At 68.7% G+C, this 57,671-nt stretch carries 43 protein-coding genes (1 of these 43 running past the window's edge); 28 read left to right on the top strand and 15 right to left on the bottom strand.

What is annotated here, in order from left to right; genetic code table 11:
- Positions 1-720 carry the 5' portion of an acetylxylan esterase gene (locus CLM62_RS35905; RefSeq protein WP_095754077.1) on the bottom strand. The gene continues 279 nt to the left of window position 1, outside the view, so only the first 720 of its 999 coding nucleotides appear in the window; it begins with the start codon at positions 718-720; its stop codon lies beyond the left edge, outside the window.
- Positions 721-988: 268 nt separating this feature from the next.
- Here CLM62_RS35905 and CLM62_RS35900 point away from each other — a divergent pair, with 268 nt between their 5' ends.
- From CLM62_RS35900 to CLM62_RS35880, 5 genes are all read left to right on the top strand, one after another.
- Entirely contained in the window at positions 989-1,984 is a 996-nt protein-coding gene (locus tag CLM62_RS35900) for a sugar ABC transporter permease (protein WP_095754076.1), read from the top strand.
- Positions 1,978-2,859, top strand: coding sequence for a carbohydrate ABC transporter permease (locus tag CLM62_RS35895; RefSeq protein ID WP_095754075.1), 882 nt, complete (start codon positions 1,978-1,980; stop codon positions 2,857-2,859). The genes CLM62_RS35900 and CLM62_RS35895 overlap by 7 nt, the downstream gene beginning before the upstream one ends.
- A 92-nt stretch (positions 2,860-2,951) precedes the next feature.
- Positions 2,952-4,607 (top strand): extracellular solute-binding protein, encoded by a 1,656-nt coding sequence (locus tag CLM62_RS35890; protein ID WP_095754074.1) that lies wholly within the window; start codon positions 2,952-2,954, stop codon positions 4,605-4,607.
- A gap of 65 nt (positions 4,608-4,672) precedes the next feature.
- The gene (locus CLM62_RS35885) at positions 4,673-5,383 is read left to right on the top strand and encodes a DUF624 domain-containing protein (RefSeq protein WP_095754073.1); all 711 of its coding nucleotides are present in this window, start codon (positions 4,673-4,675) and stop codon (positions 5,381-5,383) included.
- On the top strand, positions 5,380-7,392 hold the full coding sequence (locus CLM62_RS35880) for a beta-galactosidase (RefSeq protein WP_095754072.1): 2,013 nt from the start codon (positions 5,380-5,382) through the stop codon (positions 7,390-7,392). Before CLM62_RS35885 ends, CLM62_RS35880 begins: the two co-directional genes overlap by 4 nt.
- Before the next feature lie 35 nt (positions 7,393-7,427).
- Here CLM62_RS35880 and CLM62_RS35875 read toward each other — a convergent pair whose 3' ends face one another.
- A complete protein-coding gene (locus CLM62_RS35875) occupies positions 7,428-9,401 on the bottom strand; it encodes an alpha-glucuronidase (RefSeq protein WP_095754071.1) in 1,974 nt (657 codons plus the stop codon).
- 521 nt (positions 9,402-9,922) lie between these two features.
- Here CLM62_RS35875 and ngcE point away from each other — a divergent pair.
- The 9 genes from ngcE to CLM62_RS35830 all read left to right on the top strand — a co-directional run bounded on the left by ngcE (position 9,923) and on the right by CLM62_RS35830 (position 22,091).
- On the top strand, positions 9,923-11,383 hold the full coding sequence (gene ngcE, locus CLM62_RS35870) for an N-acetylglucosamine/diacetylchitobiose ABC transporter substrate-binding protein (RefSeq protein WP_095754070.1): 1,461 nt from the start codon (positions 9,923-9,925) through the stop codon (positions 11,381-11,383).
- A gap of 28 nt (positions 11,384-11,411) precedes the next feature.
- Positions 11,412-12,338, top strand: a complete 927-nt coding sequence (locus tag CLM62_RS35865; RefSeq protein WP_095754069.1) for a carbohydrate ABC transporter permease — start codon at positions 11,412-11,414, stop codon at positions 12,336-12,338.
- Between the two features lie 4 nt (positions 12,339-12,342).
- Positions 12,343-13,266 (top strand): carbohydrate ABC transporter permease, encoded by a 924-nt coding sequence (locus CLM62_RS35860; RefSeq protein WP_095754068.1) that lies wholly within the window; start codon positions 12,343-12,345, stop codon positions 13,264-13,266.
- A 187-nt stretch (positions 13,267-13,453) separates the two neighbouring features.
- Positions 13,454-14,653, top strand: a complete 1,200-nt coding sequence (locus CLM62_RS35855; protein ID WP_095754067.1) for an ROK family transcriptional regulator — start codon at positions 13,454-13,456, stop codon at positions 14,651-14,653.
- 133 nt (positions 14,654-14,786) lie between these two features.
- On the top strand, positions 14,787-15,869 hold the full coding sequence (locus CLM62_RS35850) for a sugar ABC transporter substrate-binding protein (protein WP_095754066.1): 1,083 nt from the start codon (positions 14,787-14,789) through the stop codon (positions 15,867-15,869).
- 216 nt (positions 15,870-16,085) lie between these two features.
- A complete protein-coding gene (locus CLM62_RS35845; RefSeq protein WP_095754065.1) occupies positions 16,086-16,874 on the top strand; it encodes an ATP-binding cassette domain-containing protein in 789 nt (262 codons plus the stop codon).
- Positions 16,871-18,190, top strand: coding sequence for a sugar ABC transporter permease (locus tag CLM62_RS35840; protein WP_095754064.1), 1,320 nt, complete (start codon positions 16,871-16,873; stop codon positions 18,188-18,190). The genes CLM62_RS35845 and CLM62_RS35840 overlap by 4 nt, the downstream gene beginning before the upstream one ends.
- 288 nt (positions 18,191-18,478) lie before the next feature.
- Entirely contained in the window at positions 18,479-20,416 is a 1,938-nt protein-coding gene (dxs, locus tag CLM62_RS35835) for a 1-deoxy-D-xylulose-5-phosphate synthase (RefSeq protein WP_095754063.1), read from the top strand.
- A gap of 151 nt (positions 20,417-20,567) precedes the next feature.
- Positions 20,568-22,091, top strand: coding sequence for an amino acid permease (locus tag CLM62_RS35830; RefSeq protein ID WP_095754062.1), 1,524 nt, complete (start codon positions 20,568-20,570; stop codon positions 22,089-22,091).
- A gap of 140 nt (positions 22,092-22,231) precedes the next feature.
- Here CLM62_RS35830 and CLM62_RS35825 read toward each other — a convergent pair whose 3' ends face one another.
- The gene (locus tag CLM62_RS35825; RefSeq protein WP_095754119.1) at positions 22,232-22,603 is read right to left on the bottom strand and encodes an NTP pyrophosphohydrolase; all 372 of its coding nucleotides are present in this window, start codon (positions 22,601-22,603) and stop codon (positions 22,232-22,234) included.
- Positions 22,604-22,646: 43 nt separating this feature from the next.
- Entirely contained in the window at positions 22,647-23,537 is an 891-nt protein-coding gene (locus CLM62_RS35820; protein ID WP_095754061.1) for an NAD(P)-dependent oxidoreductase, read from the bottom strand.
- Between the two features lie 165 nt (positions 23,538-23,702).
- Between CLM62_RS35820 and CLM62_RS35815 the strand changes: the two genes are divergently transcribed.
- The 3 genes from CLM62_RS35815 to CLM62_RS35805 all read left to right on the top strand — a co-directional run bounded on the left by CLM62_RS35815 (position 23,703) and on the right by CLM62_RS35805 (position 27,942).
- Entirely contained in the window at positions 23,703-24,719 is a 1,017-nt protein-coding gene (locus CLM62_RS35815; RefSeq protein WP_095754060.1) for a hypothetical protein, read from the top strand.
- A gap of 236 nt (positions 24,720-24,955) precedes the next feature.
- Positions 24,956-26,227 carry a nucleotide sugar dehydrogenase gene (locus tag CLM62_RS35810; protein ID WP_095754059.1) on the top strand — a complete coding sequence of 424 codons (1,272 nt, stop codon included), beginning with the start codon at positions 24,956-24,958 and terminating at the stop codon, positions 26,225-26,227.
- Entirely contained in the window at positions 26,224-27,942 is a 1,719-nt protein-coding gene (locus CLM62_RS35805; RefSeq protein ID WP_095754058.1) for a glycosyltransferase, read from the top strand. The genes CLM62_RS35810 and CLM62_RS35805 overlap by 4 nt, the downstream gene beginning before the upstream one ends.
- A gap of 76 nt (positions 27,943-28,018) precedes the next feature.
- On the opposite strand, the gene CLM62_RS35800 is transcribed toward CLM62_RS35805, so the two are convergent.
- The 6 genes from CLM62_RS35800 to CLM62_RS35775 form a co-directional block, all read right to left on the bottom strand.
- Complete coding sequence (locus tag CLM62_RS35800; protein ID WP_257004282.1) at positions 28,019-29,479, bottom strand: polysaccharide deacetylase family protein; 1,461 nt, start codon at positions 29,477-29,479, stop codon at positions 28,019-28,021.
- Positions 29,480-29,496: 17 nt separating this feature from the next.
- On the bottom strand, positions 29,497-30,933 hold the full coding sequence (locus CLM62_RS35795) for a cellulose binding domain-containing protein (protein WP_095754057.1): 1,437 nt from the start codon (positions 30,931-30,933) through the stop codon (positions 29,497-29,499).
- A gap of 173 nt (positions 30,934-31,106) precedes the next feature.
- Positions 31,107-33,236, bottom strand: a complete 2,130-nt coding sequence (locus CLM62_RS35790) for a 3-hydroxyacyl-CoA dehydrogenase NAD-binding domain-containing protein (protein WP_095754056.1) — start codon at positions 33,234-33,236, stop codon at positions 31,107-31,109.
- Entirely contained in the window at positions 33,233-34,450 is a 1,218-nt protein-coding gene (locus tag CLM62_RS35785) for an acetyl-CoA C-acyltransferase (protein WP_095754055.1), read from the bottom strand. Before CLM62_RS35785 ends, CLM62_RS35790 begins: the two co-directional genes overlap by 4 nt.
- Before the next feature lie 131 nt (positions 34,451-34,581).
- Positions 34,582-35,619 (bottom strand): LacI family DNA-binding transcriptional regulator, encoded by a 1,038-nt coding sequence (locus CLM62_RS35780; protein ID WP_095754054.1) that lies wholly within the window; start codon positions 35,617-35,619, stop codon positions 34,582-34,584.
- A complete protein-coding gene (locus tag CLM62_RS35775) occupies positions 35,616-38,075 on the bottom strand; it encodes a glycoside hydrolase family 2 protein (RefSeq protein ID WP_095754053.1) in 2,460 nt (819 codons plus the stop codon). Before CLM62_RS35775 ends, CLM62_RS35780 begins: the two co-directional genes overlap by 4 nt.
- A gap of 153 nt (positions 38,076-38,228) precedes the next feature.
- Between CLM62_RS35775 and CLM62_RS35770 the strand changes: the two genes are divergently transcribed.
- From CLM62_RS35770 to CLM62_RS35760, 3 genes are read left to right on the top strand one after another with little or no spacing between them, the layout of a single operon-like run.
- Entirely contained in the window at positions 38,229-39,539 is a 1,311-nt protein-coding gene (locus tag CLM62_RS35770; protein WP_095754117.1) for an ABC transporter substrate-binding protein, read from the top strand.
- The gene (locus tag CLM62_RS35765) at positions 39,539-40,504 is read left to right on the top strand and encodes a carbohydrate ABC transporter permease (protein ID WP_095754052.1); all 966 of its coding nucleotides are present in this window, start codon (positions 39,539-39,541) and stop codon (positions 40,502-40,504) included. Before CLM62_RS35770 ends, CLM62_RS35765 begins: the two co-directional genes overlap by 1 nt.
- Positions 40,501-41,331 (top strand): carbohydrate ABC transporter permease, encoded by an 831-nt coding sequence (locus CLM62_RS35760; protein WP_095754051.1) that lies wholly within the window; start codon positions 40,501-40,503, stop codon positions 41,329-41,331. Before CLM62_RS35765 ends, CLM62_RS35760 begins: the two co-directional genes overlap by 4 nt.
- A 13-nt stretch (positions 41,332-41,344) precedes the next feature.
- On the opposite strand, the gene CLM62_RS35755 is transcribed toward CLM62_RS35760, so the two are convergent.
- The 3 genes from CLM62_RS35755 to CLM62_RS35745 form a co-directional block, all read right to left on the bottom strand.
- The gene (locus CLM62_RS35755; RefSeq protein ID WP_095754050.1) at positions 41,345-42,649 is read right to left on the bottom strand and encodes a ribonuclease D; all 1,305 of its coding nucleotides are present in this window, start codon (positions 42,647-42,649) and stop codon (positions 41,345-41,347) included.
- Positions 42,650-42,818: 169 nt separating this feature from the next.
- Positions 42,819-43,481, bottom strand: coding sequence for a response regulator transcription factor (locus CLM62_RS35750; protein ID WP_095754049.1), 663 nt, complete (start codon positions 43,479-43,481; stop codon positions 42,819-42,821).
- A 257-nt stretch (positions 43,482-43,738) separates the two neighbouring features.
- Positions 43,739-44,416, bottom strand: coding sequence for a DUF3000 domain-containing protein (locus CLM62_RS35745; RefSeq protein ID WP_095754048.1), 678 nt, complete (start codon positions 44,414-44,416; stop codon positions 43,739-43,741).
- Positions 44,417-44,533: 117 nt separating this feature from the next.
- On the opposite strand from CLM62_RS35745, the gene hemE reads away from it, so the two are divergent.
- The 5 genes from hemE to CLM62_RS35720 all read left to right on the top strand — a co-directional run bounded on the left by hemE (position 44,534) and on the right by CLM62_RS35720 (position 52,656).
- Positions 44,534-45,601 (top strand): uroporphyrinogen decarboxylase, encoded by a 1,068-nt coding sequence (gene hemE, locus CLM62_RS35740; RefSeq protein WP_095754047.1) that lies wholly within the window; start codon positions 44,534-44,536, stop codon positions 45,599-45,601.
- Between the two features lie 536 nt (positions 45,602-46,137).
- On the top strand, positions 46,138-46,908 hold the full coding sequence (locus CLM62_RS35735; protein ID WP_179382376.1) for a caspase domain-containing protein: 771 nt from the start codon (positions 46,138-46,140) through the stop codon (positions 46,906-46,908).
- Positions 46,905-50,828: a hypothetical protein gene (locus CLM62_RS35730; RefSeq protein ID WP_143659207.1), complete on the top strand. Its 3,924-nt coding sequence runs from the start codon at positions 46,905-46,907 to the stop codon at positions 50,826-50,828. Before CLM62_RS35735 ends, CLM62_RS35730 begins: the two co-directional genes overlap by 4 nt.
- An 81-nt stretch (positions 50,829-50,909) precedes the next feature.
- Positions 50,910-51,812, top strand: a complete 903-nt coding sequence (locus tag CLM62_RS35725) for a hypothetical protein (protein WP_095754044.1) — start codon at positions 50,910-50,912, stop codon at positions 51,810-51,812.
- Between the two features lie 133 nt (positions 51,813-51,945).
- On the top strand, positions 51,946-52,656 hold the full coding sequence (locus CLM62_RS35720; RefSeq protein WP_095754043.1) for a hypothetical protein: 711 nt from the start codon (positions 51,946-51,948) through the stop codon (positions 52,654-52,656).
- A gap of 114 nt (positions 52,657-52,770) precedes the next feature.
- Here the strand turns inward: CLM62_RS35720 and CLM62_RS35715 are convergent, their stop codons facing one another.
- Positions 52,771-53,697, bottom strand: a complete 927-nt coding sequence (locus tag CLM62_RS35715; RefSeq protein WP_095754042.1) for a ScbA/BarX family gamma-butyrolactone biosynthesis protein — start codon at positions 53,695-53,697, stop codon at positions 52,771-52,773.
- A gap of 124 nt (positions 53,698-53,821) precedes the next feature.
- Between CLM62_RS35715 and CLM62_RS35710 the strand changes: the two genes are divergently transcribed.
- Together CLM62_RS35710 and CLM62_RS35705 are read left to right on the top strand one after the other, a co-directional pair.
- Positions 53,822-54,451, top strand: coding sequence for a ScbR family autoregulator-binding transcription factor (locus CLM62_RS35710; protein WP_095754116.1), 630 nt, complete (start codon positions 53,822-53,824; stop codon positions 54,449-54,451).
- A gap of 208 nt (positions 54,452-54,659) precedes the next feature.
- On the top strand, positions 54,660-55,412 hold the full coding sequence (locus CLM62_RS35705) for an SDR family NAD(P)-dependent oxidoreductase (RefSeq protein WP_373559221.1): 753 nt from the start codon (positions 54,660-54,662) through the stop codon (positions 55,410-55,412).
- Positions 55,413-55,425: 13 nt separating this feature from the next.
- Here CLM62_RS35705 and CLM62_RS35700 read toward each other — a convergent pair whose 3' ends face one another.
- Positions 55,426-56,061: a TetR/AcrR family transcriptional regulator gene (locus tag CLM62_RS35700; RefSeq protein ID WP_179382375.1), complete on the bottom strand. Its 636-nt coding sequence runs from the start codon at positions 56,059-56,061 to the stop codon at positions 55,426-55,428.
- Between the two features lie 329 nt (positions 56,062-56,390).
- Between CLM62_RS35700 and CLM62_RS35695 the strand changes: the two genes are divergently transcribed.
- Positions 56,391-57,185, top strand: coding sequence for a BTAD domain-containing putative transcriptional regulator (locus CLM62_RS35695; RefSeq protein WP_257004278.1), 795 nt, complete (start codon positions 56,391-56,393; stop codon positions 57,183-57,185).
- The last annotated feature ends 486 nt before the right edge of the window (positions 57,186-57,671 follow it).

Here is a 57,671-nt window from a genome sequence, read left to right as displayed (position 1 = left end):
GCCCCGGTGCACCGACAGATAGGCGGTGATCTCGCCGTACGGGCTCGCGTCGGTGAGGTCCAGTGCGCGCCGGATGCCGCACAGGAAAGGCGCGGTGACCAGGGCCGCCGCCAGGTCGGGGACGAGCCCCGCGACGGCCAGGGCGAGGCCGCCGCCCTGACTGTTGCCGACGGCCGCGACGCGCCCGCCGTCGACCCCGGGCAGCTCCCGCACCGCCGCCACCGCCCGTACCGCGTCCGTGATCAGGCGCCGGTAGTGGTAGTCCTGTGGGGCGAGCAGGCCCCGTACCGCCGGGCCGGGGCCGCCCGGTGCGCCCGCGTGCGGGTCCGGGGTGTCGCCGCCGCAGCCGTACTGGTCGCCCTGGCCCCGGTTGTCCATCAGCAGGTGCGCGTACCCGGCGTTCACCCAGGTCAGCCGCTCGTGGGGGAGGCCGCGACCGCGGCCGTAGCCCGCGTACTCGACGACCGCGGGCAGCGGCTCCCGTACCCCGGCCGGGAGGCTGTACCAGGCGCGGACCGGATCGCCGGCGAAGCCGCGGAAGGTCACGTCCCAGGTCTCCGTCAGCCGCAGGCCGGTCCGCACGGGCCGCACTGACACCACCGGGTCCCTCTGCCCGGCCTCCTTCAGCGTGGCCCGCCAGAACTCGTCGAAGTCGGCGGGCTCCTCGGGCTCCGGTCGGTACCGCTCCAACTCCTTCAACGGCAGGTCGAACGCGGGCACGGCGGCACCTCACAGGCGTCAACGGGGCGGCTCGGTCCGATCGTTGCGGTCGTAGGGCAGAAAGTTCCGGCGTGACCGCGCCGATCCATTCATCTCTTCCACCCTGACACCGAGGTGAATCCAGGGTGACACAACCGTCTTGTGTCCCCAAGGTTCCCGCGTGCAGCCCCCATTGACAGCGCTTTCTGCTGCCCCTAAGTTGCCGCGAAGTTACCGGTAAGAGCTCGAAAGTTTCGGTTCCGCGTCCCATGCCACGGGAGGCCCGAGCATGAGCACGTCCACCACGTCGGCCCCACCGCCGGGCACCCAGGACCCACCGCCGGCCGGAGCCGCACCCCGTCGCGGTGCGCGGAAGCCCGCGCGCACCGGCTGGCGGCGGGCGCTGCGCCGCGACTGGCAGCTGTACTCGCTGGCGATCCTGCCGCTGCTGTTCTTCCTGGTCTTCCGCTATCTGCCGATGATCGGCAACGTGATCGCCTTCCGGCGTTTCGAGCCGGGCGGCTCGATCTTCGGCGAGCAGTGGGTGGGGCTGCGCTATGTGCGCATGTTCCTCACCGATCCCACCTTCTGGCAGGTGTTCCGGAACACCCTGTGGCTCGGCGGGCTGACGCTCGTCTTCTGCTTCCCGATCCCGATCGTGCTGGCGCTGCTGCTGAACGAGGTGCGCCGGCGGTCGCTGAAACGGTTCGTGCAGTCGGTGTCGTACCTTCCGCACTTCCTGTCGATCGTGATCGTCGCGGGCATCACGATGCAGATGCTCGCCACGGACGGCCCGGTCAACCACATCCTGGGCTGGTTCGGCCACGATCCGATCCGCTTCATCCAGGAACCGGAGTGGTTCCGCACGATCTACGTCGGCTCGGAGATCTGGCAGACCGCAGGCTGGGGCACGATCCTCTACCTCGCCGCGCTCACCACGATCGACGAGGACCTGTACGAGGCCGCGCGCATCGACGGCGCCAACCGCTGGCAGCAGATCTGGCACGTCACCCTGCCCGGCATCCGGCCCACCATGATCACGCTGCTGATCCTCAACATCGGCACGTTCCTGGCGGTCGGCTTCGAGAAGGTCCTGCTGCTGTACAACCCGCTGACCTATCCGACCGCCGACGTGGTCTCGACGTACCTCTACCGCGCCGGTGTCGAGTCCAACAGCTTCAGCTACGCCGCCGCCATCGGCCTGTTCGAGGCGATCATCGGCCTGGTGCTGATCGTGTCCGCCAACCAGCTCTCGCGCCGCACAGTGGGGACGAGCCTGTGGTGAGTGTCAACCGGCCCACGCGGGGCTACCGGGTCTTCCAGGGCGTCAACGGGGTGATCCTCACCCTGGTCGTGGTCGTGACCCTGTACCCGTTCGTGAACATCATCGCCCGCTCGTTCAGCTCGGAACGCCAGATCCGGGCCGGTGAAGTGACGCTGTGGCCCAAGGGTTTCAACCTCACCACGTACAAGATCGTGCTCCAGGACTCGATGTTCTGGCGGAACTACGGCAACACCGTGCTGTACACGGTGGTGGCCACCGCCGTCGCCATGGTCCTGACGACCTGTTATGCCTACGTCCTGTCCAAGAAGCAGCTCAAGGGGCGCGGCGTGCTCGTGGGCGTCGCCGTGTTCACCATGTTCTTCACCGGCGGCCTGATCCCCAACTACGTCCTGGTCACCAGCCTCGGCCTGAAGAACAGCGTCTGGGCGATCGCGCTCCCCAACGCCATCAGCGTCTTCAACCTCCTGGTCATGAAGGCCTTCTTCGAGAGCCTGCCGACCGACCTGGAGGAGGCCGCGCAGATCGACGGCCTGAGCACGTACGGCATCCTGCTGCGGATCGTGCTGCCCCTGTCCAAGGCGGTCGTCGCCACGATGGTGCTGTTCTACTCGGTGTCCTTCTGGAACTCCTGGTTCAGCGCGTTCCTGTACATGGACAAGACCGAACTCATGCCGGCCACCGTCTACCTGCGCAACCTCATCTCGGGCGCCACCACGGGCGGCAACGCCGGCGCCGCCACGGAGCAGCTCAGCCAGGTCGGGGCGAACATCCAGTCGGTCACGATCGTGCTGACCGCGCTGCCGATCCTCTGCGTGTACCCGTTCGTCCAGCGCTACTTCGTCTCGGGCGTGATGCTCGGCGCGGTCAAGGGCTGACGCTCCCTCATATCGCTCACGAAATGCCGCTCACGAAATGCCGCTCAGGAATGCAGCTCAGGAATGTCGCTCACGGAACAAAGGAGTCTCCGTTGAAGAACGCAGGGCAGTTGTCGCGGCGCCAGATCCTCTCCGCCGCAGGCTTCATAGGCCTCGCCACCCTCACCGGCTGCGGCAGCGGCGACGACGGCGGGAACAGCAAGGATCTGTCGAAGAAGCAGAACGGCGCGATGAAGGAGTACCGCGCCGGCCAGCAGTTCAAGGCCGCCAAGCCACTGTCCTTCTCGGTCCTGCACAACAACAACCCGGTCTATCCGATGAAGAACAGCTGGCTGTTCTGGAAGGAGGTCACCAAGCGCACCGGTGTGACCCTCAAGCCGGTCGACGTCCCTCTGGTGGACTACGAGAAGAAGCGCAGCGTCCTCATCGGCGCGGGTGACGCCCCGTTCCTGATCCCCAAGACGTACCACCCCTCGGAGGTCGCCTTCGTGTCGTCGGGCGCGATCCTGGCGGTGAGCGACTACGTGCACCTGATGCCCAACTTCCAGGCCAAGGTGAAGAAGTGGCGCCTGGAGCCCGAGCTCGACTCGATCCGGCAGTCCGACGGGAAGTACTACCTGCTGCCCGGCCTGCACGAGAGGCCCAAGTCCGGTTACTCGATGTCCTTCCGCACGGACGTCCTCGACAAGCTGGGCCTGTCCCTGCCCACCAGCTGGGACGAGGTGTACACCGTCTTCAAGGCGATCAAGGAGGAGTACCCCGACCGCTACCCCTTCTCCGACCGCTGGAGCACCAACACCCCGTTCCCCGTGGCGGCCCTGCTCAGCTACCTCGGTCAGGCGTACGGCGTCCAGGCGGGCTGGACGTACAACAACATCAGCTTCGACACGAAGGCGCAGGAGTTCGTCTTCACCGGCGCGACGGACGGCTATCGCCAGATGGTCGAGTACGTGAGAAAACTGGTCGCCGAGAAGCTGATGGACCCGGAGAGCTTCACCCAGACCGATGACGCGGCCGTGCAGAAGCTACTCGGCGAGAAGTCTTTCGCGATCAGCGCCAACCCGCAGGAGCTGGTGCAGAACTACCGCTACAACCTGGAGAAGCAGGTCGAGGGCGCGAAGATCGAGATGGTGCCGGTGCCGCTGGGACCGGCGGGCCCGGTGGTGATGGGCGGCACGCGGCTGGAGAACGGCGTCATGATCTCCAGCAAGGCGCTCAAGAGCGACAGCTTCGTCGCGATGATGCAGTTCGTGGACTGGCTCTGGTACTCCGACGAGGGCCAGAAGTTCTCCAAGTGGGGCGTCGAGGGCGTTACTTACACCGAGTCCGGCGGCCAGTTCGAGCTGGAGCCCGGCATCAGCCTCATGGGGTCCGACCCGGACGCCCCGAAGGACCTCCAGAAGGACTACGGCTTCTTCAACGGCGTCTTCACCTACGGCGGCAGCTGGGCGCTGGTCTCCTCCAACTTCAGCCCGGACGAGAAGAAGTTCCAGGACGCCATGGCCCAGCGCACACAGCTGCCCATCGACCCGGCACACCCACTCCAGTCCGTCGAGCAGGAACAGGCGACCCTCTGGGACACCCCGCTGAGGGACCACGTCACCCAGAACACCCTCAAGTTCGCCCTCGGCAAGCGCCCGCTGTCCGAATGGGACGCGTACGTCACCGAGTTGAAGGCGAAGAACATGGACCAGCTCGTCGACGTCCACAACAAGGCGCACGACCGCTTCAAGAAGGAGAACGGGTGATCCGTGGTCGAGAAGGAGGCGCCGACGTGGTGGGACGAACGGCGGCCGCTCGGAACGGAGCCGCAGTGAGCACACCCGCACCCACCACGTCCACGTCCCCATCCACCTCGACCGCCTTCGGCGACGGCCCTCTCTCCCGGGCCGCCGCCCTGATCCACACCCTGGTCACCGTCGAAGCGCTGCTGCTCGTCGCCGCCGCGCCGGGTCTGGCCGGGCTGCTGCTGGTGGGCACCGACCCGGCCAACCTCCCCCTGGCCGCCGTATGCCTGCTGCCCCTCGGCCCGGCCCTCTCCGCCGCGCTGTACGCCCTCCACCACCGCGACCGCGACCTCACCGACCTGCACCCGGCCCGCACCTACTGGCGCGGCTGGCGGCTGAACGCCGTACCGTCCCTGAAGCTGTGGGCACCCCTGCTCGCCTGGCTCACCGTCATCGCCTTCACACTGACCCACTTCTCCGCCGCCGGGCTGCCCCGCTGGTGGGCGGTACTGCTCGGAGCCATCGGGGCCGGCTCCCTCCTCTGGGGCGCGCACGCGCTCGTCCTCACCTCCCTGTTCTCCTTCCGCGCCCGCGACACGGCCCGGCTGTCCGGCTACTTCCTGCTCCGGCACGGCCGCGCCACCCTGGGCGCCGCCTCGTTGCTCGTCCTGGCCGCCGGACTGACCGCCCTGCTCACCGAGGCCCTGCCCGCCCTGCTGGCCGCCCCGCTGCTGCTCTCCCTGCTGCACAGCAGCCGCCCGGTGATCGCCGAGACCCAGGAGGACTTCACCGCATGACCGTGCCCGATACCCCCAAGATCCCGTACGGCGGTGACTACAACCCGGAGCAGTGGCCGGAGCCGGTCTGGGACGAGGACCACCACCTGTTCACCCGGGCCGGCATCGATACCCTCACCGTCGGCGTCTTCTCCTGGTCCCTGACCCAACCGGCCGAAGGCACCTACGACTTCACGATCCTGGACCGCATCCTCGACCGGGCCGCCGCCGAGGGCCGCCAGGTCTGCCTGGCCACCGGCACCGCCGCCCTCCCGCCCTGGCTGGCGAAGAAGTACCCCGAGGTCAACCGGACCGACTTCGAGGGCCGCCGCCACCGCTACGGCCAGCGCCACAACTTCTGCCCCAGCTCACCGGCGTACCGCAGCCTCGCGACGGAGATGGCCGGCCGTCTCGCCGAACGGTACGTACAGCACCCGGCGTTACTCGCCTGGCACATCAACAACGAGTACGGCGGCACCTGTTACTGCGATCTGTGCGCCGATGCCTTCCGCGCGTGGCTGCGGGACAAGTACGCCACCCTCGACGCCCTCAACGACGCCTGGTGCACCACCTTCTGGTCCCACCGCTACACCGACTTCGGCGAGATCGAGCCCCCGAACGCCCTCACCGAACACTGGCGCGGCCCCGACCACACCGCCTTCCAGGGCACCACCCTCGACTACTTCCGCTTCACCACCGACGCCCTGCTCGGCTGCTTCCTCGCCGAGAAGGAGGTGATCCGCGCCCATGACCCGGACACGCCCGTCACCACCAACTTCATGGGCATGTTTCGCCCCCTCGACTACCACCGCTGGGCGCCCCACCTCGACTTCGCCTCCTGGGACAGCTACCCGCCCCTCGACGCCCCGCCGACCTGGCCCGCCCTCGCCCACGACCTGATGCGCGGCCTGAAGGACGGCGCCCCCTTCTGGCTGATGGAGCAAACCCCGTCAACAACGGCCTGCCGTGACGTCAACCCCCTGCGGAGGCCGGGGGAGCTGCGCCTCGCCACCTTCCAGGCCATCGCGCACGGCGCGGACGCGGCCCTGTACTTCCAGATGCGCGCCTCGCGCGGCGCCTGCGAGAAGTACCACGGGGCGGTCATCGGCCACGCGGGCCGCGACGACACCCGCGTCTTCCGCGAAGTGGCCGATCTGGGCAGGGAGTTGGAGCTCCTGGGCTCCAGCACCCTCGGCGCCCGCACCCCCGCCCGCACCGCCCTGATCTTCGACTGGGACAGCTGGTGGGCCCTGGAGATCTCCGACGGCCCCTCCCGCCTGGTCCGCTACCAGGAGGTGGTCCACGCCTACTACCGCGCCGCCCGCGAGGCCGGCGCCGACATCGACGTCATCCCGCAGACCGCCGACCTCACCCCCTACGACGTGGTCCTCGCCCCCGTCCTGCACATGGTCAAGGGCGACCTGCCCACCCGCCTCGAAGCCGTCGCCGCACGCGGCGGCACCGTCCTCACCACCTTCCTCTCCGGCCGCGTCGACGAGCACGACCGCGCCTTCCTCACCGACGTGCCCGGCCCGCTGGCCCCTCTCTTGGGCGTCCGCGTCGACGAATGGGACGCCCGTCCACCGGAGTTCGTCCAGACCGTCCCCGAACTGGGGGCAGAGGCACGGCTCGTCTTCGAGATCGTGCTGCCGCGGGGCGCCGAGCCGGTCGCCACGTACGGCTCCGACTTCTACGCGGGCACCCCCGCCGTGACCCGCAACCGCTACGGCGACGGCGAGGGCTGGTACGTCGCCACCGCCCTCTACCAGCCAGGCGTCGACCAGGTGGTAAGGCGCATCCTGGCCCGCCACGACCTGATCGGCCCGTACACCGAGCACACCGGCCTGGAGACCGCGACCCGCGTCACCGCCGACGGCACCCGACTCCTCTTCCTCCTCAACCACGCCCCCGAACCGGCCCACCTGACCGCCCACACCACCACCACCGACCTGCTGACCGGCAAGCGGGTCGAGGACGGCGATCCACTGACCCTCGATCCGCTGGGCACAGCGATCCTGCGCATTCAGTAGATGCGGTTCAGCAGATGCGGTTCAGTGGATTCGGTTCAGTGGATTCGGCGCCCATGTGCGTCGGGCACCCCCGACTTCCGGAAGAAGTAGCTGTTGACCTGATCGCGCCACTCGCGGGCACTGCGGAGCTGCTCCTCGAACCGCTCCGTCACCCGTGCGTGGCGCGCCGGGTCCACCAGCCCGGCCAGCGAGGCCCACACCTCCCGGGCCTCCTCCACCTCCGCCACGCCCTCGAAGTGCGTGTCGTAGATGTGCTGGATCACCGTCTTGCCGCTCTTCAGCATGTGCCCGTACGACACGTGGTGGAAGAACAGCAGCAGCTCGTCGGGGCAGCTCTGAGGCGACTCGTACCGCTCGGCCCACGGCTTGGCGTACTGCCCCGCGTACCCGGTTCCGGTGGCGCAGCTGCGATCGACCCCGACCCCGTCCCGGTCGGCGAAGTGATAGGTCCCCCACGGGCTGTACTCGTATCCGTCCACGCTCGGCCCGTAGTGGTGCCCCGGCTGCACCATGAAGCCCACCCCGAGCGGCGCGGTGTACTTCTCGTACGTCCGCCACGAACCGTCCAGCACCGCGCGCAGCCCCGCCGCGGGACCCGTCCCGAAGGTGAGCCGGATCCACTCGTCGAGAACGCCGTCCGGATCCGCGTCCGGCTGCCATGCCAGCCGCCCGAAGGTGTAGAGGTTCGCCTGGGCGAGTGGATGCCCGGTCCAGAACGGGTCGTCGCCGACGTTGGACACGGCCACGAGCCCGCTCGCCAGCTGCCCGACGCTCGCCTCCCCGTCCGGCCGGAACCCCAGCACCTCGCTCCACATCGGCCCCAGCCAGCACACGTGCCGCTGCTGCCCGGTGTACTCCTGAGTGGCCTGGACCTCTACCGTCAGCCGTGTGCGCGGCATCGCCCCGATCAGCGGGGACACCGGCTCCCGCACCTGGAAGTCCACCGGCCCGTGCTTCACCTGGAGCACGGCATTGGACGCGAACTCCCCGTCCAGCGGCACGAAATGGTCGTACGCCGCCCGCGCCCGGTCGGTCGTGCGGTCCCGCCAGTCCTGGCGGTGGTTGTAGACGAAGGCCCGCCAGTGGACCGTGCCGCCGTACGGCTCCAGCGCGGCGGCCAGCATGTTCGCCCCGTCGGCGTGACTGCGGCCGTACGCGAACGGCCCCGGCTGGCCCTCGGAGTCCGCCTTGACGACATATCCGCCGAAGTCCTCGATCTCCTCGTATACATGCCGCGTAGCCTCGGCCCACCAGGCGCGCACCGACGCGTCCAGCGGATCGGCCGTGGCCGGCCCGCCGAGCACCATCGGCGCGGCGAAGGTGACCGACAGATGCGTCCTGATGCCGTACGGCCTCAACGCGCCCGCGATCTCGGCGACTTCACCGATCCGGTCCGTGAGCAGGTGCGCCTCGGTCTCGTGCACGTTGACGTTGTTCACCGCCACGGCGTTGATTCCGCAGGCCGCCAGCAGCCTGCCGTACGCCCGCACCCGCTCCAGCTCACCGCGTGCCCGCCCGTCCTGCCAGAACAGCGACCCGCCGGCGTACCCGCGCTCCACCTGCCCCATGACCGGGTGCACAGCCACGTTGTCCCAGTGGTCCAGCATCCGCAGCGCCAGTGCCGGGCGGTGCGCTTCCCGCGCGCGCTCATCGCGGAAGGCGTCCTCGCCGAGCCGTACGACATGGAAGAATCCGTAGAGGAGTCCGGCCTGGCCCGACGCGGTGACCGCCGTACGGCCGCCCTCGCGCACGTACGTGAACGCCTCGGTGTCATCGGTGCCCGTCAGCTCCAGCACCAGGTCGTACGACGTGCCGGAACCCGGCTCGGGGTCGCGGTCCACACGACCACCGAACCGGGCACAGGCCTGAGTCACTTCCCCGTGCACCGTCTCCACCAGCGGACCTGACCCCCGGATCAGCGAGCGCCGGGTGCCGATCGCCCGGAAGGCAGCGGGCGGCAGCCACGCGGGGTCGACACCGTCGGGCAGGACAGGCACGGGAAGCGACATGGGACTCCCAACTCCGTTGCTCAGGCGAGCGGTTTCGACCTCCGCGCGCCCAGGAACGGTAGACGCCCAGTGCGGAAGAGGTAAGGCGGCCGCCGACACGATCGCCGTACCGCGTCTGTGCCGAACCCTGTGCTGCCGCATACGCGAGCACCCCCTGCGCCGGGCGTGGATAACGTTGTCAACGTCACTGCGCAAAGACCAGTTGTGACTCAGGTGTGCAGTGTTGTCAAGAGTGTTGACTGTGGCATTCGGGTTTTATGTCAGGGATTTTTCCGGCAAGTGGCGCACAGGTCGCTCATATTTCCGCGAGGTCTCAACTCGGAAAAGACCCGCGGCCAACCTTGCATTCGATCTTGCTCCACCGCCCGGAAATGGACTATACCTGTCGGCACTTCACACGATCCGCACGTCACGCTCCACTTCATGATCCACTTTTTCTGCACGACCCTGCTTGACCTGACCGCGGTGCCGGGAAGGATCCGGTTCACCGCCTGAGTCCTGGAGAAGGCGAGGACTTGAGCATGGGATCCACCTCCGCCGAGAACACCGAGAACGGCACCGCGGGCGTCGGCCGCCGCGATCTGATCAAGCGGTCGGCCGCGCTGGGCCTGATCTCCGTACCCACCATGAGCTTCCTGTCCGCGTGCGCCAGCAGTGGCGGCGACGACAGCGGCGACAAGGCCAAGGCGGGAAAGAAGACCGCCAAGAACCCACTTGGCGTAAACGAGACCGCGGGAATGGAATTCGTCCTGTTCGACGGCGGTTTCGGCAAGGAGTACGCCGAGGACGCCGTCAAGATCTACGAAAAGAACTTCCCCGAGGTCAAGGTGAAGTTCTCGGCCACCCAGAAGATCCAGTCCACGCTGCAGCCGCGCTTCAACCAGGGCACCCCGCCCGACCTCATCGACAACTCCGGCGCCGAGCAGATGGACATGGGTGTCCTGGCCGGCAAGAACCAGCTCACCGACCTCACCCCGCTGATGGACGCCCCGTCCTACGACGACCCGAACAAGAAGGTCCGCGACACACTGCGCCCCGGAATCGTGGAGATGGGCCGGCTCGACGGCGACCCGGTGTGGATCATGTACTACGCGTACACGGTGTACGGCGTCTGGTACTCGCAGAAGGCCCTGGACTCGCTCGACGAGCAGTACCCGCAGACCTGGGACCAGATGCTCGCCGTGTGCGAGAAGGCCAAGAAGAAGGGCATGGCGGGCTGGACCTACGCGGGCAAATACCCGTACTACCTGCCCTTCTCGCTCTACCCGATGATCGGCAAGGTCGGCGGTGTCGAGGTCCTCGACGCCATCGACAACCTGGAGCCGAACGCCTGGAAGCACCCGGCGGTCAAGGCGTGTTTCGACGCCTACTACGAGCTCTACCGGAAGGGCTACATCCTCAAGGGCACCCCGGGCCTGGACCACATCCAGTCGCAGACCGCCTGGGCCAAGGGCAAGGCGCTGTTCATCCCGAACGGCTCCTGGGTGGAGAACGAGTCGGCGAACGTCATCCCGAAGGACTTCGACCTGGCCGTCTCCGCGCCCACCGGCATCGACTCCTCCGACAAGATGCCCTTCGGCACCATCTGGGCGTCCGGCGGCGAGCCCTTCATCGTCCCGGCCAAGGCCAAGAACGGCGCCGGTGGCATGGAGCAGCTGCGCATCATGCTCAGCGAGGCGTCCTCGAAGAACTTCACCAGCAAGGTCAAGTCGCTCACCGCCTACAACGGCGGCACCGACGGCATCACCCTCACTCCCGGTTTGAAATCCGGTGTCGCGGCGCTGGAAAAGGCCGGCGACAACGTGGTGAATCCGCGTATGCAGGACTGGTACGTGCAGTTGCAGAAGGAGAAGATCGGCGTGTCCGGTCTCGGCGAGATGATGGCCGGCCGCCTCACCCCGGCCGAGGCCATCAAGAAGATCCAGGCCTTCGCCGACGAAACCGCCAAGGACACCTCGATCAAGCACTACAAGCACCAGTGACCGGCATTCTCACGACACCGGAGTAGCGATGCAGCACGGCAAGTACCGGTTCATCGTGGGGTTTTTGTCCTTGCCCCTGGGACTGTACGCGCTCTTCGTGGTGTGGCCGTTCATCCAGTCCATCTACTACTCGTTCACGGACTGGACCGGCCTGAGCCCCGAATTCAAGATGGTCGGCCTGGACAATTACCGGAGGATGCTGGACGACGAGATCTTCTGGAAGTCCTTGCAGCACAGCTTGATGTTCGCGGTCGTGCTGCCGCTGGTGACGATCAGTCTGGCGCTGTTCTTCGCCTTCATGATCAATGTCGGCGGCCGGAGAAGGAAGGGCGGCCCGGTCATCTCCGGTGTCCGGGGCTCTTCCTTCTACAAGATCGTCTATTTCTTTCCACAGGTGCTCTCGATCGCGATCGTCGCCCTGTTGTTCGCCTTCGCGTACAACCCGGACAGCGGCGCCATCAACTCGTTCCTGCGCGGGATCGGGCTCGACAGCGTCCAGCCGCTGTGGCTGGGCGACCCGGGCCTGGCCCTGTGGTGCGTGATGGCGGTGCTGGTCTGGTCCACGGTCGGCTTCTTCGTGGTGCTGTTCTCCGCCGGCATGGCGTCCATCCCGACCGATCTGTACGAGGCCGCGCTGCTCGACGGCGCCGGCCGTGCCACCACGTTCTTCCGGATCACCCTGCCGCTGCTGTGGGACACCGTGCAGTCCGGCTGGGTCTACATGGGCATCCTCGCCCTGGGCGCCGAGTCGTTCGCGGTCGTACAGATCATGACGACCGGGCCCGGCGGTCCCGACTACTCGACCACCGTCATGGTCCTGTACGTGTACCAGAAGGCGTTCCGTGACGGGCAGGCCGCCTACGCCACCACCATCGGCGTCGCCCTGCTCGTCGTCACGCTGGCCTTCGCCGCCCTCGTGATGCGGTTGGGCCGGCGCGAGCGGCTGGAGTACTGATCAGATGAAGACGACCGAGACCCCCGCCCCCGTACCGGCCGAGCCCGGTGCGCCCGTCGCCAAGGTCGACGCCCCGGCCGGCCCGCCCCCCAAGGAGAAGAAGGAGGGCACCACCCTCAACGTCTTCTCGCACGGGATCCTGGTCCTCTGGGCGATCATGGTCGTCCTGCCGCTGCTGTGGGCGGTGATGACGTCCTTCAAGGACGACAGTTCCATCTTCGGCTCGCCCTGGTCGCTGCCGGACAAACTGCACTTCGACAACTGGTCGCGGGCTTGGACCGAGGCCAACATGAGCGACTACTTCCTCAACACCGTCCTGGTGGTGGGGGGCTCGCTCATCGGCACGCTGGTACTCGGCTCCATGGCGGCGTACGTGCTGGCCCGCTTCGACTTCCCGGGCAACCGGTTCATCTACTACCTGTTCATCGGCGGCATGAGCTTCCCGATCATGCTGGCGCTGGTCCCGTTGTTCTACGTCGTGAACAACATGGGCCTGCTGAACACGATCCACGGCCTGATCCTGGTCTACATCGCCTACTCGCTGCCGTTCACGGTGTTCTTCCTGACCGCGTTCTTCCGCACGCTGCCGACCTCGGTGGCGGAGGCGGCCTTCGTGGACGGCGCCTCGCACTCCCGGACGTTCTTCCAGATCATGCTGCCGATGGCCAAGCCCGGCCTGGTCAGCGTGGGGATCTTCAACTTCCTCGGGCAGTGGAACCAGTACATGCTGCCGACGGTGCTCAACACCGACCCGGACAAGCGCGTCCTCACCCAGGGCCTGGTGCAGCTCGCGGTCAGCCAGGGGTACAAGGGTGACTGGTCGGGTCTGTTCGCGGGCCTGGTCATGGCGATGCTGCCGGTGCTCGCCGCGTACATCATCTTCCAGCGACAGGTGGTGCAGGGGCTGACGGCGGGGGCGCTGAAGTAGGGCGCGGCATCCTCCGCCCACAGGGGCGCCGCTCCCGGCTCCGGGCGCGGTGCTCCGTTGCTGTGTGCAAAGACGCGGATGCGGTTCAACCTCTTGACGGGAGGCGACCCGAACGGCTCAGCTTAGAGTTCACTAGTTGGACATAGACGGGGCCTCATCGAAGCGGTCCCGCGCGCAGGAGGTCGTCGTGGAGACTCCGGGGTCGCAGTCGTCGCTGCACCGAGCCAACCTGGAGCGGGTCGTACGAGCCGTGCGGCTGGCCGGGTCGCTCACGCAGGCGGAGATCGCGCGGACGACGGGCCTGTCCGCGGCCACCGTCTCCAACATCGTGCGGGAGCTCAAGGACGGCGGAACCGTCGAGGTCACGCCCACATCGGCGGGCGGCCGCCGAGCCCGCAGCGTCTCGCTGAGCGGGGACGCCGGCATCGTCATCGGTGTCGACTTCGGGCACACCCACCTGCGCGTGGCGGTCGGCAACCTCGCCCACCAGGTGCTCGCCGAGGAGTCCGAGCCGCTGGACGTGGACGCCTCCTCCACGCAGGGCTTCGACCGGGCGGAACAGCTGGTCACCCGGCTGATCGAGGCCACCGGAGTGGACCGCTCCAAGATCGCCGGCGTGGGCCTCGGCGTCCCCGGCCCGATCGACGTCGAGTCCGGCACGCTGGGCTCGACCGCCATCCTGCCCGGCTGGACCGGCACCAAGCCCGCCGAGGAACTGCGCGGGCGCCTCGGCGTGCCGGTGCACGTGGACAACGACGCCAACCTCGGCGCCCTCGGAGAGCTGGTCTGGGGCAGCGGCCGGGGGGTGCGCGACCTGGCGTACATCAAGGTCGCGAGCGGTGTCGGCGCGGGCCTGGTGATCAACGGGAAGATCTACCGGGGCCCCGGCGGCACAGCGGGGGAGATCGGACACATCACACTCGACGAATCCGGCCCGGTCTGCCGCTGCGGAAACCGCGGCTGCCTGGAGACCTTCGCGGCCGCGCGCTACGTCCTGCCGCTGCTCCAGTCCAGCCACGGCACCGACCTGACGATGGAAGGCGTCGTACGGCTGGCGCGGGACGGAGACCCGGGCTGCCGTCGGGTGATCGCCGACGTCGGCCGTCACATCGGCAGCGGAGTCGCCAATCTCTGCAACCTGCTGAACCCGAGCCGGGTGGTCCTCGGCGGTGATCTCGCCGAGGCCGGTGAGCTGGTCCTCGGGCCGATCAGGGAGTCCGTCGGCCGCTATGCCATCCCCAGCGCGGCGCGCCAACTCTCCATTCTTCCCGGGGCTCTTGGCGGCCGCGCGGAGGTGCTCGGAGCACTCGCTCTCGCCCTCAGTGAGATGGGTGATTCAACCCTTTTGGACAGCACCCTGCACGCTGCCGCACCCGCCTTCACTTAGAGAACGGATGGCACCGTTGCCAACCCGTTAAGGATTTACTTCTTGACGTCGCACGTATGGCCGAGTTGACTTCCAGCCACCTCGGCCGCAATGTCGCGGCCTCGTCAGGGAGGTTTCTCAAGTGAACACGCGTATGCGTCGTGCCGCCGTTGCTTTTGTGGTCTCGGCCCTCGCCGTCTCGACCGCCGCTTGCGGCAAGGCCGGTGACGGTGATTCGGACAGCGGCAGCAGCTCGGACTCCAAGTCGATCGGCCTGCTCCTGCCCGACAGTGTCACCACTCGGTACGCCAAGTTCGACAGGCCGTACTTCGATGCCAAGGTCAAGGAACTCTGCGCCGACTGCAAGCTGGAGTACGCCAACGCGGCGGGCAGCGCGGCGACCCAGGCCCAGCAGGTCAGCAGCATGATCACCAAGGGCGTCAAGGTCATCGCGATCAGCGCCGTGGACTCCGCCGCCATCAAGTCGTCCATACAGGCCGCCGTCGACAAGGGCATCAAGGTCATCGCCTACGACCGCCTCGCCCAGGGTCCCGTCTCCGCGTACGTGTCCTTCGACAACGAGAAGGTCGGCGAGCTTCAGGGCCAGTCCCTGCTCGACACGATGGGCGACAAGGCCACCCCGAAGTCCAAGGTCGTCATGATCAACGGTCTGGCCTCCGACCCGAACGCCGCCCTGTTCAAGAAGGGCGCCCACAAGGTCCTCGACGGCAAGGTCGACATCGCCTACGAGCAGGCCGGTGACTGGGACGACAAGGTCGCCGCCCAGAAGATGTCCGCCGCCATCACGCAGCTGGGCGCGAAGAACATCGCGGGCGTCTACTCGGCCAACGACGGCATGGCCGGCGGTATCGCCACCGTCCTCAAGGGCGCCGGCATCAGTGACGTCCCGCTGACCGGTCAGGACGCGGAGCTCACCAGCATCCAGCGGATCCTCGCCGGTACCCAGTCCAGCACGATCTACAAGGCGTACAAGCCGGAGGCCGACGCGGCCGCCCAGCTGGCCGTCAACCTGCTGGAGGGCAAGAGCATCGACTCCCTGGCCACCACGACGCAGACCAGCGGTTCCGGCGAAAAGGTGCCCTCGCAGCTGCTGACCCCGGTCACGCTCACCAAGGACAACATCAAGGACACGGTGGTCAAGGACAAGCTCTACACCGTCGCCGAGATCTGCACGGGGGCCTACGCCGCCGGCTGCAAGGCCGCCGGCCTGCAGTAGTCGCCGCCCCAGTGGCAGGCCGCAGAGCCTGTCCGGTGCCCGCCCCACCTCCAGACCCCGCTGTGGGGCGGGCACCGGACGGAAGACATGACGCACGCAGCCGTTGCCAACTGGCATCGGCCGTGCGCATGTTCCTCTTGTAAATCGATGCTTCGAGCACAACTCTCCGCGCATTTCCCCAAGCGCGGCATCCCCGCCGGTCAGGCGGCGAAGGAGATGGTTCACGTGTCCGCTACGCCCGTGTTGGCGTTGCGCGGAGTCTCCAAGCGATTCGGTGCGGTGCAGGCCCTCACCGATGTCGAACTGGAGGTTCACGCCGGAGAAGTGGTCGCCCTGGTCGGCGACAACGGCGCAGGAAAGTCCACCCTGGTCAAGACGATCGCGGGTGTGCACCCCATCGATGAGGGCGTCATCGAGTGGGAGGGCAAGCCGGTCAGCATCGACAAGCCGAACGACGCCCAGGGACTCGGCATCGCGACCGTCTACCAGGACCTCGCGCTGTGCGACAACCTCGATGTCGTCGGCAACCTCTACCTCGGTCGGGAACTGCTGCGCCGCGGCATCATCGACGAGGTGACGATGGAGCAGAAGGCCCGCGAGCTGCTGGCCACGCTCTCCATCCGCATCCCGAGCGTGCGCATCCCGATCGCGAGCCTCTCCGGTGGCCAGCGCCAGGTCGTCGCCATCGCGCGCGCCCTGATCGGTGACCCCAAGGTCGTCATCCTCGACGAGCCCACCGCCGCCCTGGGCGTCGAGCAGACCGCGCAGGTCCTCGACCTGGTCGAGCGGCTGCGCGAGCGCAACCTCGGCGTCATCCTCATCAGCCACAACATGGCCGACGTCAAGGCGGTCGCGGACACCGTCGCCGTCCTGCGCCTGGGCAAGAACAACGGGTTCTTCCCGGTGAAGGACACCACCCACGAAGAGATCATCGCCGCGATCACCGGTGCCACGGACAACGCCGTGACCCGTCGTGCGGGGCGCACCACGGAGGCGGCAAAGTGAGTGACACGTCCAAGACCGTGAAGCAGGATCCGGAGCCGGTGTCCCAGCAGACCGTCGCCCCGGCGGACGACCCCACGGCCGCGCCGGTCACCGTCGTCGACCCGCGTCTGCTGATCCGGGAAGAGGGCCTGAAGGGCTACTGGACCGAGTTCAAGCGGAAGTTGAAGGGCGGCGAGCTCGGCTCCCTGCCGGTCGTCGTCGGTCTGATCGTCATCTGGACGATCTTCCAGGTACAGAACGACCGGTTCCTCAGCGCCGAGAACCTGTCCAACATCAGCTTCTACCTGTCGGCCACCGGCATGCTCGCCATCGGCCTGGTGTTCGTGCTGCTGCTCGGCGAGATCGACCTGTCCGTCGCCTCCGTCAGCGGCCTCGCGTCCACCCTGTTCGCCGTGTTCGTGGTCAATCACGACATGAACGCCTGGCTCAGCCTGGTACTGACCGTGCTGGTCGGCATCGGCGTCGGTACGCTGCACGGCTGGTTCTTCGCCAAGATCGGTGTACCGGCCTTCGTCGTGACCCTGGCCGGCTTCCTCGGCTGGAACGGCCTGATGCTGTGGCTGCTCGGCTCGACCGGCACCATCAACATCCCGGACACCGGTCCGGTGCACCTCCTCGGGCAGCGCTCCTTCTTCATGGACCAGGCCATCATCGGCGCCTACCTGCTGGCCGCCCTCGGTGTCGCCTCCCTGCTCGCCGGCTCGCTCATCGAGCAGGGCCGCCGCAAGGCCGCCGGGGTGCCCTTCCGCACCACCGGTGAGATCGCTCTGCGCGTCGGCGCGCTCGCCGTGGCCGCGTTCGTCGCCGCGTACGTCCTGAATTCCTCCGCGGGTGTGTCCAACGCGCTGGTGATCTTCCTCGCCTGCCTGGTGATCGTGGACTTCGTGCTGCGGCGTACGCCGTTCGGCCGCAAGGTGTTCGCGGTCGGCGGTGGGGTCGAGGCGGCGCGGCGTGCGGGTATCAACGTGTCGCTGGTGCGGATCACCGTGTTCGCCATCGCGGGTGGGTTCGCGGCGATCGGCGGGATGTTCTTCGCCGGGCAGACGCAGAGTGCGTCGCTGACGTCGGGCGGCGGCAACACGCTGATGCTGGCGATCGCCGCCGCCGTCATCGGCGGTACGAGCCTCTTCGGTGGGCGCGGGTCCGTGTGGTCGGCGCTGCTGGGCATGCTGGTGATTCAGTCGATTCAGACGGGTCTTGACCTGCTGAACATGAACACGTCGATTCAGTACATGATCACTGGTGCGGTGCTCTTGGGCGCCGTGGTCATCGACTCCGTCTCGCGCAGGAGTCAGAAGGCTGCGGGGCGTGCGTAGCGCTGTCGCGACGTAGGGGTGCGGGTTCGGTTGCGAGTGCTGGTCCGTTGTGGCTGGTCGCGCAGTCCCCCGCGCCCCTGAGGGTGTTGCGGTCCCGCTGCTTTGAAAGAACCCTGTGCCCGGCACCAATGGCGGTGCCGGGCAGAGTCATGTCGTAGGAACGGCGCAACTTGGGTACAGCCGACGCGTGACATACGACGCACCGCCCGGGCGCTGGTCGCGGAGGCGGAACATTAGACTCGACAAGCCCGGCAACAGCTCGATCAGCTCTACTGCAAGGAGGCACGGGTGCCGCTGCTGACCCGCATCAGGGGACCGCGTGATCTGGACCGGCTCAGCCTGGAGCAGCTGGACCAGCTGGCAGAGGAGATCCGGACCTTCCTCGTCGACGCCGTCTCCAAGACCGGCGGCCACCTCGGCCCCAACCTCGGTGTGGTCGAGCTCACCATCGCCCTGCATCGGGTGTTCGACTCGCCCAAGGACAAGGTGCTCTGGGACACCGGTCACCAGTCCTACGTGCACAAGCTGCTCACCGGTCGTCAGGACTTCTCCAAGCTGAAGATGAAGGGCGGCCTGTCCGGCTATCCGTCGCAGGCCGAGTCCGAGCACGACGTCATCGAGAACAGCCACGCCTCGACGGTCCTGGGGTGGGCCGACGGCATCGCGAAGGCCAACCAGATCCTCGAACGGGACGACCACGTGGTCGCCGTGATCGGTGACGGCGCCCTGACCGGCGGTATGGCCTGGGAGGCGCTCAACAACATCGCCGACGCCAAGGACCGCCCGCTGGTCATCGTCGTCAACGACAACGAGCGGTCGTACGCCCCCACGATCGGCGGGCTCGCCAATCATCTGGCGACGCTGCGGACCACCGACGGGTACGAGCGGTTCCTCGCCCGGACGAAGGAAGTGCTGGAGCGGACTCCGGTCGTCGGAAGGCCTCTGTACGAGACCCTGCACGGGGCGAAGAAGGGGCTGAAGGACTTCATCGCGCCGCAGGGCATGTTCGAGGACCTGGGGCTGAAGTACGTCGGGCCGATCGACGGACACGACATCGAGGCCCTGGAGTCGGCGCTCGCGCGCGCCAAGCGCTTTGGCGGCCCCGTCATCGTGCACTGCCTGACCGAGAAGGGCCGCGGCTACCAGCCCGCACTCCAGGACGAGGCCGACCGCTTCCACGGCATCGGCCCCATCCACCCGGACACGGGCCTGCCGATCAAGGCCTCGGGCGCCGACTGGACCTCCGTCTTCGGCGAGGAGATGGTCGCGCTCGGCAAGGAGCGCGAGGACATCGTCGCCATCACCGCGGCGATGCTGCAGCCGGTCGGCCTGAAGAAGTTCGCGGACGCCTTCCCGGACCGCATCTACGACGTCGGCATCGCGGAGCAGCACGGCGCCGTCTCCGCGGCGGGCCTCGCCGCGGGCGGTCTGCATCCGGTCTTCGCCGTGTACGCCACCTTCCTCAACCGTGCCTTCGACCAGGTGCTGATGGACGTCGCCCTGCACAAGTGCGGTGTGACGTTCGTCCTGGACCGGGCCGGCATCACCGGCACCGACGGCGCCTCCCACAACGGCATGTGGGACATGTCGATCCTCCAGGTCGTGCCGGGGCTCCGGCTGGCCGCGCCGCGCGACGCCGACCAGGTGCGTGCGCAGTTGCGGGAGGCCGTCGAGGTCGCCGACGCGCCCACCGTGGTGCGCTTCTCGAAGGGCGCGGTCGGTCCCGCCGTACCCGCCGTGGGGCGTGTGGGCGGCATGGACGTGCTGCGTGAGCCCGGTACCGACACCCCCGACGTGCTGCTGGTGTCGGTGGGCGCTCTCGCTCCCATGTGCCTGGAGATCGCCTCCCTCCTCGACAAGCAGGGCATCTCCACCACCGTCGTCGACCCTCGCTGGGTGAAGCCCGTCGACGAGGCCATGGCCCCGCTCGCCGAGCGGCACCGCGTGGTCGTCACCGTCGAGGACAACTCCCGTGTCGGCGGCGTCGGCTCGACGATCGCGCAGGCCCTGCGCGACGCGGGCGTCGACGTCCCGCTGCGCGACTTCGGCATCCCCCCGCGCTTCCTCGACCACGCCTCCCGCGCCGAGGTCATGGCGGAGATCGGGCTCACCGCGCCCGACATCGCCCGCCAGGTCACCGGTCTGGTCTCCAGGCTGGACGGCCGGTACGGCCGGTACGGCAGCACGGCCGCCGAGGTCGACTCCGTGGAGCCCGCACGCGACTGAGGCGACACGGTACGACACGCCTGAACGGGCCGCTGCCACCACTGCGAAGAGTGGTGGCAGCGGCCCGTCCGCGTGAATCCGCCCGCGCCGGGGCATACGGACTACGCCCCCTCTCGATCATGTCGAGGACGACACAGCGTGGGAGGTACCCGTGAGCAGCACCCTCTTCCGGACGAAGAAGGTCGAGCAGTCCATCCTCGATACCGAGGAACCAGAACACGCGCTCAAGAAATCCTTGTCCGCGCTGGATCTGACGGTCTTCGGCGTCGGCGTCATCATCGGCACCGGCATCTTCGTCCTCACCGGCACGGTGGCCAAGAACAACGCCGGCCCCTCCGTCGCCCTGGCCTTCGCCGCGGCCGGCGTCGTCTGCGCGCTCGCCGCGCTCTGTTACGCCGAGTTCGCCTCCACGGTCCCGGTGGCAGGCTCCGCCTACACCTTCTCGTACGCCTCCCTCGGCGAACTGCCCGCCTGGATCATCGGCTGGGACCTGGTCCTGGAGTTCGCGCTCGGCACGGCGGTGGTCGCCGTCGGCTGGTCCGGCTACATCCAGTCGCTCATGGACAACGCGGGCTGGGAGATGCCCGCGGCGCTGGGAAGCCGACAGGGCGCCGGTGACTTCGGCTTCGACATCCTCGCCGCCGCCCTGGTCCTGGTGCTCACCGCGATCCTCGTCCTCGGTATGAAGCTGTCCGCGCGGATCACCTCGCTCGTCGTCGCCATCAAGGTGACGGTCGTCCTCGTCGTGATCATCGCGGGTGCCTTCTTCATCGACGGCGACAACTACGACCCGTTCATCCCGAAGGCGCAGGACGTGCCGCCGGGGGAGAGCCTCCAAGCCCCACTGATCCAGCTGATGTTCGGCTGGGCGCCCTCCAACTTCGGCGTGATGGGCATCTTCACCGCCGCCTCCGTCGTCTTCTTCGCCTTCATCGGCTTCGACGTCGTGGCCACGGCCGCCGAGGAGACCAGGAATCCGCAGCGCGACATGCCGCGCGGCATCCTCGGCTCCCTCTTCATCTGTACGGCCCTGTACGTCGCCGTGTCGATCGTCGTGACCGGCATGCAGCACTACAGCCAACTGTCCGTCGACGCGCCGCTCGCCGACGCGTTCAAGGCCACCGGGCATCCCTGGTACGCGGGCTTCATCAGCTTCGGCGCGGCGGTCGGCCTGACGACGGTCTGCATGATCCTTCTCCTGGGCCAGACCCGTGTCTTCTTCGCGATGAGCCGCGACGGACTGCTGCCCCGCTTCTTCTCGCGCGTCCACCCCCGGTTCAAGACCCCGCACCGGCCGACCATCGTGCTCGGCGTGAGCATCGCGGTCCTCGCGGGCTTCACCCCGTTGAACGAACTCGCCGCACTGGTGAACATCGGCACCCTGTTCGCCTTCGTGGTCGTCGCGATCGGCGTACTCATCCTCCGCAAGACGCGCCCCGACCTGCACCGCGCCTTCCGCACCCCGTGGGTGCCGTTCATCCCGATCCTGTCGGTGTGCGCCTCCCTGTGGCTGATGCTGAACCTCCCCGCCGAGACCTGGGTCCGGTTCGGCATCTGGATGGCGGCCGGCTTCCTCGTCTACTTCCTCTACGGCCGCTCCCACAGCCGCCTCGGCCGACACGAGGAGACCACGGTCGGCGAAGTGATGAAACCGAAGCCGGGCGACACCGAGTAACCGAGAGGTCCCCTCACCGGCCCGGTATGTCACCTAGCCTGCGGGCAGTCGTGCCGCTGGGGCGGCACGGGTGGGCGCAGGCGGCACCCCGCAGCGCCGGGCTGCGCACCCACCCCCGCCCAGCACCAACCCCGGCCACCTCACGGCCGAACAGCCCGTGGCCCCAGCACATCCGCCCCCAACTCCCGCACCCGCCCCCGCAGTTCCCGGTCCGCCGTAACCACCAGAACAGACCGTTCACCGGCCCCCGCCACCAGCTCGACCATGTGATCGTCCCCACTCCCCGGCGCCGACTCCACCCGCACCCCGGGCACCGACTCCACCCCCCGCGCCGCCCCCTCGACCACGAGCACGAGCTCCACCGGCCCCGTATGCCCCGGCACCCCGTCCACCGCCAACCGGTCCCGCAGCCGCTCCGCGGCCCCCCGCCGGTCCCGCCACCAACCATCGGGCACCGACCCGACGACGTTCGCGGCGTCCACGATCACGAGCAGGGGGGAGTCGTCGTCCATACGGTCAGGGTCCCACGGTCGACCGAGCCGGCGGACCGGCACGTCACTCCTCCCGCTTCTCGTCGAAACTCGCGAAGTACGCGGCGGCCATGTCCTCCTCGCCATGCCCCTGCGCAGCAGCCCGCTCCAGCCGCGCCGCGCTCGCGGCGGCCACGTCGAGACGGACCCCGTACCGCTCGCCCGCCTCCACGATCAGACGGGCGTCCTTGGCGGCCGTGGCCACCCCGAACTGCGCCGGGGACAACTGGTCGTTGAGGACCAGCCCGGCCTTCGCGCGCAGGTAGCCCATGTCGAGCGGCCCGCCCGCGATGGCGTCGAAGAAGCTCTGCGGATCCACCTCCAGGGCCTTCGCCAACGCCAGGACCTCACCGACCGCGTTGGTGGTGGCGATCACCCAGCTGTTGGCGACCAGCTTCAGCCGGGTAGCGCTGCCGGCCGCGCCGTCCTCGCCGGTCCACAACGTGCGCGCGCCGACGGCGTCCAGGACGGGCGCCACGGCTCCCCGGTGCTCACTCGGACCGGCGGCCAGGACGAGCAACTGCCCCGCCTCGGCGGGCTGCCGGGTGCCCAGCACCGGCGCGTCGAAGAAGACCAGGCCGTGCTCGCGGGCGAAACCGGCCAGCTCGCCGATCGCCTCGATGCCGGCGGTCGTCGACTGCACCCACGCGGCGCCGGAGCGCAGCGCGGGCGCGGCCTCGCGCATGACACCGAGGGCGGCCGGACCGTCGTACAGCATGGTCAGGACGACGTCGGCGCCCCGGACGGCCCCGGCGGGCGTGTCGGTGATCTCGATGCCGTCGGCGGCGAGGGGTTCGGCCTTGTCGCGGGTGCGGTTCCAGGCGCGGACGGTGTGTCCGGCGCGGGCGAGGTTGCGGGCCATCGCGGCCCCCATGATCCCGGTGCCCAGGACGCTCACGGTGAGGGTGTCGGTCATGACGTCGGCTTCCTGTTCTCGTACGGCTTCTAGTAACGGCTTCTCGTACGGCTTCTCACACGACCTGTCGTGCGGCTTCGCGTACAGCCTGTCGCTCCTGGCCTCGACGGTAGACAGCCGGGGGCCGGAACACGCCCGGCGCTCCCCCTTGCTTAAAGTGAACTGGTGAACGGCGACTGGCTCATCCGCGGCCGCGACGGCCGGCTCAGTGTGTATCTGCCCGCGGGCGACGCCGTCCTGTGCCGGGCGGAGCGGGGACCCGGCGGCCTCTGGGACGCTCCCCGTCGCGTGGGCGGCGACCAGAAGCTGCACCCCCCGCTCGCGGTCGGGCAGGGCGCCGACGGTTACGCCCATCTGGTCTCCTGGCGGCCCACCGCCCGCGGTGAGTCCGGCCTCGTCCACTCCACGCACTTCCGGCCCCGGCTCGCCGCCCTCGACTGGATCCCGATCGGACACCCCGACAAAAAGGGCACGCCCACCGGCACGCCCGCCGTCACGGTCGACGCCCAGGGCCGCGCCCATGTCTTCGTCCGCAACAAGGGCGGCGGCGTCAGCATGCTCGGCCAGAAGGAGAAGGGCGGCTGGGGCCCGTGGCGCGACCTCAAGGGGAGTGACGTACAAGAGGAGTTGGCGGCCGTGACGGGGGAGTCCGGACGCGTCGAGCTGTACGCGGCCACCCCTGCCGGCATCCTGCACTGGCGGCAGGAGGAGCCGGGCGCCGTGCCGGTCCTTCAGGAGGCGATCGAGGCCCCGGTCCGCCCCGGCACCCTTCACGCGCTCGCCACATCTGAGGAGAGCACCACCCTCTTCTACACCGACACCTCCGGCGACCTGTGCGCCTGGCGCCCCGGCGCCAAGCCGGTCACCCTGATCGCCTCCGCCGGGCCCGGCCCGGTCTGTGCCGTCCGCTGCGAACTCGACGGCCACGACTGCACGCTGCTCGCCCAGCGCTCGGCGAGCGGCCGGGTCGCCTTCGCCGCCTACCCCACCGAGCAGGAGTCGGCCGGCGCCTGGTGGACCGAGTCGGGACCCCAACTCCCCGCGGACGCCGAGGTGTCCCTTGCGGTGGACGAGGACGACCGGGTGGTCGCGGCCACGCTCTCGCCGACGAGTGGACAGCTGCTCCTCACCCGTCGCAAGGACGAGCCGGGCCTCGCGCTGGAGGCCTGGCGGCAGGTCTGACACCCCCGCAGGACGCCCTGGTTCCGTGACAGGTGACGCATCAGGGACCAGAGACACATGAGGCACAGCGAGGGTTGTATGGGCCGATGCGTGACAAGTGGCACTCAGGAAACTTTAAGAAGCTGTGGTTAAAAGGTGAAAATGCTTGCTAGCCTCCCTTCGTTTGTTCGAATTATCGGGAGACCGATGTAGCACCGGCACCCGGCTGACGCCGGAACGGGGTTGGGAATGTTGTCGTGAGCAGATCCTCCACGGTGGATCTTGTCGTTGTCGGACTCGGTTACGTGGGGCTGCCGCTGGCCCGTTCCGCCGCTGCCGCGGGCATGAAGGTGGTGGGTCTCGACCGCAGCCGACGCGTGGTCGACGGGCTGAACGCCGGAAGCTCGCACGTGGACGACATCACCGACGCCGAAGTGCGCGCCATGCTCCGCCAGGGCTTCGAGGCCGTCGACCGGCCCGAGGTCATCGCCGACGCCGCCGCGGTCGTCATATGCGTCCCCACCCCGCTCACCGACCACGGCGCCCCCGACCTCGGCGCGGTACACGCCGCCGTGGACGACATCGCGGCCCACCTCAGGCCCGGCACGCTCGTGGTGCTGGAGTCGACGACGTACCCGGGCACCACCGACGAGGTCGTCCGCCCGCGCCTGGAGTCCGGTGGCCTGCGCGTGGGCACGGACTTCCACCTCGCCTTCTCCCCGGAGCGCATCGACCCGGGCAACCCCTCCTTCGGCCTGGAGAACACGCCCAAGGTCGTCGGCGGCATCACCGCCGACTGCACCAAGGCCGCCCGCGCCCTGTACGAGCGCTTCGTGGGCCGCGTCGTCGAGGCCAAGGGCACCCGCGAGGCCGAGATGGCCAAGCTGCTGGAGAACACCTACCGGCATGTGAACATCGCCCTCGTCAACGAGATGTCGATGTTCTGCCGTGAGATCGGCGTGGACCTGTGGGACGCGATCCGCTGCGCCTCCACCAAGCCCTTCGGCTTCGCGCCCTTCTACCCGGGCCCGGGCGTCGGCGGCCACTGCATCCCGATCGACCCCAACTACCTGTCGTACAAGGTCCGTTCGCTGGGCATCCCGTTCCGCTTCGTGGAGCTGGCGCAGGAGATCAACCAGCGCATGCCCGTGCACGTGGTCAACCGCGCCGCCGACCTCCTCAACGACCAGGGCAAGGCGGTCCGCGGCTCCCGCGTCCTGCTGCTCGGCGTGACGTACAAGGCGGACATCTCCGACCAGCGGGAGAGCCCGGCGATGGCCGTCGCGGAGAACCTCCTCGCGCGCGGCGCCGAACTCGTCTACTTCGACCCGCGCGTCACGGACTGGCAGGTCGGCGGCGCGAGCGTGCGGCGCGTCGACGACTACCTCGCCGAGGCCGCCTCCGCCGACCTCACCATCCTGCTCCAGCCGCACCGCGAGATCGACCTGGACGTGCTCGCCGACCGCGCCCGGGCGCTCTTCGACACCCGGGGCAAGTCCGCCGATCACCCCCGGGTGGTCAAGCTGTGACTTCCGAGGACACGTTCATACCCGGAGCCGTCGACTCCGGAGGCCGCCGGGCGCACCGCAAGCGCCGGCACCTGAAGGTCTCGTACATCGTCTTCCTCGGTCTGGCAGCGCTGATCGCCACCCGGCTCGACGCCGGCTCCCTGCACCTGTACTCGATGGGTGCCATGGGCCTGCTGTCCCTGAAGATGTTCGGCGCCCTCTTCTACCGTCCGGCCAAGGCCGGGCGGGAGGAGCTGGAGTACCTGGAGAACGCCTGGGTCACCGCGGTCATCCCGATCTACAACGAGGACCCGGTGATGTTCGAGCAGGGCATGCGCAGCCTCCTCGCGCAGAGCCGCCTGCCCAACGAGATCCACATCATCGACGACGCCAGCGCCAACGACTCCGGCATCAGGGCGGCGAAGAAGATGCGCCGCGAGTTCGAGGCCAAGGGCGTCAAGTACACGGTCAGCGTGCAGCCCGAGAACAAGGGCAAGCGCGAGGCGCTCGCGCTGGGCTTCGAGGCCGCCCCGTACTCGGACATCTTCCTCTGCGTCGACTCGGACACGGTCCTGTCCCGGGACACCGTCCGCGAGCTGCTGCTCCCGCTGGCCGACGAGAAGATCATGGCTTCCACGGGCATGGTCCTCGCGCTCAACCACGACAGCAACATCTTCACCCGCCTCCAAGACCTGCGCTACGGCAACTCCTTCCTCTTCGAGCGGGCCGCGTACTCGCGCCTGAAGTCGGTCCTGTGCTGCTGCGGCGCGCTCTCCGCCTACCGCGGCACGCTGGTCCGCAAGTACCTGCCGGACTTCCTCAACCAGCAGTTCCTGGGCAAGCCGGCCGTCTTCGGCGACGACCGCCGCATGACCAACTACTGCCTGATCGAAGGCCAGGTCGTCTTCCAGGAGACCGCCGTCGGCTACACGGCCGTCCCCGAGAAGCTGCCGCACTTCCTGCGCCAGCAGGTCCGCTGGAACAAGTCCTTCTTCCGCGAGTCCCTGTGGGCCTTCCGGCACCAGAAGAAGTACCGGCCCGCGTTCTGGCTGACCTGCATGGAACTGGCGCTGTGGCTGGTCTTCGGCTCGGCGATGTTCTACTCGATGGTCATCCTGCCGATCATCAAGCCCGAGCAGTTCGTCAACCACATCGGCGACTACCTCATCTTCATGGTGCTCATGGGGTACCTGCGCAATGTGCGGTACCTCGACTTCCCGCGCCGCGGCATGGGCTTCATCAAGCGGTTCGGCATGTTCCTGCTCGCGCCGATCTACGGCGTGATCCAGCTGACCCTGCTGACCCCGCTGCGCTTCTACGCCCTGTTCACCCTGCACAAGGGCAGTTGGGGCACCCGCCAGGGCGGCGTCGAGGTGTCCGTGGCCGGCGACCACGAGGCCGATGTGACGGAGATCTTCGAGGAAGAGGACCCGTACTCCGACAAGAAGGTCACCGAGACGCTCCAGCTGATGCGCCTAGAGGGCGTGGCCCTGCGCACCCGGCCCCGCCCGCCGGGCGGGATCCCCACCCAGCCGCAGCCGCTGCCCGGTTACGACGAGCAGCACGCGCACGTACCGCAGCAGCCCGTCACCTGGGGGACGCCGACGACGGCCGGACAGCAGCAGTGGGCCGCCGACCCCTACCAACAGGGGTACAACCCTCAGCAACAACAGGGCGGCTATGTGGACCCGTCCTGGCAGCAGGGCAACGGCCAGGGGCACGGACAGGGCTGGTAAGCACAGCAGCACAGCAGCACAGACGCGCAAGAGAGGGGCGGCCGTACGGCCGCCCCTCTCTTCTCGTGCGCGGGCCTCACGTGTAGTAGGCCATCGCCTCCTCGACCGTGAGCACCGGGATGCCCCGGTCGTCGATCGCCTTCATCAGCGCGGTGAGACCGGCCTTGCCGATCTCCGTGCTGGTCGCCGGAGCGCCCTCGACGACCTTGTGCAGGCACAGGATGAGCCAGTCACCGTTGTTCGCGCAGCGGTCGAGCCGGCCGCCCGCGCCGGTCACCTTCGACAGCGCCGTACCACCGATGCCCGTGCCGTCGTTGATGCCGGTCAGCGCCTTGAGGCGGTACGGCATCGCCGGGGCGAAGGACTCGATCGTCTCGGAGATGATCGACCGGGCCGTGGTGAAGTGCCGGCTCGCGATCAGGTCCACCGGAACGCCGTCCGACGTCTTCTGGAACGCGCCGTGCGGGTAGGCGAAGTGCTCGCTGGAGAAGCCGTTGCCCACCAGCCACTCGCGCAGCTTCCGGAAGTCCTCGTCCGCCTGCTCCGCGGTCAGCTTGGGATAACTGGCGGTGTGGGTGGCGTTCGCGTATGAGTGCCCGGCCATTTCCCAGCCGGAGTAGTCCTGCATCGAGCGCATCTGGCCGACCGTCAGGAAGCTGCCGGTACCGATCGCGTCGGCGATGTTGTAGACCGTGCCGGAGTAGCCGTAGGAGTCCATCACCGGCCGGGCCAGGTCGTGGACCGACTTGTGGGAGTCGTCGAAGGTGAGGGAGACGACGCCCTTGGGGAAGACCGTGGCGGTGTCCGGTACCACCTCGACGGCCTGCAGCCGGTAGGTCACCGGACCACCCGCGTTGTCGTACACGGCGAACGACATATCGGTGAAGCCGGTCTTGGTGGACGGTGTGCCGGAGGCGGAGACCGAGTACGTTCCGGCCGCGCTGGTGACATCGGCCCACTGCAGGTGGACCGTCACCCACTCCCCGGACTGGACGTAGTTGGCCGCCGTCTTGGAATGCGCGTGGAACGTCCAGGAGAAGTGGTTCGCGAGGGAGCCGCTGCCCAGATAGAAGACCAGCTTGGACAGGTTGGTCACGTCGTCGACCCGTAACACCAGCCTGATCATCTTGTTGGTCAGGTTCAGCGCGGTCATACCGGTCTTGCGGACGTACGACTGCTTGCCGGTGCCGTTGGTGGTGACGCGGACCGACTGGGTCCCACGTACGAAGGCGGACGTGTCGTTCGCCTCGGCCGACGCGGTGCCCGCGCCCCCCGGCGTCCAGCCGTGGGAGGCCTGGAACTGCTGGGACCAGGTGGCCCGGCGGTACTTGGGGCGGCGCCCCGACGGGGCGTAGGCCGGGGGAGTGGTGAGGCCGCCGATGGCCGCCTCGGCCGCCTCGGCGGCCGCGGGCTGGGCCGCCACGTTGCCCAGCCAGGCACCGCCGCCTGCCAGCGCCACACCTCCCGTGCCGCCCATGAGCAGCGCGGCGCGCCGGCTCAGCCGGCTGCCTTGGCCACGGTGTCGCTCCTTGCTCAACGAGGTTGCTCCTTGCCTCAACGGGACTGCTGGACGGTGTCGAAGTAGTTCATGCCGTTGTCGCTGTATTCCTTGACCGCGTTGTCGACTTCCTTGACGGTCAAGACGTCGCCTGCGTTGTAGTAGAGCCAGTCCACCTTCATGTCCCACGCACGGTCGCCCTTGAACGGCAGGTCGACGAACCAGTGGTTGAAGTTGACCGACATGCCCGAGCGCGGGGCGTACTTGCCGCTGCTGGTGAACAGCTTCTTGCCGTCCACGCGGTAGGTCACCTTGTCGTCCTGGACGGTGATCATCACGGTGTGCCAGCCGTCGAGGCTCTTGTTCGTCGTGGTGTAGACGCGGTCGTTCGACTCGTGGTCGTACCAGCTCACCGTGTCCAGCTTGGGGCCGAGCCGGCCCCAACCGCCGTTCGGCATGTACTCGTTGTCGAGTTCGCTGTACGTCTTGCCGCTGCCGCCGATGGTGTAGAAGGTCTGGTTGACGTGGTCGCCGCCCTCGCCCTCGGTCGGGTCGTCGCTGAAGTGGATCCGGGCGGCGTACGTCCCGTCGCGGAACTCGCGGCTCGCGGTGCCCAGGCTCGCCTGCTGGGTGCCGGACTTGGTGCCGTCGGTGGCGGCGCGCAGGTTGAGCACCTGGCCGTCGGCCAGGGCGTCCTTCTCCGCCGGAAACGTGACCCCGTCGGCCGACCAGGTGTTCTCGATGCCGGGGCCGCCCTTGCTGCTGCGCACCAGCCAGCCGTGCTTGAACAGCGCGGGGTCCTTGGCACCGGTGTAGTGGAAGTTGTCGAACAGTACCCCGGCCGGGGCGTCCGGCACCGGGGCGGGCGCGGCGGACGCCTTGGCCGACGCCCCCTTCTCGCCGCCGCTGTCCGGCTCGTCGCCCCAGGCGAGGACGCCCCGCTTGTAGGCGGTGACCGTCTTCGACTCCTTGTAGGTGGTCTTCTCGGCGTCGAAGGAGCGGTCGTTGGACTGGTCCAGCTCCTTGTGGTCGGCGCGGAAGAGCTGGACGTCGATGCCCTTGCTGTTGCCGCCGGGCTTCAGCGTGCCCGCGGCCTCGGTGAACCGGAGCTCCAGGTAGTGGTCGGCGTGCTCGGCGGACTTGTCCAGCTTCGTGACGGTCCCGGAGATGTTCGAGCAGCCGACGGCGGCCTGGACGCAGTTGAAGGCGTACGGCGAGCTCCCGTCCGCGGTGAAGTAGTACCGGAGCGTCACATCGCCGAGCGGCAGCGGCTGCTTCGAGTCGTTGAAGATCTCAAGAGACGGCTTGGCCGCCTCGGCCGTGTCCGGGGTGTCGGTGCGGTACCGGACGGTGAGCTCCGGCGGGTCCGGGTTCGCCGCCTTCCACACGGGATACAGCGCCGTGGCACCGGCGGCGACCACGCAGATCACCAGGAGCAGCCTGATCTTGGGCCAGACCCGACGTCGGGGTGGGCGGCGGCGGGTGGTCGCCACGGAAACTCCTTCGCACGACACTGATCGGTGCGTGGGCCACAACCGTCAGAGCAATGTAAACAAGTGGTCGGATTGTGTGAGGATCCTATCCGTCTCGGCATGGGAAAGGGGGTGGGGCGCATGGATCGTTACCATGCGCCCCACCCCCCTCAGAGGCGACCAGGGGTGACGCGTTACACCGGGACGCTCGCCACGCCCGGAGCCAGGAACTTCTTGCCGTTCACGCGCTCGGAGACACCCTCGCGGTCCAGGTACGGCGTGATGCCGCCCAGGTGGAAGGGCCAGCCCGCACCGGTGATCAGGCAGAGGTCGATGTCCTGGGGCTCGGCGACGACGCCCTCGTCGAGCATCAGCCCGATCTCCTGCGCCACCGCGTCCAGGACGCGCGCCCGCACCTGCTCCTCGGTCAGCACGGTGTCGCCCTGCTTCAGCAGCGCGGCGACCTCCGGGTCCAACTCGGGCTTGCCGCTGTCGTAGACGTAGAAGCCGCGCTTGCCCGCGTCCACGACCGCCTTGAGGTTGGGGGAGACCTTGAAGCGGTCCGGGAACGCCTTGTTGAGCGTCTCGGAGACGTGCAGACCGATCGCCGGGCCGACCAGCTCCAGGAGCACCAGCGGCGACATGGGCAGACCGAGCGGCTCCACGGCCTTCTCGGCGACCTCGACGGGGGTGCCCTCGTCGATGACGTTCTGGATCTCGCCCATGAAGCGGGTGAGGATGCGGTTCACGACGAACGCCGGGGCGTCCTTGACCAGAACCGCCGTCTTCTTCAGCTTCTTGGCGACGGCGAACGCCGTGGCCAGCGAGGCGTCGTCGGTCTGCTCACCGCGGACGATCTCGAGGAGCGGCAGGACGGCGACGGGGTTGAAGAAGTGGAAGCCGACGACCCGCTCGGGGTTCTTCAGCTTCGACGCCATCTCGGACACGGACAGCGAGGAGGTGTTGGTGGCGAGGATCGCGTGCGCCGGGGCGACCGCCTCGACCTCCGCGAACACCTGCTGCTTGACGCCGATCTCCTCGAAGACCGCCTCGATGACGAAGTCCGCGTCCGCGAAGCCCTCGGCCTTGTCCAGCACACCGGTGACCAGGGCCTTCAGGCGGTTGGCCTTGTCCTGGTTGATACGGCCCTTGCCGAGCAGCTTGTCGATCTCCGCGTGGACGTAGCCCACACCCTTGTCGACGCGCTCCTGGTCGATGTCGGTCAGCACGACCGGCACCTCCAGGCGGCGCAGGAAGAGCAGCGCGAGCTGCGAGGCCATGAGGCCCGCGCCCACGACGCCCACCTTGGTGACCGGACGCGCCAGGTTCTTGTCGGGCGCGCCGGCCGGACGCTTGCCGCGCTTCTGCACCAGGTTGAACGCGTAGATACCGGCGCGCAGTTCCCCACCCATGATCAGGTCGGCGAGCGCCTTGTCCTCGGCGTCGTAGCCCTGCTGGAGGTCGCCGTTCTTGGCGGCGGCGATGATGTCGAGGGCGCGGTAGGCGGCCGGAGCGGCCCCGTGCACCTTGCTGTCCGCGATGAAGCGGCCCTTGGCGACGGCCTGGTCCCAGGCCTCACCGCGGTCGATCACCGGGCGCTCGACCTCGATCTCGCCCTTCAGCACCTGAGCCGTCCAGATCAGCGACTGCTCCAGGAAGTCCGCGCCCTCGAAGATCGCGTCGGCGATACCGAGGTCGAAGACCTGCTGGCCCTTGAGCTGCTTGTTCTGGTTGAGCGAGTTCTCGATGATGACCGAGACGGCCTTGTCGGCGCCGATCAGGTTCGGCAGCAGCGTGCAGCCGCCCCAGCCCGGGACCAGACCGAGGAAGACCTCGGGGAGCGAGAACGCCGCGATGGCCTTCGAGACGGTCCGGTACTCGCAGTGCAGACCGACCTCGACGCCGCCGCCCATCGCGGCACCGTTGTAGTACGCGAAGGTCGGGACCGCGAGCGCGGACAGGCGCTTGAAGACCTCGTGGCCACCCTTGCCGATGGCGAGCGCGTCCTCGTGCCGCTTCAGCAGCTCGACGCCCTTGAGGTCGGCGCCGACCGCGAAGATGAACGGCTTGCCGGTGATGCCGACACCGACGATCTCGCCGGCCGCGGCCTCCTTCTCGACCTGGTCGATGGCGGTGTTGAGGTTCGCCAGCGAGGCCGGTCCGAAGGTGGTCGGCTTGGTGTGGTCGAGGCCGTTGTCCAGCGTGATCAGGGCGAAGCGACCAGCGCCGAACGGCAGGTCGAAGTGGCGTACGTGTGCCTGGGTGACGACCTCGTCCGGGAAGAGGTCGGACGCACCCTTCAACAGCTCAGCGGTGGTGCTCACTTGTCCCCCTCGAAGTGCGGGTTCTCCCAGATGACGGTGGCGCCCATGCCGAAGCCGACGCACATCGTGGTCAGGCCGTAGCGGACGTTCGGCTGCTCCTCGAACTGGCGGGCCAGCTGCGTCATCAGGCGGACGCCGGAGGAGGCCAGCGGGTGACCGTAGGCGATGGCGCCGCCGTACTGGTTGACGCGCGCGTCGTCGTCGGCGATGCCGTAGTGGTCGAGGAAGGCCAGGACCTGGACGGCGAAGGCCTCGTTGATCTCGAAGAGGTTGATGTCCTCGATCGACAGACCGGCCTTGGCGAGGGCCTTCTCCGTCGCCGGGATCGGGCCGTAGCCCATGACCTCGGGCTCGACGCCCGCGAAGGCGTAGGAGACCAGGCGCATCTTCACCGGGAGGTTGTTCTCGCGGGCGAAGTCCTCGGAGGCGATGATCGAGGCGGTGGCGCCGTCGTTCAGACCGGCCGCGTTACCGGCGGTGACCCGGCCGTGGACGCGGAACGGGGTCTTGAGACCGGCCAGGTTCTCCAGGGTGGTGCCCGGACGCATCGGCTCGTCGGCGGTGACCAGGCCCCAGCCCGTCTCGCCCGCCTCGGCGTTGGTACGGCGTACGGAGATCGGGACCAGGTCGGCCTGGATCTTGCCGTTGGCGTACGCCTTGGCGGCCTTCTCCTGCGAGCGCACCGCGTACTCGTCGGCGCGCTGCTTGGTGATGTGCGGGTAGCGGTCGTGCAGGTTCTCGGCGGTCATGCCCATGAACAGGGCGGACTCGTCGACCAGCTTCTCGCTCACGAACCGCGGGTTCGGGTCCACGCCCTCACCCATGGGGTGGCGGCCCATGTGCTCGACACCGCCGGCAATGACGGCGTCGTACGCGCCGAAGGCGATGGAACCGGCCGTGGTGGTCACGGCGGTCAGGGCGCCCGCGCACATGCGGTCGATGGAGTAGCCGGGGACCGACTGCGGGAGACCGGCGAGGATGCCTGCCGTGCGGCCGATGGTGAGGCCCTGGTCGCCGATCTGTGTGGTCGCGGCAATGGCGACCTCGTCGATCTTCTTCGGGTCGAGACCGGGGTTGCGGCGCAGCAGCTCCCGGATCGCCTTCACGACAAGGTCGTCGGCACGGGTCTCGTGGTAGATGCCCTTCGGGCCCGCCTTGCCGAACGGGGTGCGGACGCCGTCGACGAAGACGACGTCCCTGACGGTACGAGGCACGATGGCTCTCCTCCAGGTGCGGGATCTGCACTGCTGCGATGCGCTGAGCGCGCGCTCAGAACCCATGCTACTTATGAGTAACGTAGCTGCACAGTCCCCCAGGCCGCCAGCGGTGAAGGTCACACCTGAGATCACACCTTCGGGGGAGCCGTCGAACCCCGTGGGGTCAGTACGGGAGTCGGCACCGGATGCGACCCCGGCCCCTCTCCCGTGATCACCCCGAACAGCGTCCGGGCCGCGTCGGCCCCGAATCCGTGCACGTCGTGGCTCATCGCGGAGAGCGTCGGGTGGGTGAGCCGGCACAGCTGGGAGTCGTCCCAGGCCAGCAGGGAGACGTCGTCCGGCACGCTCAGGCCCATCTCGGCGGCCACCGACAGCCCGGCCACGGCCATGATGTCGTTGTCGTAGACGATCGCCGTCGGCCGGTCCGGCGGCCCGGCTGTGAGCAGTGACCGTGTCGCGCGCGCCCCCGCCTCCCCGGAGTAGTCGGTGGCCACCTGCCAGGCCCCGGCCAGCTCCAGTGCCCGGGCGGCCTCGTCGAAGGCGGCGGTCCGCATGGAGGTGTGCCCGAGGGCCGCCGCGCCCCCGACCCGGGCGATCCGCCGGTGCCCGAGCGCGGCGAGGTAGCGCACCGCCTCCGTCACCGCGGTGGCGTCCTCGGTCCACACGGAGGTGAGGCCGCCGGTCAGCGAGGGGTGCCCTACGGCGACCACCGGCATCCCGAGCCGCTCGACCGCCGCCACCCGGGGGTCGTCCGCGCGGAAGTCGACGAGGATCGACCCGCCGATCTGTCGGCCCCGCCACCACGACTCCTGGAGCCCGACCTCCTCCTCCAGACTCCGTACGAGCCGCAGCAGCAGCGAGCAGGACCGCTCGGTCAGGACGCTCTCCACGCCCGAGATGAACTCCATGTAGAAGGGTTCGAGCCCGAGCAACCGGGCGGGCCGGCAGATCGCCAGTCCCACCACGTCCACGCGCGAGCCGGCCAGCGTCCGGGCGGTCAGGCTCGGCGCCCAGCCCAGTTCTTGCGCGGCCCGGAAGATCCGGTCCCGGGTCGCCTCCGACAGCCCCGGCTTGTGGTTGAAGGCGAGGGAGACCGCCCCCTTGGACACGCCGGCGCGCGCGGCGACGTCCTTGATGGTGACGCGAGGAGCGGAGAGTCCTGTCATCGGTGGGGCTCCATGCAGTACAGGGCTGATCGTGCCGTCTCGGCATCCGGAGTCTGCCAGCCGCGCACCCCGATGGTGACCCGTTCGCCGGGCAGCAGCGTGACGAGCCCCCGGTCGGCCCGCGCCGCCGGATCCAGCCGGTCGGCCTGCAGCAGCAGATCCCGTACGAGGGTGTGGGCCGTCACCTCGATCCCGCCCGGCACGAGCGCGACCTCGAACTCCGGCCGGGGATACGGGATCTCGCGGTCCGGCGCCGAGAAGTGCAGGGCGCGCAGCCCTCCCCCACTCTCGGCTTCTCCCCCACTCTCGGCTTCGCTCGAGCGGGGGGACCCCCATGAGCGGGGGGACCCCCATGAGCGGGGAGACCCCCATGCGTCCGCGACCAGGAACTCCTTCGGCCCGACGGGCTCCAGCTCCCGTGGGACGTCGACATGGGCGACCGCCCGCCCCTCGGTCACCAGCCCCACCCTCGACTCACCGATCACCCCGCCCTCGACGGACATCCGCCGCAGCGTCAGCGTGCCGTTCCAGCTCTCCGCCGCCTGATTGACAGCCGCCAACACCAGCCCTCGCTCCCGGACTTGAAGCGTGAGCAGTCGGTCCGCGTACAGCCGTCGCAGCTCGTGGTAGAGCGGCTTCTCCCGTCCGTCCCCGTCGATCGCCGCCCAGGAGGTCACCGGCCAGCAGTCGTTGAGCTGCCAGACCACCGTGCCCGCGCACACCGGCCAGTGCGACCGCCAGTGCTCGATCCCGGCGGCGACCGCACGGGCCTGGTTGACCTGGGTGAGGTAGTGCCAGCGGTCGAAGTCGCCCTCCGGGAAGGCGAAATGCCGCTCCAGCCCGCGCCGCAGCTTGCCGTTGCCGTCGTCCGCCTTCTGGTGGTGCAGCATCCCGGGGGAGTCCGGCGTGAGCTCCTCACCGGGCAGCGCGCGCCGCAGCGTGGCGTACGCGGGCGGTGCCTGCCAGCCGAACTCGGCGACGAAACGCGGCACTTGGAGCCGGTAGTCGGCGTAGTCCTCCCGGTTCCACACCTCCCACGAGTGGTGCGTGCCGTGCGCCGGATCGTTCGGATGCCGGTTCCAGGACCCCGACCACGGGCTGCCCGCCGTATACGGCCGCGTCGGATCCAACTCGGCCACCACCCGCGGCAGTACGCCCAGGTAGTACCCCTCGCCCCAGGAGTCCCCGGCGAGGCGCGGCTCCCATTCCCAGTCCCGGAACCCCCACAGGTTCTCGTTGTTGCCGTTCCACAGCACCAGCGAGGGATGCGGCATCAGCCGTACGACGTTCTCGCGGGCCTCCGCCTCCACCTCGCCCCGCAGCGGCTGCTCCTCCGGGTAGGCCGCGCATGCGAAGGGGAAGTCCTGCCAGACCAGCAGCCCGAGCTCGTCGCAGGCGTCGTAGAAGTCCTCGCTCTCGTAGATCCCGCCGCCCCAGATCCGCACCAGGTCCACACCGGCGTCGGCCGCCTGCCGCAGCCGCTCGCGGTACCGGTCCCGGCTGATCCGGGACGGGAACACGTCGTCCGGGATCCAGTTCACGCCCCGCGCGAAGAGCCGCTCGCCGTTGACGACGAAGGTGAACCCGCTGCCGTGCGCGTCGGGCCGCCGGTCCAGCTCGACGGTCCTGAAGCCGATCCGGCGCCGCCACGCGTCCAACGCCTGCTCGCCGTGCAGGAGCGCCAACTCGATGTCGTACAGGGGCTGTTCGCCGTACCCGCGCGGCCACCACAACCGCACGTCCGGGACCTCGAGGCGTACGGTCCCGGTCGTCCCGTCGATCTCCGCCCGCGCCCGCACCCCGCCGACCGTCGCCTCCACGGCGAGCGGCGCCTCGACCCTGGTCCGCTCAACCTCGACGGCCAACTCGACCCGCCCCAGGCCGTCTTCCACGGTCACCAGCGGCCGTACGCGCGCGATCCGGGCCGTCGACCACTGCTCCAGCCGCACCGGCCGCCAGATCCCGGCCGTCACCAGGGTCGGCCCCCAGTCCCATCCGAAGGAGCAGGCCATCTTGCGGATGTACTGGTAGGGCTCGGCATAGGCGGCGGGCCGCTCGCCCACCTGCCCGCGTACGGCCTCGGCCTCGGCGTAGGCGGAGACGAACCGCACCGCGAGCCGCCCGCTGAGGCCGGTCACGTCGAAGCGGTACGAGCGGTGCATGTTCCGTGTCCGGCCGAGGACTTGGCCGTCGAGAAGGATCTCGGCCGCGGTGTCGAGGCCGTCGAAGACGAGGTCGGTCTGCTCGTGCCCGTTCGTCTCCGGCAGCTCCGTCTCGTACGTCCATTCCCGCCGCCCCACCCACGCGACCTCGGTCTCGTTGCGGCCGAGAAACGGATCCGGGATCACTCCGGCCGCCAGCAGATCGGTGTGCACGCAGCCCGGCACCACGGCCGGGAGCTCGACCCCCTCGTGCCGCAGGATCCATCCCTCGGTGAGCGGTGTGGCCTGAAGCATGCGGCACTCCCTAAACCGATCAAGTCCAGTTGCTCGGAAACATTTCGGCATCGTTGGCGAGATAGGGACTTTACCGGTTTAGAAAACGTTGTCAGAGTTCGGAACCAGCCAACCCGCAAGTGCTCGTCCGTCCCACGAACGGAGCTGATGCACATGAACCGCCGCACTGTCCTCGCCCTGGCCGCCGGAGCCCTGATGCTCTCGGCGTGCACCGGCACCGGAGGCACCACGAAGGGCGCCGACGCCAAAGCAGCTGACGACCCGTCGAAGGTCAGCGGAGCCATCAAGGTCCTCACCCAGCGCACCGACCTCGTAGCCGACGGCACGATGAAGAAGTACGCCGCCGAGTTCAACAAGACGTATCCGAAGGTCAAGGTCGAGTTCGAGGCCCTCACGAACTACGAGACCGAAGTCAAGATCCGTATGAACACGGAGAACTACGGCGACGTGCTGCTGATCCCCGCGGTCATCAAGAAGGACGACTACCCGAGGTTCTTCGCCTCGCTGGGCACGGAGGCGGAGCGGAGCAAGAAGTACCTGTTCACCGACTACACCACCGTCGACGGCAAGGTCTACGGCCAGAGCCCGATCGGCGTGATCCCCGGATTCCTCTACAACAAGAAGGTCTGGGAGGAGGCCGGGGTCACCCAGTGGCCCGCCACCCCCGCCGAGTTCGTCACGGCCCTGAAGGCGATCAAGTCCAAGACCGACGCGGTCCCGTACTACACCAACTTCGCCGCCCAGTGGCCCCTGTCCCAGTGGACGCAGGTCAATGGCTCGGTGAACTGCGACACCCAGGCCACCACCGAGCTGGCCGAGGGCGACCCCTGGGCCGAGGGCGCCGACCTGCGCGTCGGTGACCAGCTCCTCCACGACATCGTGCGCGAGAAGCTGATCGAGAAGGACCCGACCACGACCAACTGGGAGGAGTCCAAGCCCCGGTTGGCGAAGGGCGAGCTGGCCACGCAGTGGCTCGGAACCTGGGCGATCATCCAGTTCCAGGACGCCGCCCGGAAGGCCGGCGTCAACCCCGCCGACATCGGCTTCATGCCCTTCCCGGCCCAGAAGGACGGAAAGTTCTGCGCGGTCGTCGCGCCCGACTACAACCAGGCCGTCAACGTCCACTCCAAGAACAAGCCGGCGGCCCGCGCCTGGATCGACTGGTTCACCGACAAGTCCGGCTACGACAAGGACAACCTGGCCATCTCGCCGCTCAAGGACGCGCCCCTGCCTCAGGTGCTGAAGCCGTACGAGGACACGGGCGTGAAGCTCATCGAGCTCGACGACGCCCAGGGAGCCCGGGTCAAGCAGATCGACAACCAGTCGGAGATCGGCATCTACGCCCCCGAGTACCGCCAGAACCTCGTCGACCTCGCGCGCGGCGCGAAGCAGGGCGACCTGGACGACTTCTTCGCCGACCTCAGCAAGCGCTGGACCGAGACGCAAGCGACCCTGGGGTCCTGATGACGGACACCACCGAGAAGGCGGCCGTGAAGGCCGCCGCGGGGGCGGCACTCGCCGCCCCCGCCCCGGCCCCCGCGCCCCGCAGGGCGCGCGTCTGGCGCGGAGTCACCCCCTGGCTCTTCCTGATCGCCCCGCTGGCCCTGCTGATCACCTTCACGTACGCGCCGATCGCCAACATGATCGCGTACAGCTTCACCGACTGGGACGGCGTGAGCCCTGAACTGCGCTACACGGGCGCCGAGAACTACACGGAGATCTTCACCAGGGAAGACCTCTTCCGGGTCTTCTTCGTCAGCGGCTACTACCTCGCCGCCTCCGCCGTCCAGATCGTCGCCGCGCTCTACTTCGCGACGATCCTGAGCTTCAACGTCCGCTTCCGGAACTTCTTCAAGGGGGTGCTCTTCTTCCCGTACCTGATCAACGGGGTGGCGATCGGCTTCGTCTTCCTCTACTTCTTCCAGGACGGCGGCACCCTCGACTCGGTGCTGAGCCTGTTCGGCTACCACACGGACCACGCCTGGCTCGGCACCCCGGTCTCCGCCAACACATCCCTCGCCGGCGTCTCGATCTGGCGCTACATGGGCCTGAACTTCGTGCTCTTCCTCGGCGCGATCCAGTCCATCCCGGGGGAGTTGTACGAGGCTGCCGAGTTGGACGGGGCGGGCCGCTGGCACCAGTTCCGCTACATCATCGCGCCCGGCATCAAGCCGGTGCTCACCCTGACGGTGATCCTCTCCATCTCCGGCTCGCTGTCGGTCTTCGAGGTCCCGTACATCATGACCGGCGGGGCGACCGGCACGGAGACCTTCGTGATCCAGACGCTGAACCTGGCCTTCCGGTTCAACAAGACGGGGCTCGCCTCGGCGGCCGCGGTCGTGCTGCTGCTGATCATCCTGGTGGTGACCTGGGTGCAGCGACGCCTCGTCCCCGACTCCGCCGACGACAACAAGATGGGACTCGCATGACGCGCCGTGCGGTAGCCCGAACGTTCGTGTACCTGTCGCTGATCGCCGCGACGCTGGTCGTCCTGCTCCCACTCGGCGTGGTCTTCCTGACCTCCCTCAAGTCCTCGGAGGAGATGGCACAGGGCAGCGGCGCGCTGTCGCTCCCCGACGACCTGCTCAACTTCCACAACTACGTGACGGCGTTCCAGGACGGCCGGATGCTCTCGGCCTTCGGCAACACGGCCCTCATCCTGCTGGTCGCCATCGGCGGCACGGTCCTCATCGGCTCGATGACGGCCTACGCCATCGACCGCTTCACCTTCCGCTTCAAGAAGACGGTGGTCGCGCTCTTCCTGGTCGCCGCACTGGTCCCCGGCGTCACCACCCAGGTGGCGACCTTCCAGATAGTCAACAGCTTCGGCATGTTCGACTCACTCTGGGCGCCGATCGCCCTCTACATGGGCACGGACATCGTCTCGATCTACATCTTCCTGCAGTTCGTACGGTCCATCCCGATCTCCCTGGACGAGTCGGCCCGCCTGGACGGTGCCAACGCCTTCACGATCTACCGGAAGATCATCTTCCCGCTCCTCAAACCGGCGATCGCGACGGTCGTCATCGTGAAGGGGATCACCGTCTACAACGACTTCTACATCCCCTTCCTCTACATGCCCTCCGAGGATCTTGGCGTGATCTCGACGTCCCTGTTCCGCTTCCGGGGTCCGTACGGCGCCCACTGGGAGATCATCTCGGCGGGGGCGGTCCTGGTGATCCTGCCGACGCTGATCGTGTTCCTGAGCCTGCAGAGATTCATCTACAACGGTTTCATGCGAGGTGCGACCAGGTGAGATGCCTTTTGCGTTAGGCGGAGAGCGCGGCCACCAGAACCGAGGTCACCAGCCCAACCTGCCAAGGCCGAGCCCCATACCCCTCAAGCACCGCCCCCACCGACTCCGCACTGACAACGTTGGGCGGCTCCCAGCAAACCCGCCGCACCGTGTCCGGCGTGATCAGATTCTCCTGCGGCATATTGAGTCGCTCGGCCAACGCGGACACCCCCGCCCGCGCAGCCGACAACCGCGCCGCAGCCGCGGGATCCTTGTCGGCCCAAGCCCTCGGCGGCGGCGGCCCGGTCACAGGCTGCCCCGGCTGCGGCAACTGCGCGTCGGTCAGCGCCTTCGCCCGATCCACCGCCGCCTGCCACTGCTCAAGCTGCCGCCGCCCCATCCGATGCCCGAACCCGTTCAACGCGGCCAGCGCGTGCACGTTGGCCGGAAGAGAGAGCGCGGCCTCCACGATGGCCGCGTCCGACAGCACCTTGCCCGGCGACACGTCCCGCCGCTGAGCGATCCGGTCCCGCGTCTGCCACAGCTCGCGCACGACAGCGAGCTGCCGACGCCGACGTACCTTGTGCATCCCCGACGTACGCCGCCACGGATCCTTACGAGGCTCCGGCGGCGGAGCCGAGGCGATCGCGTCGAACTCCTGCTGCGCCCACTCCAGCTTGCCCTGCCGGTCCAGCTCCTTCTCCAGCGCGTCCCGCAGGTCGACGAGCAGCTCCACGTCGAGCGCGGCATAGCGCAGCCAGGGCTCGGGCAGGGGCCGGGTCGACCAGTCGACGGCCGAATGCCCCTTCTCCAGGACGAAGCCCAGGACGCCCTCGACCATCGCGCCGAGGCCCACCCGCGGAAACCCGGCCAGCCGGCCGGCGAGCTCGGTGTCGAACAGGTGCGTGGGCACCATGCCTATCTCGCGCAGACAGGGCAGGTCCTGGGTGGCGGCGTGCAGCACCCACTCCACATCGGACAGCGCCTCACCGAACCCCGAAAGATCGGGGCAGGCGACGGGATCGATCAGCGCGGTCCCGGCCCCCTCGCGACGCAGCTGCACCAGATAGGCGCGCTGGCCGTAGCGGTAGCCGGACGCCCGCTCGGCGTCGACGGCGACGGGGCCCGAGCCGGCCGCGAAGGCGGCGATCACCTCGGCGAGCGCGTCCTCGTCGGCGACCACGGGCGGAATGCCCTCGCGCGGCTCCAGCAAAGGGGTGGGTTCAGGGCCGGGTTCGGAATCAGGCGCCCCCGTAACAGAAGATCCGCCGTCGTCCGGAGGGGCGCCTCCGGTGGTTCGCAGTGAGCTGTCTGCTGCGGTCTCTTGGGCGTCGGTCACATGTCAAGGGTATCTGTGTATGGACAGCGCCCGCCGACGGAACGTTCCGTCGACGGGCGCCTGAGGGTCGCAAACCAGTCAGTTCGGTGAAAGATCCGGTTCACGACGGGATGGTGCACATGGACGAGGATCAGCGGCCGATCCGGTTCACGTGTGTGAAGAGCGGGCGTCAGTGGATGATCCCGGTGCGCAGGGCCACCGCGACCATGCCGGCGCGGTCACCGGTGCCCAGCTTGCGGGCGATGCGGGCGAGGTGGCTCTTGACGGTCAGGGCGGACAGGCCCATCGAGACGCCGATCGCCTTGTTCGACTGGCCCTCCGCGACCAGTCGCAGCACCTCGACCTCGCGGCCGGACAGCTCACGGTAGCCACCCGGGTGACTCGGGGCACCCGGGTGGCGGCGGTGCATACGGGCGGCGGCGGCTCCGATGGGAGCGGCACCCGGTCGGGTGGGGAGCCCGATGTTCGTACGGGTGCCTGTGACGACGTAGCCCTTCACACCGCCGGCGAGGGCGTTGCGCACGGCGCCGATGTCGTCGGCGGCGGACAGGGCGAGCCCGTTGGGCCAGCCCGCAGCGCGGGTCTCCGACAGAAGGGTCAGGCCGGAGCCGTCGGGAAGGTGGACGTCGGCGACGCAGATGTCGCGGGGGTTGCCGATGCGGGGACGAGCCTCCGCGACGGACGAGGCCTCGATGACATCGCGTACACCGAGCGCCCAGAGGTGGCGGGTGACGGTGGAACGGACGCGGGGGTCGGCCACGACCACCATGGCGGTCGGCTTGTTCGGGCGGTAGGCGACCAGGCTTGCGGGCTGCTCGAGGAGAACGGACACCAGGCCTCCTGGGTGGGGGACGGGGCCGGCTTTGGGGATGAAGCCGGGACGAATGGTGCTTTCAAGGTCACAGAGGTCTTCGGCACCAGAGGCGTCCGTCTTTAGGGAATGATCACGATCCAGTGAGTAACAATTCGTGCAATTCGGACACGCGATCGATCATTCGAAGATCGAACGGTTTCGGTCTGCTTCGATATGCGGCTGAAAGTGGCCGTATCGACAAGGGGGTGGCTGTATCGACAAAGGGACCGACAAGCTCAGCGTGACTGCGGCCCCCGGCGCTGCGGCAGCGTCACCACCGACGCGTCGCCCGGCCCGGCCGGCGGCAGGCCCGCGACCTGGGCGAGCAGATCGCACCAGGAGGCCAGGTGCGCCGCCGTGTCCGGAACCTCGCCCAGGCCCTCCCGGGGCGTCCAGGAGGCGCGGATCTCGATCTGTGAGGCGGACGGGCGCTCGGACAGCCCGCCGAAGTAGTGGGAGCTCGCGCGCGTGACGGTGCCGCTCGGCTCGCCGAACGCCAGGCCGCGCGCGGTGAGCGCACCGGTGAGCCACGACCAGCACACGTCGGGCAGCAGCGGGTCGGTCGCCATCTCCGGCTCCAGCTCCGCGCGCACCAGCGTCACCAGCCGGAAGGTGCCCCGCCAGGCGTCGTGCCCGGCCGGGTCGTGCAGCAGCACCAGCCGGCCGTCGGCGAGGTCCTCGTCGCCGTCGACGACCGCGGCCTCCAGGGCGTACGAGAAGGGGGCGAGTCGCTGCGGCGGCCGGGTCGGCTCCACCTCGACCTGAGGCCGCAGCCGCGCGGCTCTCAACGCGTCGACGGCCGCCCGGAAGGCCGGGGGAGCCGTACTGCTCACATGCTCCGCGCCCTCCTCCGTGTCCTTCGCTTCGTCCATTCCGCCAGCGCCGTCCGACAGTCGTCCCTGAGCCGCAGCCATGCGGGGAAGATTAAGCGGAACGGGGCCCCGGCGCAGGGAGGGACACCCGCCTAGCGGTACGCCGCGAGCGGACACCCGTGCCGTCGTTGCCCCCACGCCCGTGCGAGACTTTCCGTCGTGAGTGCCAACGCAAGCCCCACGGGCCAGCAGCCGACAGCGACGTACGAGTCAGCCTTCCTGAAGGCGTGCAGGCGCGAACCCGTGCCGCACACCCCCGTGTGGTTCATGCGGCAGGCCGGGCGCTCGCTGCCGGAGTACCGCAAGGTGCGCGAGGGCATCCCGATGCTCGAGTCCTGCATGCGGCCCGAACTGGTCACCGAGATCACCCTCCAGCCGGTCCGCCGGCACAACGTGGACGCGGCGATCTACTTCAGCGACATCGTCGTCCCGCTCAAGGCCATCGGCATCGACCTCGACATCAAGCCCGGCGTCGGCCCGGTCGTCGAGCACCCGATCCGCACCCGCGCCGACCTGGCGCAGCTGCGCGACCTGACCCCCGAGGACGTCTCCTACGTCACCGAGGCCATCGGCCTGCTGACCCGCGAGCTCGGCCCGACCCCGCTCATCGGTTTCGCGGGCGCGCCCTTCACCCTCGCGAGCTACCTCGTCGAGGGCGGCCCGTCCCGCACGTACGAGAACGCCAAGGCGATGATGTACGGCGACCCCGAACTCTGGGCCGACCTGCTGGACCGCCTCGCGGACATCACGGCCGCGTTCCTGAAGGTGCAGATCGAGGCGGGCGCGAGCGCCGTCCAGCTGTTCGACTCGTGGGTCGGCGCCCTCGCCCCGGCCGACTACCGGCGCTCGGTGATGCCCGCCTCGTCGAAGGTGTTCCAGGCGGTCTCGGGGTACGGCGTCCCGCGCATCCACTTCGGCGTCGGCACCGGCGAGCTGCTGAAGCTGATGGGCGAGGCCGGCGCGGACGTCGTCGGCGTCGACTGGCGCGTCCCGCTGGACGAGGCCGCCCGCCGCGTCGGCCCCGGCAAGGCGCTCCAGGGCAACCTCGACCCGACCGTGCTGTTCGCCACCCGGGAGGCGGTCGAGGCGAAGACGCGGGAGGTTCTGGACGCGGCGGCGGACCTCGAGGGCCATGTCTTCAACCTCGGCCACGGCGTCATGCCGTCCACCGACCCGGACGCGCTGACCCGGCTCGTGGAGTACGTCCACACGCACACCGCCCGCTGAATCACGCCCGTTCACCACGTGTGCCGGGGCCGGGCCCGCCTGCCGAACAGCAGGCCGCGCGGCTCCGGTGCGCGGCCGGAATGGCCATCCGGCCTCGGCGGCGGTGGCGGCGGGTGCCCCGGCGAGCCCCGGCCCGGCCGGCGCTGTGCTCGAAGCCGCCCGCGAGACGCTGAGCCGGGCCACCACGCTCGCGGCCTGGGCGCTGATGTACGCTCCGCTGGCCGTGTGGTGGTGGCCGGCGTTGCCGCTGGCCGCCGCCGTGTATGCCACCGCCTGGCTGCCGATCCGCCTACAGAAGCGGACGAGAGCTCGACACGTTGAGTCCACGTTCCGTGGCCTCGCCGCCGCCGACCCGCGCTATCTCTCCGTGCGTACCCGAGCAAGCAGCTCCGGCGACGGGAGACGGTTCGAGGGCCGGTTCGGCACATGTTCCTCAAAGCGCGACGGGCGTAGCGGGTACGCGCACGTTTCCGCCACGCTCGGTGATGGTTTCTGCCACACTCGAAGCGTGCTGGGCATCACAGGAGGGGTCGAGCATGGTTCTGCGGGCGGTCATCGTCGGCATTGATCGGTACCAGGATGCGGACATCGACAACCTGTCGTTGGCCAGGGCCGACGCGCTGGCTGTCGCGGAGCTGCTTGATCGGCTGCATCCGGCCGAGGTCGATGCCGAGGTGCTCGTGGACGAGGACGTGACCAGACGCAATCTGATGGTTGCGATCGGAGAGAAACTGCCGCGAGTCACATCCGAAGGAGACGTTGTCCTACTGTACTTCGCCGGGCACGGCAGCCCGGAAACCACCGCCACAGTTGACGACGCGGCACGCTATCTCGTTTTGCACGACACCGAGTACGACAGCGTGTTCGCCACCGGGCTGGATATGGAACGGGAGCTTCCCCGGCTGTTCGAACGGATTCACCGCCCCCGGCTCATCCTGATGCTCATCGACGCTTGTTTCAGCGGGCGTGCCGGTGGGCGGACGTTCGAGGGTCCTCGGCTCCGGGCTGAACGCAGTCATGTCCGTGGCCGACGCGTGTCCATGAAAGGGCTCGACCTGGGCGAGGGCCGGCTGATGATCGGCGCGTGCGACGACCACCAGGTCGCGCGTGAGGAGGCAGCCCTTGGACATGGGGTGTTCACCAACTACCTGCTCAAGGGGCCATCGGTGGCCGACGACAGCGAGACCGTCGGGATTCTCCAGCTGTACGAGGAGATCGCAGCGTCGGTCCGGGGACACACCGGCGGACTGCAGACGCCCGTGCTCAATGGCCGGTCCGCGCTCGCCCGGTTCCCCCGTGTGTGGTGAACGTGCGGCACATCGGTGAGTACAACGGGATCTACTTCCTCGAAGGCACCGGCGGAATCGTCGGCGTGTGCGACCGCGCTCACCGCAAGGACGCGGTCGGCTTCGCCGAGGACGGGCTGATCGACCTCGCCAGCCCGCCGCGGCCGACGTCGAAGGTCATCTTTGGTGGCGCGATGCCGAGGGAGGACGGGGCTGCGCCGCACCACATGTACATGCCCGATGGTTTCGGCCGGCGGCTGTACTACGAACCACTTGAACGCGACGACCCGGGTGTGCTGGCCGTCCGACTGACGATCGGCTTGCCGGAGCGTGCGCTCTACCGCGTCCGCTGGGAGACCGTGAGCCGCGACGACGACACGTTCATGCTGGACAACGGAATCTCGGTGACCGTCTCGACGTCCCTGCCCTGGGCGTACCAGGACTCCGTCCTTCAGACCCAGACCGGAGATCAGCCCGGCGAGATCGTCTTCGTGGTGGAGAGCCGGGAACCGCCCAGCCGGGTGCGGGACATCGTGATCGTCGCATGCGAGGGTCACGAGCGGGAGGCGATCATGGTCCGGTCCCGCTGCGGACCGGGGTTCGTGCCGTGTTTCGTCATACCCGCGCAGCAATGGTCCGATCGCGTGGCGACGCCCGTAGAGGTCCTCGTCGGCCCAGGTGCGCCGGATTTCGACCCTCTGCCGGCAGACGCACCGACACTGACCGCACCGGACACGGAAGCGGCGTACGGGCCCGCGCTCGCCCTTGCCGTCGCGCACGGCGCCCGGCTCGTCCTGACGGGTCAGGACAGCGTTATCCGGCTGACGGGCGAGGTATCGCGGGAGTGGGAACTCAGCGAAGTTCTCAACTCTCCGCTCACTGTCTTCGGGACCGGCCGGGAAGTCGTCGTCGGTGAAAGCACGCCGGTTGATCTCCTGGTGTGCCAAGCCGTGGGGTACGCCAGCCTGCAACGGTGCCAGATCGCGTTCATCCCGCCCGTGTCCGGCGATACCGGGACCAGTATGGTCGCGCTCGCCCGCGAATGTGCTGGGGCTGTGCCACCGGAGTTGCGAGAGCTGCACGCGGAGGTGCTGACCGTCTTCACCCGCAGACTGCCCCTGCACCTGACGCCGTTGCCGGACGGGCGACGTTGGATGGACCAGCACATGATCGCCCACCTGCCCGGGCAGATCGCCAGCGTGCTGCTCAGCCGCCCGCTTGAGCCCGCGCCGCGACTACTGTTCGGCGTGGTCTTCGACGCCCTGCACGCGTTCACCGCGACCGAAGGGCATGTGTACCAGGACAAGCTGGCGGACGGCCTGTCCTATCCACTGCTGCTGTCACGCAAGGACGCTCGACGCGAGGTGCTGCAGGAGGTCCTGCACCGGGTCGACGTGGACCTTCTGATGATCATCGCACATGGCGAGGACGATCATTTCGAGGACGCGCGCAATGACCAGATCCCGGACAGCCTGATCCGGACCTGGCAACTGCGTGGCGGGCCGGTGGTGTTCAACAACTCCTGTTCGAGTTGGACAAGTACAGGCGAGGCTTTCCTCGCGGCTGGGGCACGGGCAGTGATCGGGACGCTATGGCCGGTCACCAACGACGTCGCCGCCCGCACCGGCTCGTCCGTCGGCGAGCGGTCTCACGACGAAAACGTCCTGAGTCTCCTGCATCACGCCATGCGCACGGTCGCCGATCCCGAAGCAGCGGCGTATGTCTACGTCGGACTACCGGATACCCGGTTCCTGGCCAGGGCCAGCATTGACGAGGAGGAAACCCTCGCAGTGCTGAACGAGGCGATGGACATGCTCTACCGCTGCCTGAACGAGCTTGCCGAGGAGGGCAAACTCGACGTCGCCATGGCCCTGCACAACGCCTTGGTGCCTGCTTTGCGTGAACGGTTCGGCGCCCTGGTGCGCCCCGGAGAGTTGCCCTTGCACCTGCCGCCTCCGAAGGCCCAGGCGTCCGTGCTGGACATCGACTACGTGCTGGCCAACGCGAGCCTGAGATTCCTGCAGCACGTCCTGCCCATGGTCGCGCCCCAGCGAACTCCCGCTGTCCTGGACCGGATCCGCCACTTCATGCGGACAGCCCACCATGAGCTGACCACGTGGGACGAACGACATCGAGTCCACATGGGCCGGGATGAGGCCAACCGCTCCGAAGCGTCTGGCATTTTGCTCGCCGCACTGTTCACCGGGGAACGAGCACTGCCGGCCGCAGCACTCTTCGCCGACCTCGGTGATACCGACGAGGCGCGGTACTGGATGGATGTCGCAATCCAGCTCATCGGGCCGCCCGGCGACGACACGGTCATCCAACGCATCAGGGACGGCATCCGCGAGGAATACGTCGCGGCGTGGAGCCCGGACGGGAACACGGGACGCCGGTCGACGATCGACTGGCTGGCCCAAGCCGTGGACAAGTCCGTGCTGGCGTACCGGTTCGGCGAAGCCAGGGACAAACTCGGTGACACAAGTCAGGCGATCGCGTTCTACGAGGCCGCGATCGATCTCACTGAAGCCGGCTCGGCAGTCGAGACGCAGGCGCGCGCCCGCCTCCGGATGCTGCGCACGACCGAGGACGGCATCCTCAGCGAGCATGTCACCGCGTTCACGAAGGCGTGCCGCAGCGACAACCTCCACGCGAGCAGCACCGCAGCCGCTGACATGCTGAGATACGCCGCGGACAACCGCAGACCGTTGTCGGACGGGATGGTGCGGCAGGCGCTTGAAATCGACTCGCAACCTGAGAGATCGCACCACTGGGTGAGTCACCGGCTCAGCGTCCTCGGTGCCGCGATGACCTACTTTGCCAGCCAAAAAGACAGTGCCGGCATCGGTGCCGTAATCGATGAGGTCTTCGGCTATGTCGGCGCGTACGAATCGACGGCCGTGGTCCCGCTGAACGAACTGGCAGCGTGGTACTACCAGAACGGCGACTATGCCGCGGCGATCGACATCGGGCTCGACCTTGGCACAAGACTTCGGGACGCCCGCTGTTTCGACTCCGCGGCAAGGATGCTGTGTTTCACAGCCCGGGTGATCCTGCGGGCATACCAAGCCCGGCCAGAGCTGGGGCTGCTAGGGCAGTTCTTCGAGGTGTCGGAGATGATTGGCCGGATCCTCAGTGAACATGTCGATGTCCGCGCCACCATCGGCGACCGGATGTCCGACGTGTTCGCCGAAACCCAGTCGATCTGGCGCCAGATCGCGGACAAGCAAGACCGGCGGCTGGCGTTGCGAGGTTATTCCGCCTACACGCGTTGGCCGGCCGCCCGCAAAACCCCGGAGTGGGAGCTTCTGTCAAAGGCACACCATCCGCGCAACGTCGAGGCCATCCAGGGCCTTGCCGCTTCTGGAAGCCTCACGCGCGAAGCTCACGTGCGAATCACCACGGACTTCACCGTCACCATGACGACCACGACACACCGGCAAGACCACACAGGCCCAGACACCGTGTACGGACTTTGCCCCCTCTACAGCGGCGCCACAGAACTCCGCGGCCCGTCAGCGACGTTCGTCGCCGGGACCGCTGTCTTCCCTCTCCGCCCCCAAGAATCGGTGACGGTCAAGCAAATCGGCGTGCCCGCACTCAACATCGTCAACGGATGGGCCACCTACCACGAGCGATGGGGAAGCCGAACAGTGTCGCACCGGCTACGCATCGACCTCGCACCTGGGCTGATCCCCGCCGGACTCCGGTGTCAACGTCGAGGCGGCGAGCCCGCTGAGGCCACCATCCGGTTCGACGAGGCGGGCTGCCACATCGACGTGCGCGGGGCGTTTCCAGAAGAACCCTGGCTTGCGGACATCACCATGTCCTTCAACAACTCCCCGGAGCTGGGGAGAGCGATCAGCACTCCGAGCCTGCCGTTCACCCAAGAAACGCCGATCGAGCTCTACACCCTTCTCATGTCACGGCCACCTCGTTGACCCGTTGACCCGTTGAGCTTGGCTCCTGGCGGACACTTCCGTCCGGGAGGGGTCCCGGTCTCCGGCCGTAGATTCGCCGGCGTGACGGACGACAGCGGCTGGGCAGGGGACTGGCTCTCGTGGCTTGCCGTCGGCGCGTTCGCCGCGCTCGCGGTGTGCGTGGGCGTGCTGTTGGGGCTTGGCACCCTGCCCAAGTCGCTCCTGGCGGTGGCGCTCGTCGGCTTCACGGTGCCGCTGCTGAGGCGCAGGTGGGCGCACTGGCTTGGCTGCGCAGTGCCGGCCGGTACCGCGGCCTGGGTGCTGCTCATGGTCTGGTTCGCAGCCGGGCCCCGGGACATGCACGACCGACTGCTCGGCATCGGGCTGCCGCAGGCCGGTGACTTCGCGGCCGGGGTGCTGCTGCTGTCGGCCGCGCTGCTCGCCGGCGCCTTCGCGCTGCGGCACGACGCGGACGGCACACGCGCGCGAAGCGGCCTGCGGCGCACGGCGTGGTACGCCGTCTTCGGGGCCGTGACCGCCGCCATGCTGGGCACGGCGTCCCTGGCCGCGGGAGCGGTCGCCGTGGACCGGGTGGCAGAGCGCGTCGCCCACAACGCCTTCGACAGCGTGGCGGGGCCCGCCGGTGTCCCCGCCGACCTGAAGCCGGCCGATCACCATGAGCCGGACTCCGGCGCGTCCGTGCCGGCCGGGTTCGACCGGGCCTGGACCGCGCGGGCGGAAAGGGCCGTGCCACTGCCCGAGGTAGGCCTCGCGGTGCTGTGCGCGTCCACACCGGAGGACCCGGTGCGCGGCCCTGGCTTCACGCGGCTGAGCGCCGTGGACCTCGACACCGGCAAGGGGCACTGGACCGTCAGCATCGACTTGGCCATGTTCCGCTGCGACTTCGTCGTCGACACCGAGCACGACGCGATCGACCTGTCTGTACCGGCTCGATCCGCGTACGCTCCGGGCGGTCGGCACGCCGCTGTTCGAGATGACCGGTGACATGCCGGAGCCCGTGGCCGCCGCAGGTGACTACCTCTTCGTCCGGCTCGGAGAGGACGTGATGGCGCTCCGGTCGTCGTCGCGTACGTAGGGGGCCGGTGCATCGATTCGTGGAAGCAGGAGGAGGAGCGGTATGTCCTGGCTGATCGTCGGGGGTGTGCTGGCGGGCGCGGCGGTCGTGGCGTTCTTGGTGGTCGTCGTGCGCGAGGTCCTGAGGCACGGGACGGAGGAGCCGGCCCTGATCGCACTGTGGCTCGTCGGTACCACGGCGGTGCTCGGCCTGGGGGCGTGGGGGCTGATGCTGCTGCCCCCCGTCAACGATGCGGTCCTAGGCGACAAGCCGCGCGACCTGAGAGACTTCGCGCGCGTCTGTGAGGACGACCACGAGGGCGAGCCATTCCCGCGCGCGGCCTCTTACGAGCCGTCGGCGGGGCCGCATCCGTGGGTGGTGATAGAGGACGGGTGGGACTCGTACTCCTCCACGGGCAAGCAGACGAAAGAGCCGAAGCGGGAAGAGGAACCGGACCCGGGCACAGTGCAGTTGGTGGCGTGCAGGGAGCAGGCCGGGGCGGTGCCGGGCACGGAGATCACCTGTTCGTACAGCCCGAGTGGTGTGGGCCCGGTCACTCAGTCCGTCAAGTTCTCCCAGGGTGTCTACACCGTCGCCGTTGTCGAGGCACGCACCGGCGACCTGGTCAGAAGGGGCACGGTGAAGGGCGACAGCGACGTGGAGTGCTCTCAGTTCACCGCGGAGGGAGAGACGGGGCCCGTCTACACCGATCCTCAGTGGGACGCATACGTGGACCTGCTCGCCGACTTTCAGGCCGACCCGTCCGGCGCCTAGACGCGATGCCGTGACTCTGTTGGTGATGTCGGGACCAAGGCCGCTCACTCTTCGCCCCGAAAGCGACGACGACGCAGACGTGAACTCTGACGGCCTTCTGGGCCAGGGTGAGTACTAGGGCTGGAGGCGGGTCGTCACGGTGCTGGAGAAGACGAGCCGGCCATCCTGGTGAGCGTCGATCTCGACCCGGCCGCACCCGTCGGGGCCGTCGGTGGGGTGGGTGACGCTCCGTGCCGTGACACGGCAGGGCTGGTCCAACTCCACGTACCGCGAGAACGTGGTGTCGAACTCGACCGGCACCACGGGCCGGGGTGCTGCCACGGCCTGCGCGGCCTGGCAAGCCGCCTCGAGCAGCACCATCCCGGGCACGTGGTCGTGCGGGTGGTCGAAGAGGACACCGTGCGAGGTGTCGACGCGTAGTTGCCAGCAGCGCGGCTCGGTCGTGGGGGAGAGCACCACGTCACGTTCGCGGCTGCGGCCCACCAGGGACGCCGGTACGGGCGCGGTGAGGGGGGTCGCCTGCGCGAAGGCATCCTCGGCGTTGGCATACGGGCCGCGCAACCGGTCGTAAATGGCCGGGGGATGGGTGCTGTAGCGCAAGGTGGCCGTGCCCAAGGCCGCGCCGGCGCGCGTCGCCTCCACATGGGAGACCAGATGCACGGTGCCCAGCCGACGCCGTTTCATCTCTCGGTGTGTGATGACCAGTTCGATCTCGGCGGGCTCCGGGCCCACGTGCAGTGCCGTCGGGACGACGGTGGAGCGTATGTGTTCCCACCCGAGCCGGTGGCTCAGCGGTATGTCGTGCACGGTGTGCGTGAGTAGTGCCAGTGCCTGCCGCAGGCTCTCCGTGGCGATCAGCGGGTTGTAGCGATCCCCTTCGACATAGAAGCGGTGATCCTTCGGCCAACGCGCGGTGACCACCTGGCAGTTCTCCGTGAGCGGGCGCCAGCCGGTGAGCAGTGCCTCGTCCTGGACGGACTTGCGTACGAGGGTGCTGCGGGCACCGACCGGGTTGTCGTGTGCGGCCGTCGTGGACGTCATGGCGAGTGTTCCCCAAAGCTCTACGTGCTTGGACCTTGGTGCTGATGAGGTCGTGTCTCTGTCGTGCACAGTAAGGTAAAGAATAAAGTTAACTTTTTTCTGTTTGTTGGACGGCGGGTTGCACATGTCAGGTCGAGTAGTGAAACAGGAGAGGGCGGCGCGGACACGTGCCGCCCTCATCCGCGCGGCGGCCGAGACGTTCGCGGAGTACGGCTTCGCCGGCACGACCGTCTCGCGGATCGCTGAGCGCGCCGATCTGACCCTGGGGGCGATGTACTTCCACTTCAAGTCCAAGGAAGAGCTGGCGCGCCTGATTGTCACGAGCCAGCCGGAGCTTGTGGTTCCGCCGTTTGACTCGCAGGGGTTGCAGCACGCCATCGACGTGACGCTGACATGGGCCTACCAGCTGCTCGACAACCCGGTGCTACAGGCCGGCGCGCGCCTGGTGATGGACCAGGAGCACTTCATCGACACGAGTGTGAACTCTCACCAGCAGTGGACGGACATCCTGCTGCACGACTTCCAGCAAGCCCGGCGCCGCCGGGAGCTGCGGGCCGACGTGGACATCGAGGCCTATGCCCAGCTGGTCGTCAGTGCCTGTACGGGGGCCCAGATCCATGCCCAGCTGGAGACATCGCACCGGGATCTGCCCGGGCGCGTCGAGGAGATGTGGCGATGTCTGCTGCCTGCGGTCGCGGTGCCCAGCGTGGCCAAGAAGCTGCTGTTCGGCGAGGAGCGGGGGAGGGCGTCCTGAGGAACCGGACGAAGGCGGTCCGGGGGAAGAGGGAAGGCGCCGGGGGCTGCCGATGCGCGGCGTCCCCTTTTGTTGTTCTTGGTTGGCACGCCGTTCTCCTCATGGCTGCCCGGGCGCTACGGGCAGGGGAAGCGGCGCGGTTACGGTTCGGGGACCGGACGGCGGCAACGCACGCGAAGGGATTGATGGGGTGGAATCCGCACTCGGCCTGCTCGAGGGCAGGACTGTCATGATCACGGGGGCGTCCAGTGGCATAGGCGAGGCGGCTGCCAGACTGTTCGCCGCGCAGGGGGCGGCGGTGGTGCTCATGGCGCGGCGCAAGGACAGGTTGCACAGCCTGGCCGAGGAGATCGAGGCCACCGGAGGCCGGGCCCTGGTGACGGCAGGGGACGTGACCACGGCCGGGGATGTGGAGCGGGCCGTGGTCGCGGCGGTCGGCACGTTCGGCCGGCTGGACGCGGCCTTCAACAACGCCGGTTGGGGCAGCATGGGCACCCCGTTGCACGAGACGGACGACGCCGTCTTCGAGCAGATCATGGACGTGAACGTACGCGGCGTGTGGAACTGCCTCAAGCAGCAGGTCCCGGTGATGCTGGGCCAGGGCGCCGGCGCGATCGTCAACACCTGCAGCACGGCAGGGTCGTTCGCGACCGGAGCCATCGCCCCCTACGTGGCGGCCAAGCACGCGGTCCTGGGGCTGACCAGGGCGGCTGCCGCCGAGTACGGCGAGCGCGGCATCCGCGTCAACGCCCTCATGGTGGGCAGCACACGCACCGAGCTGCTGGAGACGGCCATCGAGCGGACCCCCGGGCTGGAGCAGGCCGCCACCGCCCGGGCCATCCAGCACCGTCTCGCCGATCCCGTGGAAGTGGCCCGGACGGCGGCCTGGCTCTGCAGCGACCAGGCCTCCTTCATCACGGGAGCCGGGGTGCCCGTGGACGGGGGATGCAGCGCTGTGTGAGCGGTGGCGCCGGTCAGGGCGGGCCCGGCCGGGAAGCGGAGGGCTCGGCCGTGTCGCTGCCTGCGCCGGGGTCCGGCAGCTGGGGCAGGATCTGCCGCCAGATACGGGCGAGCATGACGGCGTTGCTGTCGTGCACGTCGGGGCAGCAGCGGTGGCGCATGGTCGCCTCCACCCCGGACACCAGATGCACCGCGAGGGCTGTCAGTGCCGTCGGGTCCGTTTCCGGCCAGGGTCCGGCGCTGACCGGCTCCTGCAACCGCTTACTGATCAGCGGTGCCCACAGGCTCTGCCAGTCGTGCCGGACGCCGGACGCTTCCCGTGCCAGGCGTGCCGCGGCCCGCACCGAGACGTTGTTCTCCAGCAGTTCCACGAGGGCCAGGGTGAGGGAAGCGACGTACTGCAGGGGAGGTTCCTTGCTGGTGGCCGTGCCGGCGACAAGCGCGCGGGTGGCGGCGTCGCCCTGCTCCCTGACGGCCGTCGCCAGGTCCTCCTTCGAGGCGAAATGAAAGGTCAGCGCCCCCAGCGAGATCCCCGCGGCTCGGGCGATCCCGGCGAGCGACGCTCCCGCGTACCCGAGGCGGTCGAACTCTTCCGCAGCCGCTGTCAACAAGGCACGGCGCGTGCGACCGGCTCTCTCCTGCTTTGCCATGAACCTTCCTCGACGGTGACCCGGCCCGGAATGTACCCCCAGGGCAACGCCGGGCGTCGACGGCCTCCTCATGCGGCTTGCGCCGAAAGGCGCCTGCGAGCTGCGTAGTTGCTGCTCGCGGCGGCGAGGGCCGCACTGTGAGATTAGCCCTCGTTGACGGAGACCAGTACTCTGAAAAACAAAAAAAATACTATTATTGATCTAGGGTGACGGGTAGTGCTTGAGCCGAGGTGAGGGAAGCACCCGCTGAAGTGCTGCGAACGGCATCGAAAGTGACCTGAGTTGGGAGGGGCAACGACATGGAGCTGAGGAAGCTCGGGGAAGTGGCCGTGCGAGAAGGGACTGTGCCCATCTGCCCGGCCGAGGTACCGACCAGGCAGGTGCTCGCTCTTCTGACGGCAGCAGCCGACCGCGTCGTGCCGGCGTACGCCGTCGCCGAGGAACTATGGCCGCAGGGCGTGCCGGATCATGCCCAGGACGCGCTGGAACACCACATCGGCCGACTGCGCGCGGTCGTCAACGCGGCTTTGCAAGCGGCAGGCAGCGAGCGGACGGCAGAGGACGTCCTGGCCTCGGTGCCCGGTGGCTACCGGCTGGACACCAGCGGCGGCTCCAGCGACCTCAGGGGGTTCGAGCGGCTGACCGGAGCCGGGTACCGGGCCATGGAGGCGGGGGACCTGCACCTTGCGAGCCAGCGGCTGCGCGAGGCACTCGCTCTGTGGACCGGAGCCCCGCTCTCCGGCGTCCCCCACGGACCCCAACTGAGCGCCCACGCGGCTCGGCTCACCTGCTCCTGGCAGCGTGCCGTGGACCGGTGGATCGACGCGGAACTCAGGCTCGGGCGCTGGCGGGAACTCTGTGCCGACCTGGCGCAGGCGCTCACCCGCTACTGCCCCGCGACGCTGCTGTACGCGCAACTGAAGGCGGACCTGGACCGCATGGGCCAGGATCGCGACGTCATCCGGGACTACCTGCGCAGGCGCCGCGAGATGCGGACGGTGTCCGCCCGGTCCGCACCGGGCCGTGTCCCGGTACAGCAGGGCCCCGAGCGGCAGGCGCACTGCACGGTCCTCGAACTCGGCACGCTGCCACGTATTCCGCTCGGCGACCTGCAAAGCGCCTGACGTACGACGGGCACGGGCGCGGGACCGGGCATGGCGGGCCGGGCGAGCCTGCCGCGTACCGTCCCAGCCGAACATGCCGCGATCGCGAACGCGACGACACACGGCGCGACGAGGTCCGCCGTGCGGTGGTGCGTGATCGCCGCCCCGCTTCCGCGACGGACGGCGAAGCGCCAGGGCGTGAAGCCGAGATGCTTGCACCTGCCATACCAGTACGAGGGCCTGTGCCCGGCACGCCGAGAGCACGCACCTACGCGGACATCAGCCTCCCCCACTCTCGGCTTCGCTCGAGCGGGGGGACCCCCACCGCGGCGGGCGCGCGGCCCGCCCTCCGGGCGGACGACGGGAATTTGACGACAGGGCTAGGGCCTGTCCGGCGGATCAGGTCGCAGGAAAGCGGCGGCGCCCAATCAACGCAGGTGAGCGGGGCCTGGTGCGTCGAGCTGCAAGGCGGAGGAGGGCGTCGACGCGGAGCGTCGGCAACCGACG

The organism is Streptomyces sp. SA15 (assembly GCF_002291145.1).
Lineage (GTDB): Bacteria > Actinomycetota > Actinomycetes > Streptomycetales > Streptomycetaceae > Streptomyces.
Note: the sequence above shows the minus strand (reverse complement) of the source record. Positions and strands in the feature narration are given on the sequence as shown.

Excerpts from the sequence above, each read along its gene's own strand:
- CLM62_RS35900 (WP_095754076.1), top strand. The coding sequence starts at position 989 with ATGAGCACGTCCACCACGTCGGCCCCACCGCCGGGCACCCAGGACCCA.
- CLM62_RS35880 (WP_095754072.1), top strand. The coding sequence starts at position 5,380 with ATGACCGTGCCCGATACCCCCAAGATCCCGTACGGCGGTGACTACAAC.
- CLM62_RS35875 (WP_095754071.1), bottom strand. The coding sequence starts at position 9,401 with ATGTCGCTTCCCGTGCCTGTCCTGCCCGACGGTGTCGACCCCGCGTGG.
- ngcE (WP_095754070.1), top strand. The coding sequence starts at position 9,923 with ATGGGATCCACCTCCGCCGAGAACACCGAGAACGGCACCGCGGGCGTC.
- CLM62_RS35865 (WP_095754069.1), top strand. The coding sequence starts at position 11,412 with ATGCAGCACGGCAAGTACCGGTTCATCGTGGGGTTTTTGTCCTTGCCC.
- CLM62_RS35860 (WP_095754068.1), top strand. The coding sequence starts at position 12,343 with ATGAAGACGACCGAGACCCCCGCCCCCGTACCGGCCGAGCCCGGTGCG.
- CLM62_RS35850 (WP_095754066.1), top strand. The coding sequence starts at position 14,787 with ATGCGTCGTGCCGCCGTTGCTTTTGTGGTCTCGGCCCTCGCCGTCTCG.
- CLM62_RS35845 (WP_095754065.1), top strand. The coding sequence starts at position 16,086 with ATGGTTCACGTGTCCGCTACGCCCGTGTTGGCGTTGCGCGGAGTCTCC.
- CLM62_RS35825 (WP_095754119.1), bottom strand. The coding sequence starts at position 22,603 with ATGGACGACGACTCCCCCCTGCTCGTGATCGTGGACGCCGCGAACGTC.
- CLM62_RS35820 (WP_095754061.1), bottom strand. The coding sequence starts at position 23,537 with ATGACCGACACCCTCACCGTGAGCGTCCTGGGCACCGGGATCATGGGG.
- CLM62_RS35780 (WP_095754054.1), bottom strand. The coding sequence starts at position 35,619 with ATGACAGGACTCTCCGCTCCTCGCGTCACCATCAAGGACGTCGCCGCG.
- CLM62_RS35775 (WP_095754053.1), bottom strand. The coding sequence starts at position 38,075 with ATGCTTCAGGCCACACCGCTCACCGAGGGATGGATCCTGCGGCACGAG.
- CLM62_RS35770 (WP_095754117.1), top strand. The coding sequence starts at position 38,229 with ATGAACCGCCGCACTGTCCTCGCCCTGGCCGCCGGAGCCCTGATGCTC.
- CLM62_RS35765 (WP_095754052.1), top strand. The coding sequence starts at position 39,539 with ATGACGGACACCACCGAGAAGGCGGCCGTGAAGGCCGCCGCGGGGGCG.
- CLM62_RS35760 (WP_095754051.1), top strand. The coding sequence starts at position 40,501 with ATGACGCGCCGTGCGGTAGCCCGAACGTTCGTGTACCTGTCGCTGATC.
- CLM62_RS35745 (WP_095754048.1), bottom strand. The coding sequence starts at position 44,416 with ATGGCTGCGGCTCAGGGACGACTGTCGGACGGCGCTGGCGGAATGGAC.
- CLM62_RS35735 (WP_179382376.1), top strand. The coding sequence starts at position 46,138 with ATGGTTCTGCGGGCGGTCATCGTCGGCATTGATCGGTACCAGGATGCG.
- CLM62_RS35720 (WP_095754043.1), top strand. The coding sequence starts at position 51,946 with ATGTCCTGGCTGATCGTCGGGGGTGTGCTGGCGGGCGCGGCGGTCGTG.
- CLM62_RS35715 (WP_095754042.1), bottom strand. The coding sequence starts at position 53,697 with ATGACGTCCACGACGGCCGCACACGACAACCCGGTCGGTGCCCGCAGC.
- CLM62_RS35710 (WP_095754116.1), top strand. The coding sequence starts at position 53,822 with ATGTCAGGTCGAGTAGTGAAACAGGAGAGGGCGGCGCGGACACGTGCC.
- CLM62_RS35700 (WP_179382375.1), bottom strand. The coding sequence starts at position 56,061 with ATGGCAAAGCAGGAGAGAGCCGGTCGCACGCGCCGTGCCTTGTTGACA.